The following is a 53,726-nucleotide window of genomic DNA, read 5'->3' as shown; positions in this document are numbered from 1 at the left end:
CGTGGTCCGTGGTCCGTGGTCCGTGGTCCGTGGTCCGTGGTCCGTGGTCCGTGGTCCGTGGTCCGTGGTCCGTGGTCCGTGGTCCGTGGTCCGTGGTCCGTGGTCCGTGGTCCGTGGTCCGTGGTCCAACGTCCGTGGTCCGGGCCCGAGCCCGAGCCCGAGCCCGAGCCCGAGCCCGAGCCCGAGCCCGAGCCCGAGCCCGAGCCCGAGCCCGAGGTGTAGGACAAAGGACAACGGACAACGGACCAAGCACCGACTTTCGCTTTCCGACTCCCGGCTCCTCGATTATCGAGGCGGCGACGTGGAAGAGATCGAGTTTTTCAACCGGCACACTGGCGCGACCGAGACCGAGAAGGTCTATGGCGAGGGGTTCCTGCGCTTCGTGTACGAGCACCCGCTCGGCACGCTGCCGCTGCATGGGATGATCAAACGCGCCGGGTTCTCGAAGTGGTACGGCCAGCGCATGGACCAGCCTGCCAGCCGCGAGAAGATCGAGCCCTTCATCCGCGACTACGAACTCGATCCGGCCGATTTCGCGGATCCGATCGGGTCGTTCCGCAGCTTCAACGAGTTCTTCTACCGCAAGCTCAAGCCCGAGGCGCGGCCGATCGATCCCGCCGCGCGCGCGGTTTTCCCAGCGGATGGACGCCATCTCGGCTTCCCGAGGATTTCGGACATCGACGCCTTCTTCGTGAAAGGCCAGCGCTTCGACCTGCGCGGGCTGCTCGGCGATGACGCGCTGGCCCGACGTTTCGCCGACGGCTCACTGGTGCTTTCGCGGCTTTGCCCGGTGGATTACCACCGCTTCCACTTTCCCTGCGCGGGCACGCCAGGACCCGCGAAAATGATCGACGGTCCCCTTTACTCGGTGTCGCCCATCGCCCTGCGCCGGCACCTGCACTACCTGTGGGAAAACAAGCGCACGCTGACCCGGCTGGAGACGCCCGACCTCGGCCTGGTCCTCATCGCGGAAATCGGAGCCACCTGCGTCGGCAGCATTCACCAGACCTACACGCCGGGAACGCCAGTGGAAAAGGGCGCGGAAAAGGGCTACTTCGCCTTCGGGGGCTCCTCCACCATCACGATTTTCGAGCCCGGCGCGGTGACCTTGGCCGACGACCTGCTGGAAAACAGCGCGCGCCAGCGCGAGCTCTACGCCCGGATCGGCACGCCGATGGCCCGGTAGGGGCGACCGCCCTGGGCCGTCCGCCGCCAGTTCGAGGAGACGGCACCAAGGGACCACCCCCGGTCGAGCGAGGGCGCTCGACCCGACCTCACGGAGCTACGGCCAGCCGCTCCGGAGCATCCTGGTGCTCGAGCAGGAAGCCGTTTTCCTTGTAGGTCTTCAGGCGGAAGTGGGTGGCGGTGGAAAGCACGCCGTCCATGCTGCTAAGCTTCTCCGATACGAACCGCGCGACTTCACGCAGATCGCTGCCCTCGACGACCACCATCAGGTCGTAGCCGCCGCTGGCAAGGTAGCAGCTCACCACCTGGTCGAAGCGGGCGATGCGGAAGGCCAGCCGGTCGAAGCCGCCGCCACGCTCGGGCGTCAGTTTCACCTCGATGAAGGCGGAAACGTCCTGATCGCCCGCCAGCTCGGGGTCGATGACCGCCTGGTAGCCGGCGATGGTGCCGTCGTTTTCCCACTCCACGATGCGGGCCTTCACCTCCGCCTCGGACAGCGAGAGCAGCTCGGCGAGTTCACGATGAGTGTGGCGCGCCTTGCGGCGCAGGAGGTCCAGCAATGGGTCGATCGACATGGCGCAGGCGGCTTAAAGCGAAAAGCCGCGGGAGGCAAGAGCCCCCCGCGGCTTGCAAAAAATGACGGGACCTCAATCGCCGAGGCAGATGCCCACGGCCTTGGCGGCCTTGACCATTTCACCATCGGGCGTGACCAGCCGCAGCTGGTTCACCGCTTCCTCGATCGGCACCGAGTCCACGTGGTAGGCCTGGTAGCTGACCATGCGGCCGAAGTTTCCTTCCGACGCGAGCTTCACGGCCATCACGCCGAAGCGCGTGCCGAGAATGCGGTCGAGCGAGGTCGGCGCGCCGCCGCGCTGGAGGTGGCCCAGGGTGCAGGAGCGGGTTTCCTTGCCGGTGAGCTGCTCGAGTCGCTTGGCGACCACATCGCCCACGCCGCCGAGGCGGACCTCGCCGCCCGAGTTCTCGGACACGGTCACGATGTCGCCGTCGGGGAGCTTGGCGCCCTCGGCCACGACGATCAGCGAGCTGTGGCGGCCCAGGGCGTCGCGTTGCTTGATGTGTTCGGCGACCTTTTCGAGGTTAAAGGGGATTTCCGGCAGGAGGATCGCATCCGCACCTCCCGCGATGCCGCCCCAGAGGGCGATCCAGCCGGCGTGGCGGCCCATCACCTCGAGCACCATCACGCGCTTGTGGCTGTCGGCCGTGGTGTGGAGCCGGTCAAGGCCGTCGACGACCGTGCTCACGGCGCTGTCAAAGCCGAAGGTCATGGCGGTGGCCTGGAGGTCGTTGTCGATCGTCTTCGGCACGCCGATGACCGGCCAGCCTTCGCGGTAGAGCTGCAGGCCGGTGGTCAGCGAGCCGTCGCCGCCGACCACGACCAGCGCGCCGATTTCGAGCTGGTCGAGGGTCTTCTTGGCCTTGGCCACGATGTCGGCCGGAACCTCGGCGATGTCGCCCTTGCCCACCTTGGCGGCGAAGTGGCCCTTGTTGGTGGTGCCCAGGATGGTCCCGCCGAGCTTGAGGATGCCGACGGTGTCCTCGGGCTTTAGAATCTTGAAGTCGCCGGGCGGCAGGAGCCCTTCGAACCCGTCTTTGAAACCAATGACCTCCCAGCCGAGCTGGGTCGCCGCCCCCACCACGCCGTGGATGACTGCATTGAGGCCGGGGCAGTCCCCACCACTGTTGAGAATTCCAATTCGCATCGGCACGGGCTCTCTCTGATTTTCCGTCGTTTGATAAGGAAAAAAACCGATGCTGTCAGCCTCGGGGATCCGGCACGGTGAGGATCTCGCGGTCGCGATCCTGCACCGTGGCCCCCGAATTCACCCACGAGTCGTAAATTCCCCAACCTTGGTCGATGAGCCCCTTGGCCCGGGCGAAGCGGTTCGGAGAATCGAGCAACACCACGATCAGCCGCCGCGGCGTGACGCCCTTCGAGCCGTCCGCCTTCGGCCGGATCAGCGGATCGCGCTCCACCGCCACCGCCAGGCACTCGCCGGCCGCCGCGGTGGTGCCGGTTTTCAGCCCGATCACGTGCTCGGAGACCAGCTGGTTGGTGTTCTTGATATTGAAAATCCGCTCTCCCGCGGCCCCGGAGACCTTCACCTGGCGGGATGGCTGCCGGGTCACGAAGCTCATGCCCGGGCGGCGCATCGCGTAGATCGAAAGCTTCGCGATGTCGGCCGCGGTCGACAGGCCGACCGAATTCGGTGCCTCCAGCCCGTGGGGATTGACGAACCTCGTCTTCCTCATGTTCAGGGCCTCGGCCAGGTGGTTCATTTCCTGGACGAAAGCCCCCACCGGATCGCCCGAGCGACCGTGGCGGCGCAGGAACTCGCGCCCCACATGATCGGCCAGCGTCAGGGCCGCCGCATTGTCACTTCCCAGCATGGCGGAAAACAAGGCATCGAGCGCGCTGAGCGACTCCCCCGGCGCGAGCTGCATGGGATTCGCCCCACCGAGGCCGGCCACCGCGGGCGGCACCGTCACCCGCGTGGTGGCGAGGTCCACCCCCGCCGCCTCGGCCCAATCGACCACCAGCACGCCGGTGGCGATCTTGGTCAAGCTGGCGACGGGCCGTTTCACGGTCGTGTGGCGGCCGATGAGGACTTTGCCCGAATGGGCCTCCACCACCATCACCGCCTCGTCCGCCAGGGCAGGCATCGCCAGCGCCAGCAGGGCGCAGATGCAGGAAATCACTCGATTCATAGGACGCGCGGATCCTAGCCGGGGAGCGATGTCCCTCAACCCCAAAGCGGATACCGTGCGAAAATCCCGCCTTGCCATGCCACGGTCATTCCCTAGCCTCCCGGCGCGGCGCAGCGGGACCTTCCGTCCCCGGCACCGCCTCACGAACGGACCCGGGATTCCACCGTCCGTCCGGGGACTTCGAAGGCCGTCCTTCCCGCTACGACACGGACGGATCCTTCCCGGCACCAAAAAGCCGGTGGCCCCGGCGGTTTGAAACCGGCCAGCAGGCCCGACGCTTCTTTTCCAAGGAGCCCAGGCTGTCCCGGTCGTCCGCCCAACCACTAGCAAACCATGTCAAATACCACATCCGATGCCCGCGGCAACGGCGAGAAGCGCCGTCGCTCCCGCGGAGGAAGAAACCGCAACCGCAATCGCAACCGCCAGAACCAGGGGGACTCGCCGAACCACAACCCGAACCGTGGCGAAGGAGGCGGCGGCCAACGCCGTCGCCGCAGCGGCGCAGGCGGCCAGGCCGGAGGCGGCGGCACCCGCAGCCGCACCCGCGCCCCGAAGCCCAAGCCACTGACCTGGTGGCAGAAGCTGCTCAAGGCCATCGGCCTCTACAAGGAGCCCGAGCCGAAGCGCCGCGGCGACCGCAAGGAGCCCCAACCCGTCAAGTCCAACACCCGCATCGCCAAGACCCGCGAACCCCGCGAGCCCCGCGAGAAGGACAGCCCGGAAAAACGCCGCGAGCGCGCCGAGGCCAAGGCCAAGGACGTCGACTCCCGCCGCCTCTATCTCGGCAACCTCTCCTATGAGGCCACCGAGAGCGACCTCGAGGAGCTGTTCCGTGGCGTCGGCTCGGTCCGCCGCGTCGAGATCGTCTACAACCGCCGCACCCATCGCTCGAAGGGCTATGGCTTCATCGAGATGCTCGATACCGACGAGGCCAAGAAGTCCGTGGAGGTCCTCCACGACCAGTTCTTCATGGGCCGCAAGCTCGTCGTGAGCGCCGCCAAGTCCGACGGCCCCGCCGACACCGACGACCGCGAGCAGGAAAGCGACGAGGAAACACCCGCCGCCGAGTCGAAGCAGGCCCCGGCCGCCGCCCCGATCGAGCACGCGCCCGCCGCGGAAGCTCCGGCCCAGCCGCAGACGGAGGCCCCGGCCGCCGCCGAGCTGCCCGAGGAGGAAAAGCCGCAATCCTGACCCGACCGCGAGGCTCCGGCCCCGCCCGATTTCCCACCCCACCCGGGTCCGTCCCGGGCGGGGTGTTTTCATTTTCAATCCCAGCCTCTCCTCCCACACTCCCGATCTGAACCCGCCCCGCCCCATCTACCTCTGCGGCCCCACCGCCTCGGGAAAATCCGCACTTGCCGCGGCCCTCGCCAGCCAGCTCGACGGCGAGGTGGTCAATGCCGATGCCTTCCAGCTCTACCGCGGGCTCGACACCCTCACTGCCGCGCCCACCGCGGAGGAGCGCGCCGCCGCGCCCCACCATCTCTATGGCGTGCTCGATCCCGCCGAGACCTGCGACGCCATGCGCTACCGCGAAATGGCGCTCCCGGTGATCGCCGACATCCACGCCCGCGGACGCCTGCCGATCGTGACCGGCGGCTCCGGACTCTACCTCAAATTCCTCACCCACGGCCCCGATCCCCTGCCACCGGGCGACCCCGCGCTGCGCGAAAAACTGGATCTCCGCCCGCTCGACGACCTGGTCGCCGAGCTCCGGCAGCTCGACCCCGTCGAAGCCGCCCGCACCCACCTCGCGAACCGCCGCTACGTTTCCCGGGCCTTGGAAATCTGCCTGCTCAGCGGCCGCCGCTGCTCCGAGCTGCGCGATCGTTGGACCGCCCGTTCCCGCGACATCGATGGCTCCCTCGTCGGGCTCGTCATCCGCCGGGAGCGCGCCGAACTGCATCGCCGGATCGAGATCCGGACCCGTCGCATGCTCGACCAGGGCGCGATCGACGAAGTTCGCCGAAACGAACTTTCCGCCACCTTGACGAAGGCCATCGGCGTGCCGCAGATCCGGGATTTCCTCGCGGAAAAAACCGACCGTGAGACCTGCGTGGAGCGGATCGCCGCCGCGACCCGCCAGTATGCCAAGCGGCAGGAAACCTGGTTCCGTCGGGAGACCTGGCTGCGACCCCTGGTCTGGTCGCCGGGAGCCGGCGTGCCGTCTGCCGCGGCGATCGAGATGTTGAAATCACGCTGAGTCTTCTGGTTTTGACCTCGCCGCCTCGAAACCGCACATTGCCTTCCATGCAGCCCGCCCAGTTCGAGAGCGCCGTCGAAAACATCGTCCGCCGTGACTCGCGCTTCGATCCCCAGGCCTATCTTTTCCTCAAGGACTCGCTGGATTTCACCCTCAAGCGCGCCGCGGAAACGAACTCCGGCCGTGCCCGCCACGTCAGCGGACGCGAGCTGCTGGCCGGCTTCCGCGATCTGGCCTTGCAGGAATTCGGCCCGATGTCCTCCACCCTGATGGAACTCTGGGGTCTCACCGAAACCCGCAACGTCGGCGAGATGGTGTTTCACCTGATCGAGGAGCAGATGTTCGGCCGGCAGGAATCGGACACGCTCGAGGATTTCGAAGGCGTCTTCGATTTCCAGGAAGCCTTCGAGCACCCCTACATCCCCCGCAGGCGGCAGGTGGCACAGGACGTGGTGTAAAGCTCCAGCTTTGCGAGCGAAGCGCGGGCCTTCAGCCTGCCGGTCACCGACCGGCGCTCCACTCGCAAAGCTGGAGCTTTGCGCCACTACCTCACCTGCCCTTCGCCGCGGACGCGGTATTGGTAGCTGGTGAGTTCGCGCAGGCCCATCGGGCCGCGGGCGTGGAGCTTTTCGGTGGAAATCCCGATCTCCGCGCCGAAGCCGAACTCGCCGCCGTCGGCGAAGCGGGTCGAGACGTTGTGGAAGACGCAGGCGGAATCCACCGCCGAGAGAAATCGTTCCGCGGTCGGCTCATCTCCGGTGACAATGCAATCCGTGTGATGCGAGCCATGCGTGTTGATGTGATCGACCGCCGCTTCCAACGAGTCGACGACTTTGATCGAGAGGATGAGGTCGAGATACTCGGTGCCCCAGTCGTCCTCGGTCGCAGCCTCACAGTCGATGACCGCCCGGGTGCGCTCGCAGCCACGCAGCTCGACGTCCTTTTCGCGCAGCGCCTCTGCTACCATCGGCAGGAAGGTTTCCTCGACCGACTCGTGGACCAGCAAGGTCTCCAGCGCATTGCAGACGCCGGGTTTGTGGGTCTTCGAGTTGACCGTGAGCTTCACCGCCATGTCGAGGTCGGCAGCAGCATCGACGTAGAGGTGGCAGATGCCATCGTAGTGCTTGATGACCGGCATGCGGGCCAGCGAAACCACGGTCTCGATCAGCCCGCGGCCGCCGCGAGGAATGATGACATCGAGCCATTTGTCCATCGCGCACAGCGCGGCGACGCTGGCCCGATCGGTGAACGGGATGAGCTCGATCGCGTGCTCGGGCAGGCCGGCCGCTTCGCCGGACTTCGTGAGCACTTCGGCGATGGCGCGGTTCGAGTGGATCGCCTCCGAGCCGCCGCGGAGGATGGTCGCGTTGCCGGTCTTGAGACAGAGCACGGCGGCGTCGCTGGTGACGTTCGGGCGGCTTTCGTAGATGATGCCGATGGTGCCGATCGGCACCCGCACCTGCTCGAGACGCATGCCGTTCGGGCGGGTCCAGCTTTCCATGACGTGGCCGACCGGATCGGGCAGCTCGGCGACTTCGGCGATGCCTTGGGCCATCGCTTCGATGCGTTTTCCATCAAGTCGCAGGCGGTCGATCATCGCGCTGCTGAGTCCCTTCGACTCGGCCGCTTCGAGGTCCTTGGCGTTTTCCTCGATCAGCTTGGCAGATGCCGCGCGGATCCCCTCGGCCATGGCCAGCAGGATGGCGTTCTTTTTTTCCGTGCTGAGCTGGGAGAGCCGATACGAGGCCGCCCGAGCCTGGCGGGCCAGCGTTTCGATGGAGTCGCGGATGTCTTCTTCGGTCATGCCTGGACGGGAAAGCGGGTGGAAATGCCGGCCTCGCCGGCGAGGATGGCGGCGAGGCGTTCGGGCTTGCGGCCATGGGCGATGTGGACCTCGATCCCGGCCGCCACCGCGCCGCGCACGGCGGACAGCTTGGTGGCCATGCCACCGATCGAGAAACGGCCCTTCTCGTTCTTCACCATCGACTCGATGCCGTCCAGCTCGCGGACTTCGGGGACGAGTTCGTTGGTCGCGGGGTCGAGCAAGCCATCGACGCTGGTGAGCAGGATCAAACGGTCGGCGCCGATCAGTTTCGCGACCGCGGAGGAAAGCATGTCGTTGTCGCCCACGCGCAGCTCCTCGACGGCGACCGAGTCGTTCTCATTGATGATCGGCACGATGCCCGGCTCGGAAAGCAGGCGCTCGAGCGTGTTCTTCACGTTGCCGGAGCGCTCCGGGCGGTTGAGGTCGTCGCCGGAGAGCAGGACCTGGGCGACCGAGAGGTTGAAGTTCCGGAACAGGTTTTCGTAGGTGTGCATCAGCCGCGCCTGACCGACCGCGGCGCAGGCTTGGCGGGTCGTCAGGTCGGAAGGATACGCGCCGAGGCCAAAGGCGGAGACGCCCGCTCCGACAGCTCCGGAGCTGACCAGCAAGCAGCGGTTTCCCTTTTCCACGATGCCGGCGATGGCCGTGACCAGCCTTACGAGCGAGCCGCCATCCAGCGTGCCGTCGCTGACGCGCGTGAGGACTCCGGTGCCGGCCTTGATGACGGTGAGCGAGTTCATGGGCGGAAAAAGGGGCGGCAGCAAACACCCGACCGGGCCGATCCGCCAACGCAATTCTTGCCAAGCCCGGCTTGCCCGCCGCGGCCCGCCGACTTAAACGCGCCGCATGGCCACATTTCCCACCCGCGGTGACAAGAAGGAGATCGAGGAAGGCAGCGACTTCGCGCCGAAGTTCGACGCCGACGGCCTGATCCCCGCCATGGCGATCGATGCCGAAACCCGCGAGCCGCTGATGCTCGCCTACATGAACGAGGAGTCGCTCAAACTCACCTTGGAAAAGGGCGAGGCCGTCTACTGGTCGCGCAGCCGCCAGGAAATCTGGCACAAGGGCGCGACCTCCGGCCATGTGCAGAAGATCCGCGAAATCCGGACCGACTGCGACCAGGACGCGCTGGTCCTCTACGTCGATCAAATTGGCGAGGGTGCCTGCCACACCGGCCGCAGCGGTTGTTTCTACCGTCGCGTCGACCTGCCGGAAACGCAGCTCTCCTTCACCGAAGAAGGCCGCCGCTTCGACCCGGACGCCGTCTATGGGAAGAAATGACGGGCTCCCGGGGGATTTTCGCAGGATGGGAAGGATGAACGGGATGGTGGCTAACGGTCCCTGAAATCCGCCCTGCCAGAGCAAAAACCCCCCATCCATCCCATCCATCCTCAAAATCCCATCCATCCTGGTCCCCCCCCTTGCAGCCGGCCAGTTCCATGAAAATTTCGTTGAATTTCGCGATTGCAAACGCGGGGGCGTTCCACTAGTTCTCCCGCCCCTCGCGCCGGGCAGGCGCCGGGATGACCCATTTTCAAGACAGGAGGACCGCCATGGACATCATCAGCAAGATCGAGCAGGAGCAGCTTAAGCAGGACGTCGTCGAATTCAACGTGGGCGACACGGTCAAGGTCCACACCCGCGTGGTGGAAGGGGGCAAGGAGCGTATCCAGATCTTTGCCGGCATCGTGATCGCCAAGCGTGGCTCGGGCGTGAACGCCTCCTTCACCGTCCGCAAGATCTCCTACGGCGAAGGCGTCGAGCGCGTGTTCCCGGTGCACACCCCGCGCATCGCCAAGATCGAGGTGACCAACCGTGGCAAGGTCCGCCGCGCCAAGCTGCACTACCTGCGCAGCCGCGTCGGCAAGAAGGCCACCGCCGTCAAGGCCGCCGAATAATCCGCGGCAGCCCCGATTTTCCCGAAGCGCGCCCGCGGTCCGTCCGCCGGCGCGTTTTTCATTTCCATCTATCTGCTTGGCGCGGGCGGGGAGCTCGGAAATGCTCCGCCCGTGCGCCGGGTTCCCGTTTGGCTTGTCATCCTGCTGTGCATCGCGGTCGTGGCCGGGGTGTGGATCGCGGGCACGCAGCCGTACGATTTCCTGACTCCGCCGGACGGGAAAACGATCGCCCTTGCGCGTTCCAGGGCCACCCAGGAGCTCGCCAGGCCGTCCGATTTGTTCGCGCTGCCCCCGGTGCTGCCCGAGGCGGAGCCGGAGGAAGCGCCCGAGCCCGAGGAACCACCCCCGCCTCCGCCGCCACCGGAAATCCCCCTCACCGACCTGCCCGAGCCCCTGCCGGCGAACTTCTGGGCGAACGGATCCGAGTTTCCCGCGGCATCGTTCCTCAACGCCGGCGCTCGACTGGAATCCGAATCGAGGCCCCTGGCGGCCCTGACCGCCTATGAACGGGTCCTGGACCACACGACCGCCAGCGAAGAGGAAATCCAGGCCGCCCTCAGAGGCCTGCGGCTTTCGCGTTCAAAGCTGGCCATCCCCGGCGAATCGGAAAGCTCCGCGCCCAAGGTCAAACTGAAGATCCGCACCCCGTCCCGCTGGGTCAACACCACCCGCAAGGCCGCCCGGCTTGCCGCGGAGACGCTCGCCCAGGCGTCCTTCCGGCAGCTCAAGTTCGAGGCCTGGATCACGCCCGACCGGCGCAAGGCCGACCACCTCACCCTGGCTTTGGAGCGCCCGGAGGAAGCCGAGCCAGCCTCGGCGGACATCCCCGTCAGCGCCGATGTCGAGGAGCTCCGCAACCAGATGCTTTCCGCCGCGTTCCGGATCGTGGCCTCGTCGCTGGCCTTGGATTCCAGCCTGGCACCGATCTCCCAGCCGCCCGAGGGCGAACCCGCCGAGGATTCCCTCTCCAGCCGCATCACCCGCCGGGCGTGGTCGCACTTCGTCCCGCAGGCGACCGATGCCGAGAACCCCTGAGATTTCCCCAAGAGACCGCTGGACGAGCCCGTTGTGCTGTCGTTCGGTCGAACGCACGATGAAACCCGGACTGACCTTTGTTTCCTGCCTCCTCCCTGTGCTCCTCCATGCCCAGGAGGCCCCCGACCGTGCCCCGGTGGAACCCAAGACGCTCCCCGCGCCGGACCAGACCGTGGCGCCCGCCGAGCCGGCGATCGAGAAGCTGCCCGACGGCCGCATGAAGCTCGGCCGGATCGAGTTCGACCCGGAAACCCGCTCCATCCGCTTTCCGGCGTGGGTCAACCAGAAGGAAGGCCTGCTGGAGTTCCTCATTGTTCACAAAAACGGCAAGGTCCACGAATCGTTGCTCGCCACCGAAATCTCGGCAGTGAACCTGAACATCGCGCTCAAGCTCCTCCACTACAAGGCATCGCGGGAACTCTATCAGAAGGTCAAGGACGACGGCAGCTTGTCGTCGGAGTTTGAAAGCGCCACCGATGAGGAAAAAACCGGCTCGCGGCTCAAGATCCTGCTCCAGGCGGGCACGGGCGAACCGGTGCCGGCCAACGAGTGGATTTCCCATCTGCCGACCGAGAAAACCATGCCCGCGGATCCATGGATCTACGGCGGCTCCTTCATCAACCAAGGCCGCTTCATGGCCGAAAGCTCGGGCGATCTGTTCGCCATCTTCCTCAGCAACTCATCGCTCGTGAATTTTTCCGGCAAGGACAACCTCGACGACGAGGTCTGGCTCCCCCACCCCACCCGCGTCCCGGAACTCGAGACGCCCGTCACCGTCATCATCCAACCCTACGATTCATGAAACACCTCATCGCCACCGCTATCACGGCGACCGCGTTCGTCGCCACCGCGCTGCCCGGCTCCGCCCAGGACACGCCGCCGAACCCCTATCTGTCTCTCCAGCAGGAAATGAAGCTGGCCATTTCCCGCGGCAACGCGTGGCTCGCCAAGCAGCAGAAGGAACAAGGCTGGTGGGACACCGAGGACCTGCCGGCCCTGACCGCGCTGCCGCTGACCGCCGCCGTGCGCGATCCCTCGCTCGATCTCACCGAGGAGCTCCCCGACAACCTCAGGAAGGGTTTCGAATGGCTCAAGGCCCAGCAGAAGGACGATGGCGGCATCTACAACAAGGGCCTCGGCGTCTACAACACCGCCACCGCCGTGACCGCCCTCACCGCCGCCCAGCGCGACATCTACGAGCCGGCCATCGTCAAGGGCCGCCGCTACCTGATCGGCGAGCAGTGGGACATCGACAAGGCCAAGGAAACCGACAACCCGAACGATGGCGGCATCGGCTACGGCTCCCACAACGACCACACCGACCTCTCCAACACCTACCTCGCCATCGAGGCGCTCGCGCTCTCCAAGCAGGTGGTGGAGGACGGAAAGTTCGGCGACCAGCCGGACCTCGACTGGGATGCCGCCATCACTTTCCTGTCACGCTGCCAGAACCTCGAGGAAACCAACGACCAGGACTGGGCCTCCAGCGATCCCCAGAACAAAGGCGGCTTCATCTACACGCCGGGCGACTCGAAGGCGGGGGAAATGAAACTCCCCGACGGCCGCACCGCGCTGCGCTCGTACGGTTCGATTTCCTACGCCGGCCTGCTCTCGCTCGTGTATGCGAAGCTCAGCCCGGAGGACTCCCGCGTGAAGGCGGTGAAGGAATGGGCCGCCAAGAACTGGACGGTCGACGAAAACCCCGGCATGGGGGCGCAAGGCCTCTACTACTACTATCAGGCCATGTCCAAGGCCCTGGCCGCCGCCAACGTCGCCAAGCTCGAGGTTGAGGGGGTCGATCCGATCGACTGGCGCAAGCAGCTCGCCGACAAACTGCTCACCGGCCAGCGCGAGGATGGCTCGTGGGTCAATGCCAACGGCCGCTGGATGGAATCCAATCCCGTCCTCGTCACCGCCTACTCGGTGATGGCCTTGGAGCAGATCTACCACTCGATTCCCGGCAAGCCCTGAGAGGCCGGGACGTCTCTATCAGATCCGGACTAGCGTTTCCCCCCGGGTGGGGCATCTTGCGGGCATGACCACCGCCAGCAAGATCACCCTCGCCCGCATCGCGTTGGTGCCGGTGTTTGCGGTCTTCGTGGCGAAATACGGGCTCAGCGTCGCGGCCGGAGCCCCGATGGAACCGTGGCGCTGGACCGCCGTCGGGCTGTTCACCCTCGCCGCGGCCTCGGATGGCATCGACGGTTGGGTCGCCCGCCGTTTCAACCAGCGCTCGAAGTTCGGTGCCTTCATCGACCCGCTGGCCGACAAGTTCCTGCTCATCACAGCCATCGTTTTCCTCAGCGCCTTCCCGTGGGGCCGGGATGACTGGCGCATCCCCGTGTGGTTCGCCTGGCTGGTGATCCTGCGCGACACGCTGATCGTCATCGGCATCGTGCTGGTGAAACGAACGGCCCGCAACGTCCACTACCAGCCGCGCTGGACCGGCAAGGTCTGCACCGTGACCCAGATGATCGCGATCGGCTGGGTGATGTTGAAGATCCGCCTGCTGCCGCCCGTTTACCCCTGTGTCCTAGCCGCCGTCTTCACCGTGTGGTCGGGCTACCATTACTTTCAGGAGGCCCGCCGGCAGATGCTCGCCAGCGGCTAATCCCCTTGCCGTCCCCGCCCCCCTCGCCTAAGCCCCGTCCATGCCTTCGGTCGCCATTGTCGGACGCCCCAATGTGGGAAAATCCGCGCTCTTCAACCGCCTCGCCAAACGGCGGATCGCCATCGTCCACGACCAGCCGGGGGTCACCCGCGACCGGCTCGCGGCGCCGTGCATGGCCACGCAGACGGCGTGCACCGTCGTCGATACCGGCGGTATCGGGGCCACGCTCGACGACGGCTTCGCCCAGCAGGTCACGTTGGAGGCGGACATCGCCATCCAGACGGCGGACCTGATTCTCTTCGTCGTCGACGCCCAGGAGGGTCTCACCCCGATCGACCGCGCGCTCGGCCAGAAGCTGCGCAAGGCGGACAAGCCCGTGCTGCTCGTCATCAACAAGGTCGATGACCGCAAGCACGAATCGGCCTTCGCCGAAATGGCCGCGCTGGGACTTGGCGAGGGGATCTTCGTTTCCGCCGAGCACGGCCGGAATTTCGCCGAACTGGTGCACGAGATCGACCGCCACCTCGCGCCGCTCGCGGGCGAGATCGAGGTCGCCGCCGAGGAGGCGGAAAAGGTCGGCATCAAGCTCACCATCATCGGCAAGCCCAACGCCGGCAAGTCGTCGCTGGTCAACGCCATCCTCAAGGACGAGAGGACCATCGTCTCCGACATCGCCGGCACCACCCGCGACGCCATCGACCTCCCCTACACCTTCGAGGGCGAGCAGTTCACGCTCATCGATACCGCCGGTCTCCGCCCCCGCGGTCGCCGCGATTCCTCGGTGGAGGTCTTTTCCGCCATGCGGACCGAGAAGGCGATCCGGCGGGCCGACCTGTGCATCCTGGTCGTCGATCTCGCCGCGGGCGTCAGTGCCCAGGACCGCAAGATCGCCCAACTGGTGCTCAAGGAGAAGAAGCCGTGCCTGATCGTGCTCAACAAGTTCGACCTCTTCCACCCCGGCGCGCCGATGAAGCACCGCAAGAAGGAGGCCGAGGAGCAGGTTCGCCGCGAGCTGTTCTTCCTGCACTACGCCCCTTTCGTTTGCGTTTCCGCAAAGGAGGGCACGGCCGTGATCCAGGTGCTCAAGCAGGCCCTGGCCGTGCGCGATGGTGCCCGCAACATCCCCACCACCGGGGTGCTCAACCGCATGCTCCAGCTCGCCTTCCAAGTGAATCCGCCGCCGACCGTCGGCAAAGGCACCAAGCGGCTGAAGCTTTACTACGCCACCACCGCCGTCAACGAGCGCTACGCGGTGGTGCCGGTGCCGACCTTCGTGCTGTTCGTGAACGACAAGACGCTGATGAATTCCAGCTACGAACAGTACCTTTCCAACCGGCTCCGCCAGGAACATCCCGCGCCCGGCATCCCCGTCGTCTTCTCGGTGCGCTCGCGCCGCCGCGAGGATCGGGAAGGCTGAAAAGGCGAAGGCCCCGAAGCTTGGTTGCTTCGAGGCCTTCATTGGCTCCGGCGGTAGGGTTCGAACCTACGACCTAGTGGTTAACAGCCACCCGCTCTACCGCTGAGCTACACCGGATTGTTTGGCTTGCCCCGCGTGGGGCGGGCGGAAGATGGGACGTGATGGAGGATCGAGGCAAGGGAAAAATCGTCTTTTCCTCCCCTCTCTTTCCCCCTCCCGCGGACCCCCGTCAGGAGGGGTCGGGCTGCGGGGATTCGTGCACCATTTCCGAAGCCCGGCGAAGGATCGCGCGGGCATTGCGGTCGCCGTCCTCGGCCGCCACATGGCGCGCCAGTTCCTCGACGTTCGGATAGCCGCGGGAGGTGAGAAGCGCGACCACCCCGTGGTGATCGACCGGCTCGAGGCGGATCACGATTTCCGTCAGGCGATCGAGCAGGCCGCCGCTCAAGGCAGGCATGAACGAGCTTTCCCACACGTCGTCGTTGATTGAAACCACGATATCCACCCGCGGGGCTTCCAGGCGGAGCGTGGCGAGGAAACCGGCGATGGCGCGGGCACCGGCGGGATCGCCGTGGACCCCTTCCAGATCGTCCACGATCAGCACGATCCGCCGCAGGCGCGAAAGCAGGGCCAGCAGGGTGCCGAAGCGCTCGGCGCTGGCGTTTTCGACCGCGGTCTGGAGCAGCAGCCCGCCGCGACCGGCCTGCTCGGGCGAGGCGGTGGCGAAGCGGAACAGGGCGGCCACCCAGAAGGCCACCTGGTTGAGGGAGCAGCCGGTTTCCTGGCTGATCTCGAGGGCGATTCGCGGCCCGAGGACCTCGAAGTTCTCCCGGGTCCAGTGCGCGGTGACCGCCTGGGGATGGTGGAAGTTGAAGGTCTCGACCGGCCGCTTGACCAAGGCCTGCGCGGCGGCATCCCGGTCCTGGCACGGGACCTCGCCGGAGATGACCAGCGGTCGCAGGCCGAGGGCGAACAGATGCCGGCTGTAAACGTCCAGCGAAGTCAGTCCGCCGGCAGCCGGAAGCGGCCGGGTGAGCCGGCGCAGGGCGTCCTCGATGGCGGCGGCGGGATTCAGCTTCGAGCCATCGAGCGGGCGCAGGGGGATGAACTCATGGCCATCCCCGATCTGCTGGCGGACGCGCTCCAGCACGTGCGTCTTGCCATAGCCGGCGCGCGGAGCCCTGAGGAGGATTCCGCGCCCGATCGCCTCGACCGGTTGAAGGAGACTACGGCCGAGTTTTCGTTCGGCGCGATCATTGACACCGGAGGCATGGCTGGCGCCGTTTTGGCCAAAATGCTCGAAGAACGGCTGCGGGTTGATTGAAACACTCATGTTCCCTTTCCTTGATGAGCCTGTGCGGAAAGATACGAGGCCTCAAGCCTAGAAGGCGGCAGCAGGCTCACCGGGTGAGATCCTGAAACTCGTCTTCCAGCCCACGGGCCCCGGTTTCCGCTGGCGAACTCCCCGCCAGGGCGGCTTCGACCTGCTGCATGAGGTCATCAGCCGGGGCCTGCGCGGTGCCGGACAGGTGGACGGTTCCCCAGCGGAAATCCTCGCCCTCCCGCGAGAACACGGTCGCGAACGCCCGGTTCTTTTCACTGAGCTCGGACCACTTGGTCTGGATGCCCACCTCGAGTCGTCCCGACAAGCTGCCATCGGCAGCCACGCTGATGGTGCCACGGAGGCGCAGGATGTCGCGGCCGGCAAAGTCGATGTCGCTCAGCTCGACGCCATTCTGCAGGTCCCGCTTGAAGTGGACCGGTTGCTTCACGGCGAGCCGGATGTCATTGAAGATCGGGTTTTCGAACATCCGCGACAGCGTGCCCAAGAAGGGCAGCTTGTGGAGTAAAACCAAGGAGTTGGAGAGGCTGGCCACGTCACCCTCGACATGAACCGAATCGACATCGGTGAGATCGGCGGTGACGGTGCAGGGCTGGGAATCGCTGGCGGTCTCGAGGATCGCCTCGAAGATCGATCCCATGTCGGCACCGAAGAGCACCTCCGAGGGCATCCGGGAAACCGCCAACGACATCGTGGCCCGCTCCCCGGGACCGATCGGCAGCGGGGCCTCGGAGGTCGATTGCAGGCGGAACTCGGCCTTCGGCATCTCCAGAGGCGAGAACACCACCGTTCCGATCTGGATGCCGTCTCCGGAAACCTTCAGGCTGCCCACGGAGAGATCGAAGCGCCCCCAGTTCCAGATGCGCAGCTGCCCCCCCTCCACCACCAGCGAGGCCTGCGCCTGGTCCGGATCGGAAATGCTGAAGGTGGCGAAGCCGTTCGTCAGGGAAAGCGCGGTGGCTTTTTCGTCGCCCACCCGGGCTGAAAACTTCCCGGCCTGGATGGTCGAACGGAACGGAACCGGTCCCCCGAGGGCCTCATGGACCGGCTCTCCGGAGGGCGCGCCGACCACGATGTCGACGCTGCCGGCGCGCAGCCGGTTGCCATCCCAGACTCCGGTCAGGTGGCTGGTGAGGTTGAGATCGCCGGTGACCTGCCTGGCCGTGACCTGCCGCAAGGCGCGGGTTTCCGGCCAGTTCAGCAGGACGGCTTCGGCGCCCACGCCGAGCGGGGTGGAGCGGAATGACTTGAGCTCCACCCCGGCGCCCGTGGTGTCGGCGATCCGGGCTTCGATTTTCTGCTGATAGGCATCTCCGTTGAGGTAGAGCACCCATGCCAGCACCCCGAGCCCGCAGAGGAATACGCAGATGGTGGCCACGCTGATCAGGACCATCATCCGCCGGCGGTGCTGGGCCTGCTTTTCCTTGTGCGGCTGGCGGGAGCGGCGCTTGCGTTTCCGCACGCGGTAAACCTGGCTGCCATCCGGCCGGGTCACGAGTTCGGGCTCGTTCTCCGCCTGAGGTTTGGAGCGGGACTTCAGGCGCTCCAGCATTTCATCAATGCTGTAATTGTCCTTTTCGGATGAAGACATGACGGGTCGTTCGGGGTTCCTCTCCGCGCGGGCTCAGCGCTGGTTGAAAGGACGGCCGGCGGCATCGACCACCCGCACGTGGACGAGGAACAGGATGGAGGTCTTGGTGGGAGCCTCGACGTTGCTCTGGAACAGGCGCCCGACCAGCGGCAGATCACCGAGGATCGGCGTGCGGTCCTCCACCTTCTGGCGGCTCTCGCGGAGCATGCCGCCGATGACTACGGTGGAGTCATCCGCCACGGTGAGCGCGGTTTCCGTGCCCATCTTGGAAAAGACCGGCATCAGGATTTCGTTGGGAGTGATCACGATGGGATCCGAGGAAATCCCCACCACTCCACCGACGAGACTGGCACTGCCGCTGGCTCCGGCAGTAATCGGCGAGCCGTAGTTCACGAAGCCGTCGAACTCGGTGAGGTCCGGCTTGAGACTGATGTTCACGTAATGCTTGTCGGAACTGACCGTCGGCAGCACCTCGAGCACCACGCCGGTTTCCCGCATCTCGAAGCTGGTGGGAGTCGATGGCGTCACGGGAATGCTGCCCGTCGATTGCCCCGTGAGCACCGTGCCGGTCGTCAGGTCGATGAAGGCGGAACTATCGGACCCGACCGAGTTGGGCAGTTCCGGGGGCTCGTATTCGGTCGGGTAAATGAATTCCTCCGTCACCCGCACGGAGGCGGCCTGTCCGCTGCGGGTGACCACCGAAGGCTGGACCATGAGATCGATCCCCTTCTTCTGGCTCAGCCCGCGCATCATCATGGTGGCGAAGGTGTCGTTGAGGTAGCCATTCACCCACAGGGCACCCGGAGCCCGGGGAACCACGCTCTGGGTGATCCGGTCCCGGTTGGCGATCAGGTCGTCGATGGAATCGAGCGGGATCGCCTCCTGACCACTGCGGTTGCCGGCGGTCACCGGGTTGGGATATTTCCCTCCGGCGGGCATGCCGGCGAGGCTGCCCCCATTGCCCTGCGTGCCGCCGCCGATGTAGAACTTGCTCGCGCCGGGGATGTCGCTCATGCCGGCAAAACCGAAATTTCCGAGCAACCAGTCAAAGCCGAGTTCCTCAAGATTCCTCTGGGTGGTGCGCAGGACCTTGACCTCGACGATCACCGAAGTGGGTTCGTTGCTGGCCATGGCATCGACCACCTGCTGGACCATCGAGAGGTTCTCGCTGGTGTTCATCACCCGCAGCTCGCTGTTGGCGGAGTTGAAATTGGCAGAGGCCCCTTCGGGAAACGAGACCCCGCGGGATTCGAGCACCTGTTGGGCGGTGAGCCGGCGGGCCGTGACGCCGCCGCCGCTGTCTTCATTGTCGCCGAATGGGTCGGCTTCGGCCGGCGAGTCCTCCTGGGTCCCGGCGGCTCCCGAACTCAGGAAATCCGGAGGCACGCGGAAGGTGCGGGCCATCATGTCGGTCGAATCCGAACCCGCGGGGCGGATGACCAGGGCGACCGGCTGCTCCACGGCGACGGTGCCGGTTTCCTGGCAGATGTAGTCGATGACCTTGCGAATCGGCACCGAGCGGAGGTTGATCGTGAAACGCTTGTCGAGGATCGCCTGATCGTCGCTGCCGAGATCGAGGACGATGTTCACCCCGCGGCGGGCCGGATCGATCTCCTGGGTGTCCAGGTCGGCGGCCTGGGCGCGGATGAAGTCGATCGCCTCACGGATCGACACGTCCTCAAGCATGACCACGGGGATCTCGATGCTGCGGAGCTTGCTGGAGTAGTCGATGGTCGCCTGCTGGTTGGTGACCATCACGTCTTCAAAGCCGAATTCGTCGAGTGCTGGCGGCTGGAGTTCCCATGCCCCGTCCACCATCGCCATCATTTCCGCCCGCGTGTGGTCCCTTGCGGCGTCGTAGTAGCTCGACTTCGCCGCCGCTACTTTTTCCATGCCGCGGCGGGCGGCGGTGTTGGTGGGATCGACGCGGAGGACGTCCTCGTAGACCAGGGCCGCCTCGTCGTACTTGCCGAGGTCGTAGGCCCCCTGGGCGCGGTAGAGAAGAAAGCGCACTTCCTCGATGTCCGAGGTGTGTTCCTTGCTGGAGGCCGGGTTGGTGCGGATCGGATCGAGCAGCTGCTCTTTTTCGGTGATCGCCGCGACATCATCAGGTGCCATTTCCGGCTTCAGCACCTCGTCCAGCACGGACTCCGCCTTGTCCAGATCTCCGAAACGGCGGGCCTGGCGGGCCACCTCCACGGAGGCCTGGGCGAAGCGCTCGGTGGCGTGGGCGCGCTGCTCGGCCAGCGCCGGGGCGCCCGCGGGCAACAGCTCGACCGCCCGGCGGTAGCTCTTGGCGGCTTCCTCGTAGTTGCCCTCCTCGTAGGACTTGTCGCCGGTCACCATCAACTCGTGGGCCTCGGCGGCGGCATTCGAACGTCGTTGAAGCTCAGCTTCCACCAACGGAGACTGGGCCGGGCAAACGAGCGGCACCGAGCCGCACATGAAAGCGGTCAGGAGGATCACGGGGCGCATCGGAACTCGGCGGGAGACGGTGGAAAATCGCGGCATGCCTAGGTTTTCGAAGGCTTATAGGGAGCCGCGACGGACAGCGTAAGCCGAAAATCGGGGAAATTTCATGCTTCTTTGACAGTATCCAGGCAGACCGCGGCGGCCGCGCGATCGACCTCGATCGCTGCCGCCAGTTCTTCGAGATTGTTGAAGCGTTTTTCGCCCCTCAGACGCCTCACCCAGTCGACCTCTATGACCTCCCCGTAAAGGTCTCCGGAAAAATCCAGCAGGTGGACCTCCAGCTGCCGCCCCTCGCCGCCGACCGTCGGGCGGGTGCCCAGATTCGCCACCCCCCGGTGCCATTCGCCGCGGACCTTCGCCCGCACCGCCCACACGCCGTCGGCCGGGTACTGCTCCTCGCCCGGCTCAAGGTTGGCGGTGGGAAATCCGAGCTTGCGACCGAGTTCGCGGCCCCGGATCACCCTCCCCTGCACCGTGTAGCGACGGCCGAGCATGCGCTCGGCGGCGTCCAGATTGGCATCGCGCACTGCCTGGCGGATGCGCGTGCTGCTGATCCGCTCGCCGTCCATCATGACGGGAGGGATCGCATGAAAGGTGAAGCCCATTTCCCCGGCCATCCGCTGCAGGAGCCCGCGGCCACCGCGCCGGTCGCGGCCGAAACGCCAGTCTTCGCCGGACACCAGCGTCGCGCAGCCGGAGGTGACCAGCTCGCGGATGAAATCGTGCGCCTCGTCGCGGGCCCGCTCGCGGTCGAAAGGCAGCGCGACGAGGAAATCGACGCCCAGAGGTCCGAGGATTTCCGCTTTGTGGTCCAGCGATGCCAGCAGGCGGGCGGGCGCCTTTTCGGGGGCCAGGACCCGCAAGGGATTCGGGTCAAAGGTCAACACCCCGGCCAGCCCCCCACCCTCGCGGGCGGACGCCACCGCGCGGCCGATCACGGCCTGGTGGCCGAGGTGGACGCCGTCGAACACCCCGAGCGCCAGATGGGCCGGGGCGCCCAGCTGGGAAATCTCCGGAATCGAAGCCAATCGCCGCACGCCGGGAGCCTGAGGGGCGATCTCCGGCATGGCGATGGCAAAGCAGTCCATTTCGACACCTCGAAACGCTTCCCCCGAAAAGAGAGCGCCCCACTTTCCGTGAAGGAAAGCAGGGCGACTGACTTGGGTTTTGAAGAGCTGGGTTTTTGGGTTGTCCCACGACCGGATGATCGCGGGATTCTTTAGTTCTCCTTGGTCGATCCCTTTTTGGCGATCTTTTTCTTCGGAAGCTTTTTGGGCAGTTTTTTGGCCGTCTTGGGCTCCTCCGAATCCTCGTCCTCATCGAAGATCTTCGCCGCCTTCTTGGCCGTCTTGCGCGCCGGTTGCGGGAAGTCCTCCTCGTCCTCGCCGCCGTGGCTGAGGATGAACTGCAGGTCCTCCAGACCCAGGTTCGAGGCGAAACCCTCGTCGCCGAGGACGTTGGTCACCAGTTGGGTCTTCTGGTGCTGGAGGATGCGGATCTTTTCCTCCACCGTGTCGCGGGTCAGCAAACGGTAGGCGATGACCTTGTTCTTCTGGCCGATCCGGTGCGTGCGGTCGATGGCCTGGTTTTCCACCGCCGGGTTCCACCACGGATCGTAGAGGATGACGTACGACGCCGAGGTCAGGTTGAGGCCCGCGCCGCCCGCCTTCAGCGAAAGCATGAACACGGACGCGTCCTTGGTGGTCTGGAAACTCTCGATCTCGCCCTTCCGGTCCTTCGTTTGCCCCGTGAGGTAGTGGAAAGGCCGGGCCTCCAGCTCGAGGCGCGCCTTGATCAGGTCGAGCATCGAAACGAACTGCGAGAACACTAGTACTTTGTGACCCTCCTCGTAGAGCTGGTCGAGGAGGTAGAAGAGCGACTCCATCTTGGCGCTCTCCTCCTTGAGGTACTTCGGATCGATCAGACCCGGGTGGCAGCAGATCTGGCGTAGGCGCATCAGGCCCTGGAGAATCGCGAACGAGTTCTTCTTCACCGCCTCGTCGGAGTCGAGCCCGAGCAACGCCTTCTGGATGCGCTTCAGCTCGGCCTTGTAGAGGTCCTGCTGGATGCCATCCATGTTGGCGTAGACCTCCTCCTCCGTCCGCGGCGGCAGGTCCTGGGCCACCTGGAGCTTGGTCCGGCGCAGCAGGAAGGGGCGCAGTCGCGCGGCCAGGCGGTTCTGCGACATCGGGTCCTTGCGCTTGTCGAAGCGCTTCTTGAAATACGCGCGGCTGCCGAGCACGCCGGGCATGGCGAAGGCCATCAGCGACCACATGTCCAGCAGGCGGTTCTCGATCGGCGTGCCGGTGAGCACCAGCCGGTTCTCGGAATCCAGCTCGCGGGCGCATTTGGCGGCCTTCGAGTCCGGGTTCTTGATCTGCTGGCCTTCGTCGAGGATGACGGTCAGCCACTTGATCTCGTTGAGCAGGTCCCCGCAGACGCGCAGCTGCGCGTAGTTGAGGATCAGCATGTCGATGTTCTCCTGCACGTGCGGAACGTCCAAATCGTCGCGGTTGCGCAGGATCTTGGTGCGGACGGCCGGGCAGAACTTGGTGGCCTCGCTCGCCCACACGTCGAGGACCGACTTCGGACAGACGATCAGCGCCGGGCGATGCGACTCGTTGTTTATCTGCCGCTCCTCCAGCAGCCACAGGATGTAGGTGAGCGACTGGATGGTTTTTCCGAGACCCATGTCGTCGGCCAGGATGCCGCCGAAACGGTTGGTCGCGAGGTAGGCGAGGAACTGGTATCCCTCCACCTGATAGGGCCGCAGGTCGGCGTTGAGATCCTTCGGCACCGGCGGTTTGACATCGATGGTGATGTCCCCCGCCCGATCCTTGATCCGCTTCCAGGCCTTCGGGTCGAAAACCTCCGCCGCCTTCGGGTCGGCCAGCTGCAAGGCGTGCATTCGGTGCGTTTCCCCGGAAAGATCGAAGGGATCCAGCCCGAGCCGGGTGACGGCGTCGCGCTGCTCGGGGTCGAGCTTGATTTCCAGCCGCATCCACGAGCCGTCCTCCATGCGCACATAGCCGCCGCGCGCGGCGACCAGCTGGCGGATCTGCGCCTTGGAAAGGTTGACGCCCTCGACGTCGATGACGATCCGCAGGTCGAACCAGTCGATGTCCTGGTTGACCACCTCGAAGCGCACCGCGGCGGTGACCGGGTCGGCGAGGATCGACTTCAGGCGCACGTCGATGTCGAGGTCGACCGCCTCCGGCATTTCCTCGATCCACTCGGCGAACTTCTCGGGGAACTGCTTGGTGATGCGCGACTTGAAGGCACCGAGCTTCTCATCGTAGGTGAGCCCCATTTCCTCCAGCAGCGAGGGCACGGGATAGAGGTCCTCGCGGGCGAAACGAAGGAGCTGACGGCCCTTGAGCGACTGCTGTTCGACGACTTCCCAGCCCTCGCGGGTGAGCTTTTCGGTGCGGCGTTCCTTGCCCTCGATGGCGGTCACCTCGACCACCAGGTGCTCGGTTTCCGCCGCGGTCAGGCCGGCCACCAGCTTCAGCTCGAAGCGCGGCTTCAGCTCCAGGTCCACCACCCGCTTCTTGAGCGATTCCGGCAGCGAGGCGCCGATCTTGCGCAGGAACTCGACGCCTTCCAGCGAGTCGATCACCTTCTTCGGGATCGAGTAGCGGGGCATGACCTCCGTTTCCTCCAGCCAGCGCGGCGGGCCGGGAAACACGGTCTCGTCGGATTGATAAAGCTCCTTGCGGCCGGGCAGCATGCGCACGGAGTGGGTCACGTTCTCGCCTTCCAGCGTGACCAGCTGCAGCGCGTAGCCGTTGGGGTCATACGGATCGTCCTCGCAGACCCAGGAGAGCGGCCGGTCGACCACCTTGAATTCCTTCTCGTCGAGGTTGACGAGGTAACCGCTGAGCGCCGGCTGGCGGAACAGCCGGTTCATGAAACGGCAGGCGTCCTCCTGGTCGAAGTCGAAGGTCGTCTCGCCGGTCTCGCGGTAGTGTGCCAGGAAATGCTCCCACAGCACCTGGCTCGGCGCATCCATGCGCAGCGCCGCCTCCGAGAAGAGGGGCAGCAGGCGCTCGATGTCGTTCTTTTCGCGCAGCTGCATCCATTCGCCGTTGCCTTCCTTGGCCTCGAGGCGGGCCTCGTTGATGGTCGCCACCAGGCGGAAGGCAATGCCGGTCGGCGCGGCCTGCGGCGGGCGCTCGTTGACCTGCTCGATGCGGTCGTACCAGGCCGCCACCTCGCGCTCCTGCTCCCAGTCCGCCATCTTCTTCTGAACGTAGTTCAGGTCGGTGATGACGTTCATGAAGTCCGGGAACGGCAGCTTCTTCTTGTAGAAGGCGTAAGCGAGGTAGTTCCAGAACTCGAGGATGTCCCCCGGCGGCATCGGCCACAGCTCAAGCGGCTCGTACGTCGTGATCTCCCAGCGCGGCGTCAGCCGGACCATGTCGTGGTCGTGGATCTCGCCCTCGATGACGTAGCGGCGGTAGCGCTTCTCGACCTTGGAAACGAAGTCCGCCTCCTTGTCGTCGAGCTCGCGGCCGAGCTTGTCCTCGATGATGTCGAGCACCGGCGTGTCGTCGAACTCGTTGGGCGATTCCGGCAGCGCCTCGCCGCGGTGCATGCGCTCCATCATGGTCGCATACTGGCAGGCGCCGGAGATGATCTCGTCCTCGGCGGTGCACGAGCCGAACCAGCGGTTGCCCTGCAGGCGCAGGCTGGTGCGGAAGGTGCCGGACTCGTGCTCGACGCGTCCCTGGATGAAAAGGTGGTTGCCGAAAATCTGGGTGACCATGCCGTCCTGCTGCAAGGTCTCGCCCAGCTTGCGGGATTCCTCGGGAAAACCGTTGAGGAAATTGAGGGTCGCGCGATCTGGATTCATGGTGGTGGTGCCCGGCGGCGCCAACCGCGGATGGGAGAGGACGCCTTTCCCCTCCGATCCACGGTCGAGCCACGGGGGCGGAAGATTAGGCCCTGCCTTCGAGGGGCCGCAACAAAAACCTGAGTCGTGGATTTCACCCCTGATACGTATTGTTGCGTTGTTAGGTCGGGAGACGCCGTGGTTTGACACCCGCCCCGGCGGCGGCTTCCCTCCCGGCGTGGACGGCATCCAGCGCTTCGAGGGAGGTTATCTCCTCACCAACGGCTATCTCATCGCCACCCCCGGCGGCGGTCATCTCATGGTCGATGCCCCCATGGACGCGGTCGAGTGGCTCCAGCACCGCGGCGTGAAGCCCGAGGCTCTCCTGCTCACCCACCAGCACTTCGATCACGTCATGTCCGCCGCCGCCATCGCCGCCATGGGCGTGCCGGTCTACGCTTGGAACACCTTTTCCCGCAGCCTCACCCTGGAGGAAGTCGTGCGCCAGTGGGGCATGCCCTTCGACGTCGAGGAGTTCTCCGTCGACCACATCCTCGAAGGCCACGACCAGCTCGCAGTCGGCGGCCTGACCTTCTCCCTGCTCCACGTGCCCGGTCACTCGTCGGACAGCGTGGTCTTCCACCTGCCGGAAAAGGAGCTTCTGTTCGCCGGCGACACGCTTTTTCACGGATCCACCGGCCGCGGCGATCTCCCCGGCGGCGATCTCGACCTGCTCTGCCGCGGGATTTCGGAAAAGCTCTACCCCTTGCCCCACGACACCCGCGTCCTCCCCGGCCACGGCGACGCCACCACCATCGGCCGCGAACGCACCTCCAACGCCGTCGTGCGCGCCTGACGATCGCATGGCGCAAGCGGCGGCTGCACGGGACCGCCTTCGACATAGGTTCATGGGTTTTCACCCGTCTCGCAGCCTGCCTCGACAAGTCGAGTCGGATCGCCAGCGAGCTCGGGGAAGCCGCCCGAATGGTTTTGTCACTCGCCACCCAAGAAAAATATCCGCCAGAAAGCTTTGTTGGCGGCCAAAACGCTTTGGTCACTCGCCACCCAAGAAAATTGGCGGCGAGAAATCTTGGTTGGCCGCCAGCAAAGAATTCTGGCGGCAAGCAAGCTTTGCTGGCAGCTGCCCAAGCTTTGCAGGACGCTTGCAAGCCCGGATTCCGGCGGCGCAGCCCGGTCCGGAGATGCTCACGATCCCGCTTGTTTCCTGAGTTCCCCCTCGATCCGCTCAAAATCCCCCAGATGAGCCCTCATCAGACTCTTCCAAAGCCGCCCGTGATTGGGCACGGAAAAGTGAAGCAGTTCGTGAACGATGACGTAATCCCCAAGCTCGCGTGGCATCGAAGGTAGCTCGTCATTGAAGCTCAGGGTGCCGGCGGTCGAGCACGAGGCCCACTTGCGGCGCATCGGACGGATGTAGATCGCGGTCGCCTCCACCTCCAGCTTCTCCGCCCACTCGCGCACCCGCGCTTTGAAACGCTGGCGTGACTCCTCGTCGTCCGTCATCCCGCCAAGCTTGAAACCGGTCGGATCCCGCGCGTGAGCTCCTTCACCTTCCCTTGCAGGGCCCGGAAATCGCACTCCACCTGCAGGCCGTGCCAGAAGTCCTGCGACTGACCGAAGAAGGCCCCGAAACGGATCGACATCTGGGGCGTGATCGCCCGCTTGCCGTGGACGATTTCATTGATCGCCCGGGGCGGCACGCCGATCGCCCTCGCCATCGCATTCTGAGAGATCCCCATCGGCTCGAGGTATTCCTCCAGCAAAATCTCTCCGGGAGTGATCGGTGGGCTCATGGGCGTAACGTATGACGTTATACGGAAAGATCAACGCAAAAGCCTCGGCGTGAACCACTCAGTGATAGTCCATGATTCGGACCTCAGTCGGACCTTGATCCGTCCATCGGAAGACGATCCGCCACTGCTGATTGATCCGGATCGAGTGGCAGCCCGCCAGATCGCCCTTGAGCGCCTCAAGACGGTTTCCCGGAGGCACTGCCAAGTCCGACAACTGGCCCGCACGGTTCATCTGGATGAGTTTCCGCAGCGCCACCCGCGCGATGGCTTTGAAGCGCCGGTTCTTCTCCTGACGAAACAGCTGCTCGGTGTCGGCATCGGAAAAGGACTGGATCACGCTGTCCCCCCCTTCTCCAAAATCCGGAACAAGTCCTCGACCAGAGCCGTGACCTGATCGAGTTCCTCGCACTCGGCGAAAATCGCGAAGGTCACCGCTTGCCTTAGCTCCCGCAGCGAGTTCTCGCTGCGCTTCCAGTTCGGGAATTCCACAAATGCCTCGCGGATCTTCCTGCTGACACCCTCCGCGTTCTGGATCCCCGCCTCGTCGATCTTGCTGAAGACGAAATAGGTCAGGCCATCGAAACCCTTTCCCGCCTGTTCGCGTTTGCGGGCTTCGTTTCGCTCGACCTCGTCCAGCAGCTGGTTGAGCGCATCGGCCGTCCCGGTCTGACGGCTCTCGAACTGCTCCTGCACCGCCCTCGCCCGTTCGGCCATGGCCACCAGGAAGGGATCGTCGCTGTTCTCCTCGGCGAATTTCTCGATGCTCTTCACCAGGTTGATGACCTTGGTGGCATCGCCACCCTTCCGGTTCACGATGTATTCCACCGTGTCCTCGTTGATCTTCATCACCTCACCCGGCTCGCCGATGCCCGAGGTACCGATGTGCTTTTGCACCAGCTCGTTCGTCTTCTTCTGGAAGGCTCGGTCCACATACACCCGCTTGGTGTAGGCCTTGCGCACCACCTCGTAGATCTTGCTGATCCCGGTGTAGTCGTCGATGAACGGCCGCAGGAAGGCATCCGGTGAGATGATCTCGTAGAGCATCTCGATCTCCTTGTACTCCTTGAAGAACTCCTTGCGCCGCTCCTTGTCGCGGAAGTGCTCGATCAGGCCATCGACGTCCTTGTCGTTGAAATGGTGGACGATCAGCTTCAGCCAGCCCGGCACCTTGTCGGCCATCTTCGCGGCGAAGAGCGACTTGAGCAGACCGATGTCCTTGACGATCGCGTTGATCTCCGCGCTGTCGAAGGCCAGCGCCTTCTCCAGCTTGTCGAAGATGCCGACGAAATCGAGCACGAAGCCGTGCGGTTTCACCATCTCCTCCGCCTCGTTCTCATACGGGCGGTTCACCCGCGCGATCGCCTGCAGCAGCGTGTGGTCGCGCATCGGCTTGTCCAGATACATCGCGTAGAGCACCGGCGCGTCGTAACCGGTGAGCAGCTTCTCGGTGACGATCAGGATCTTGGGAAACTGCTCGCGCTTGGCGAAGCTCTTGCGGATCTGCCGCTCGGCCTTGGAGTCGAGGTGAAATTCCTTCAGCAGCTTCGAGTCGTTGTTGCTGCCGGTGTAAACGACCTCCGAGTATTCCGGCGGCAGGAACTCATCGAGCGCCTTCTTGTAGTGCGCGCAGGCCTCGCGGTCCACGCCCACCAGGAAGGCCTTGTAGCCCAGCGGCTCCACGTTCTCGCGGTAGTGCTTCGCCACGGACTTCGCCACGTCGCGGACGCGCTGCTTCCCTTTCAGGAAATTCTTCAGGTTCACCGCCCGCTCCAGGATCTTGTTCAGCTCCTCGATGTCCGCCACGCCCTCGGCCTCGGCCAGCGAGAGGAACTCTTGGTCCAGCGTCTCGTGCGGCACCAGCATCTCGTTCGGTGCGAGCTGGTAGTAGAGCGGCAGCGTCGTCTTGTCCTCGATGCTCTCGGCGATGGAATACTTGTGCAGGTAGCCCGCGTCGTCCTCGCCGCCGAAGGTCTTGAAGGTCCCCTTGCCGTAGGCCGTCTTGTCCACCGGCGTGCCGGTGAAGCCGATGAAGCTCGCGTTCGGCAGGCCGGCCATCAGATAGTTCCCCAGGTCGCCGCCGGTCGTCCGGTGCGCCTCGTCGATCAGCACGTAGATGTTGCTCCGCGGGTTGATGTCCGCCGGCATGTCGCGGAACTTGTGGATCATCGTCACGATGATGCCCCGGTAGTCGTTCTTGAGCAGCCGGTTGAGTGTGGAAATGCGGTCCGCGTGTTCCAGGTTGCCGATCCCCAGCGCCGCCAGGTTTTTCAGCATCTGGTCCTCCAGCTCGTTGCGGTCGATCATCAGGAGGATCGTCGGCTTGTCCGCCTGCGGTGCGCGGAACAGCAGCTCCGCCGTCTTGATCATCGTGAAGGTCTTGCCGCTGCCCTGCGTGTGCCACACCAGCCCGCGCTTCCGCGCCGGATCCAGCGCCCGCGCCACCACCTTCTCCACCCCGCCCGTCTGGTGCTGGCGCAGGATGTATTTGTTCAGCTCCTCGTCCTTTTCCGCGAAGACGATGTAGTCCTTCAGGAAGGCCAGCACCCGCGGGATCGCGCAAAACGTTTTGACCATCCTCTCCAGATTCCCAAGCAGTGGGGATTCAACCGCAGATTTCGCAGATTTGCGCAGATTGGATTTCTGATCCTCTTCATCTGCGTCCATCTGCGAAATCTGCGGTTCAAAATCTTCCTTCTTCCACGCGAAAATGTTCCGCCGCACCGTGTTCCAGGTCACCCCATAGGAAAACCCGATCGCATCCGTGGCGGTGAAAAGCTGCTGCGGCACCATCAACTCCGGCGTCTCGTCGTGGTAGCGGCGGATCTGGTCGATCCCCAGCGCGATGCCCTCGTCCTTCGTCGCGTTCTTGCACTCGATCACCAGCACGGGGATGCCGTTGATCAGGAACACCACGTCCTCGCGCGTCCCGAACTGCCCGTTGTGAAAGATCCACTCCTCAGTCACCTCATACACGTTGCGGCCCGGGTCGTCGTAGTCGATGAGGATCAGGTCGCGCTCCCGCTTCTCGTCGGGGTCGTAGAACTTGCCTCGGTTCCGTATGTGCTCCACGAACTCCCGGTTGCCGTAGATGTCCGCGTGCAGGTGCCGGAACTTCCCCAACAACGCCCCCTCCGCCTCCGCGTAGCGCGGATTGAACTCGCGAACCTTGGCGTCGAGTAAGTCGTCAAAAAACAGACTTCCTTTCCCAATCTCCAATTTCGAATCCCCAATGTCCCTTCTCTTCTCCGCCTCTTCCCGCAACACCAGCGTCCATCCCACCTCCTGCGCGTAGGCGAGGATGCGGGCTTGGACGGTTTTGTGTTCGGTGGGGGCGGGCATCCTTGCTATGAACTTGCCGCCAGCGCTTCGAGTTTCTGCAACCAATTGTCGAAGTGAGGGCAGTGGTCTCGAATCGTGGTGAGGCCGATCTTCTCTGCGATCAGTGGACCGTGTGCCGTTTTCTGGAAAACGTTCTTCGAGCCGAATTTCTGTAGGCACAGAGCTTCGATACGCGCAGATGGACTCGTCGCAGCTGAATCGTTGATCTCCTCCGGCGTTGCTACGTAGTCGCTCTTGCTCGCTCGAATGGCTTTCAAAGGCTGCACGAGTTCCGGCCTGCGCAAGACTTCGGCGATAACTTCAGGCACGGAAAAAAGCAGTGCCTCAAACTCGTGCATGATCACAAAGGGAGTGTATCGCGCATCGGAAATATCAGCCTGCATCGCGGAGGCCACCGCCTCCCCTTTGGCCCGAGCTGAATTTTCCGTGCGTCCTTCCCTGCCGGGAAACTCCTTGTGCAGTCCTTGGTAGTCCAACATCGTCGTCACCATGGAGGCGGTTGGATTGCGGAGGAGCATCTGGATCTGCTTCTTGAAACTTGCGTAAGTCACGGAGCCTCCCTTTTTCGGCTGCGCCCCTCCCGCGCGTGTCGTCACCCGGATCGGGGTCAATGCCAATCCCGACAAGTGCGGAGTTAGCACCTTGTCGACAAATGTCACCTCAGTCGGCCCCTCGACCAATAGATAGACTTGTTTCATCGTGGCCGTCCTCCCAGCAGATTCTTTTCCCAGAGTTCGCCGATGCTGTAGTCCTCCAGCCATGGCTCCAGCTCATCTGCTGACAATCGCCTGAAAACAGATTGTCCGTCCTCTCGCTCCGCCACCATCACATCCCCAAGGTCCATTTGGTTTACCAAGGTTACCGATTGCGTTGAAACGAACACTTGGACCGAAGCGGATGCCGCCTTAATCAGTTCGCCCAAGACGCCAATCGCCGCTGGATGAAGCCCGAGTTCCGGTTCGTCAATGATCATCAATCCAGGCAACTCGTTCGGCGGCAAACAGAGCAAGGTGACAAGCGCCATGAAGCGCAAAGTGCCATCCGAAATCTGATGGGGGCCCAACTCATAGCTGGATTCTTTTTCTCTCCAGCGCAGGTCGATCACATCCGGGTTCAGTCGATCAGGTTCCAGCGCAAAGTCCTCAAATGTAGGCGCTGCGAGTCGGATCGTATTGACGATCACATCATACGTTTCCGGGCGCTTTTCGCGCAGGTAGTACAGCATCGGGGCAAGGTTTCCACCGTGATCGAACAGGTATCGATTGTCGTTGATGTTCCATTTGCTCCGCAACGGCGATGTTGGCGAGGTGTCGTGAAACTGATAGACACGGGCACTCACCAGCAACCTCCGGACTTCCTTGACGGTGGCATCCTGAAGTCGCTTGGGATCGTTCAGTAAGGTCCGGTCTACACCTACTCCCAATGACGTCCGCTTGGGCCTCTGCATGCCTTCCTTGTGCCATGTCACGGCCTCTTCCGTGAAAATGAGGCTGTTGTCCGAATGGGTGAGGCTCAGCTCGTAGATATTGTGCCCCTGCGGCCTCTGGAAACTTAGTGACGCGGTGATCTGCTTCGTCACCTGTGAGCCGCGGTACAAAATCGAATTGGCATAGCCGGCCCGAGCGACATACTCCTTGAGCGAATTCGTCATGCTGAAATTCAGCATTTTGAAGAACGCGATCAGGTTGGATTTGCCCGCGCCATTGGCCCCGATCAGAACGTTCAATTGGGCGAACTCCAAGTCCTCCAGATGACGGATGGACTTGTAGCCGCTGAGCGACATCCGATGCAGCATGTTCATAAAATCAAGTTTGGGGTGGCGGATTGAGTTGGAGACAACTTGGGTCGACCAGGAGCGAAAGGCAAGTCACTCCCTCGCATCGTGAATTCGTTCACACGGGTCTTCGCGACCATCAGTTCATGAAGGAGGGTGCGGAAGAGGTCTTGGAACTGGTCGCGCTCCCGCTTCTCCTCCGGGTCGTAGAACTTGCCCCGGTTCCGCAGGTGCTCCACGAACTCACGGTTGCCGTAGATGTCCGCGTGCAGGTGCCGGAACTTCCCCAACAACGCCCCCTCCGCCTCCGCGTAGCGCGGGTTGAACTCGCGGACCTTGGCGTCGAGCAGGTCGTCGAAAAATAAGGAGGGCGGACACACCCCTGGCCCTCCGTAGCCGTTAGGCGAAGGGGGCTGTCCGCCGTTCTTCCCCCGCCGGCCTTCGGCGTCCTCCCGCGACACCAACGTCCACCCCACCTCCTGCGCGTAGGCGAGGATGCGGGCTTGGACGGTTTTATGTTCTCCGGGTGAGGGCATGACTAGTCGCTCGTTCTGCAAGCCTTGAAGTTCTGAGAAATGATCGCGACGGTTTCCGGGACCGACAGACACCAACGGTCTGCAATCAGCGAATACGTATCTTTTGTGGCATTAATGGGCACCTTCGTAAGAAATGGCCCATCCGATTCAACCAATACTCGATCCCGTGGAATGGTTTCGAGGAGAGCGGACTGCCTTCCCATCAACATCCTTCGGTTAAAGGAAAAAAAGTGGCCCGCATCAATTGCGGCAGTCGCGACAGATTGACTTCCTGTGAAATAGTGGAAACAAATCGATCCGACCCCAGCATCGGCCAACATTTGAAGAAGAGTCGGCGCAGCATCCCGGCTGTGAACCGTGACGAACTTTCGTCCCTTCACCGACTGTAGGATTCGATCAAGAACCTCAACTTGCCTCGATTTTGTCGATCGGCCCTCGCGAGAGAAATCCAACCCAATTTCGCCAATGAATTCGCATGCGGTCGATAGCGAGGCGAAATCGCCCAACTCACGCTCACCTTCCGCAATTCGGAGCGGGTGCAGACCCAATGCAGCGTGCACGTTGTCAAAAGCGGCGAGATGAGGAAGTCCTAGGCGGTAGTGACTTGGTAGCATCGTCACAGCAATGCATTGCATTTGAGCACGCTCCATCTTCTTCGCCATCCCAAGGGGGTCGTCGAATAGATCTACGTGGCAGTGGGTATCGATCATGCTTATTGGAAACTCAGATTAGCTCGATGGCCTTTAGCCACGTGCTTAGCTCTGCTCTCAGGCGGACAATCAGATCGACATAGTCAGCCTTCTTGTGGCGGTCTAGGCGCCCATTCGATCTCAGCTTCTGCCAAATTGTGTCGCGATCCAAATCCGTCTGAATAAAGTCGATAACAGTTTGAAGATCGCCATTGGGCTTAAGGAGATCAGATTTGCCCCACCTACTCCGAACCGATACGGCGCATCCGTAGTGCTCATCGTCAAACCCAGCCTGCTTCACTGCTGCTTGCCGAAAAATGCACGGGACACAATGACCACATGCCCTTGCTCTGGTGTCATGCCAATTCCCTCGTCGCTTTCTCTTACCACACGATACCGATTGCTGGTAAACACTCCGCAACAAAGACTGATTTCTACAGCTCGCCAGCACTTCACCCTTCGTCATGAACTGATAAGGATTCTCGACCCGGTAGGAATACCCAAGCTCTCTAAGAACATGGTTAAATAAATGAATAAAGTGAGGATGCACGGTGCGAGTGCTGAGTGAGCCACTGCGAGCGGAGGAAAGGGGAAAGTTGAGTGCGATCGCGCCATTCTCAGGAATCAGGATACGGGTGCCTTCGCCGACAAACGACGCAGCAAGAACCCCGTTTCCTAGAAACGTTAGAGATCTGCTCCTGAAATTATTGTCCCCACCTTTAGCAAGCAGGCCCGCACGGGAAACAAAGCGTATTACCCTGCCAGGGTATGCCGCATGCAAACTTGGAATAACGCGCTTTTGATCTGCATTTGCAGGCTCTGCATGGTGGTCGTATGTCGATGCCAGAACCAGCGACTCCTTGGGGTTCTCTTCGAGCCAATCCACAACACCCGTGAGCGAATCCAACCCACCAGAAAAGAGCGATACCGCAGATCCTGTAACGGATCGTTTCGAGCGATAGCTTCTTCTCAACTTTTTAAACGCAGAACCGAAAATCGGAATTCTCTGCTCCACGAAGGCAAGCCGCCAAATATCACCGGTGAGGAACTCGAGCATTGTTTCGATGTCGTCCTTACAAGTTTCCCATCGAACCGGATCACTGACAGGAATTTCGATAGCAATTTCGCGGGTCCAACGATCACCGACTCCAGCATCTCGTTTGACCAACTTGTCGCAGCCATAGACAATGGTACAGAAATAGGCCAACTCTCCCGCAGCTAGGTCGAATGCTCCTCGTGTCCTTGCGTAGTCCTCAATATCAAATCCTATTTTGACTGGATCACTCCCGACCTGATTCAGGTAGACGCCTGCACCAGAGTGGAAGGGCTTTTCAACTTTGGTAGTGACAAGTATCTCATTCATCGCCGATCAGGATGTCTAAAACTTCTTGGTTGATTTCGTCAGCAATTGCGACCGCCTCTGAACTACCCCAGTCTATGGAAGCAAGGTCGCGCTCTTGGGAAAGTTCTTCGTTTACAAGTGTGCGAATCAGCTCGCGAGCCTCCTGAAAGAACCGGTCACATTCTTCTTGTGGTATCTTCCCGCGGACAAACCCACCCTCCTTCTTCTCAAAATTCATCGCCAAGACGTTGGAAAAATAGATCTGAAGATACTCTTCCAGGTTTTCCGCTCGTGCGGTTAATAGCTCATCGAATTCCTCTAAAGTCTCAGCGCCCTCACTTAGCTCGTCCAGAGTCCTCGCCATGGCTTCAGTTAGCGCTGAGTCATCAAGAAGTCCGCCGTTCTCACAGAGCCTGTCCAAGATCGCATCCAAGACCTCTTCGAGAGGTCTTCCCGCAAGATCGCCAAGCCCTAGCCGCTCAGTTGCGTGACTGAGGCCGGAACCCGCGGCGCTTGATAAGAAGTGGCCTAGTCGGGCGCCAGAAGCGGCCGCTCGGGTTCTCGCAGTCGCACCGCCGCCCCCGCCACGGCCACCAAGTGCTCTTCCATCGGAGGAAATCGCCCCGCTCACCGAGCCGGCCCGACCCGTCGTTCCAGTATTAATGAACCTCTTATAGGCTCCTGCGAAGGCACTTACTGCCGAGGTGACCTTCTCTTTGGTAGGAAAGCCATCAGAGATGGCATCGCCGACCTGATCATTAACGCCTGGCCACTTAGGGCTACCGTATGATTTCGATGTTCCCATGAAAATGATCTAGTTCGTCTTTTTCTTTGACTTCAGCGCTCGCCCAATTCTTGTCTCCGTCGCCGCCAGGTTCGTAATTACCTCGTTTAAAATCTTCTCCGATCCCGATGCCGAGGGCGGCTTCGCCCCCCGCAGTAAAATGCCAAGGCCGGGATTGAGTTGGTTTGCCCCAATCTTCAGCGCACTCGATTTAAAGGCATTCGCGGCCTGCTCAAAACCAGCGACAGCAAGACCTAGTAGCGACTCCAATGGAGTCTGATTGGAAGGATCTTGCATGGCCTTCTTTGAAACCATCGAGAGCACTCCTGTCTGCTCGTCTTCTGTGAGCGCTCCGAAGAAATCCGCCCTATTCTGCGGTTTTACGGAGGCGGAGAGCATCGAATCCACACATTGACGCATTGCATGGCTGAGCAGCCTAACCCCTGACAAGGTGTCGGAAACTGAGCTCCTAGAGACCCAAAAGTAGTCCCGCAGATCAACTCCTGCCAGAATTGGCTCCAACTTTAACCACTTCCAAAGGCGTGGTGTGCGCCAGTTCTTAAGTTTCTCATCCAATTGTTCTATTGACTCGGCATCCTCAAGCTCGCCGAGCAAGTCCACAGTCCCATCGTCACTAAGTCGATGGAGCGAGTAGAGTTCCTCGAATCGATCGGAACTCACGTATTCAAGAACCATCAATTTGATGAGAATGTGGTCTTTGATATGGGTAAGCTGAGCTACGCTTCCCAGCTTCTTCCTCAGCCAGTAGGAGTTCAGGAACCTTTTGATTTGTCTCGGGTTTCCCTTGAGCCCATCGGTGATTGCATCTGAGCTTGACTCGACCAATCGAACGCATTCGGTGAGCTCCTCCTTCGTTCCGCCGTCTGGAACCGATTCAAGAGTCGCGTCGAGGGGGAAGGCTTTGTATCTCTCTCGGGATAGAAACTCAGAATACTCGCTCAAGAGTTTGTCGAAGCGGCCAGCTTCAAGGTGCTTCTTGAGGAACAAAAGACTCATGTATGATCGAACCTCGTGTGGAGCCAGCTTCGGGAGAGTGTAGGGAACCTGAATGAGCTTTTCTAGGTAATCCGTAACCAATGCTTCCTGATCGGGCGAAACCTCACGTTCTCCTGAGAACAGATTTGAGTATCGAATTCGGATTGCGTTCTCAACAATTCGCCGGTCTGCCGCCACGACGAAAGCCGTGCTTTCAACGTTCAGGAAAAGTTTGACGGCCTCGAGGTTTTCGATCACCCGCTCTGGCGAACAGCGGTCTAAATCATCGATGAGAATTACAAATGCCTTCAGCTTGGTCTTCTCGATCAGAGACTGAAAATCCTTTCTGAAGGACCTCACATTGTGCACTGTCTCCTCAACATCTTTCAAGTAGTCCTCAGGATTGATTTCGCTTGGTTCGGTCTCTGCTTCCTTTTCCGGCTTCTCGACTTCTTTCGGTCCAAGTGGGTTTTCTAATCCTGCAAGAAAGAGTGGATTGGCTGTAAGGTAGGCCAGACCTGCAGACGTGGCTGACTTAAGAACTTTCATCCAGCGGACACGCCTAATGAGTGACCCGATTTCATCTTTGATTACCTCACCCCATTCTCGCTGGTCACGAAGTTCCGTTAGAAGAGATGTTAGTATTGCCGACTTCGCATCTTCGTAGCCTTCGAAGACCCAGCTGTTGAAGTAAATCACTGCGAAGTCTGGATGTTCCGCGAAATTGCGCTGGAGAATCTTGAGGATGCTGGATTTTCCGCCTCCCCAGTCTCCGAAGAGGCCGATGGTTACAGGCAGCATTTCGGGATCAGTGACAATCTCCCCAATCAGATTCGCATGGAGCGAAAACCCAAGGAGATCTTCGTCAGTTTCGTTATCTGCCCACATAGTAATTCATATTCTGAGTATTTGATTGAGATATTCTACACTCGGGCTTTCGCGGTCATCAGCTCGTGAAGTAGGGTGCGGAAGACGTCGTGGAGCTGCTGGCGTTTTTCCTCGTGCAGACTTTTCTTGCGATCGAGGTTTTGAATCGCAGAAGCGATCACTTCCTGGGTTCCCATGTCTGGAAGCGGGATTTTGAACGCAGCCACCTCGTGCCCCATCAAGGTGCATGTTCCGTGCCCCGAGCGTCCAACTTTCTTGAACAGGTTATCTCGGAAGGTCTCCAAGGCGTAGAGCAGGAAATCGGACCGGAGCTTTGATCCGGGAACGATGGCCTTCATGTCCTGGTTGATTGCCATTGGGACTTCAGCGAGCGCAACAGGAACGGTCTTTGCCAAGATCATCCCGCGAACGACGACGAAGACCGAACCAGCCGGAGCGAGTTTGCTGCCACTATCGAGCGCTTCCTGGGAGATGTGGTCTTCAACATCATTCAGTCGTGGGCGCTTCATGTCCTTCGGCGAGACCCAAGGAATGGTGCCCTGCCAATATTCCGGATTCTTCTTGGAGGGGGTCCCACCACTTTGGAAGCGGCAGACATCCGAAAGGCGCACCACCTCCCAGCTCACCGGGACCGGGCCGATTTCGGAATCCTTCTGCTTTTCGCCGCGGGTGCCTTCGGTGAAGAGCTTGTGCATGAGGGCCTTTTTCAGCTCGGTGGTGGTCTGGATGATCCGCTCCTGCGCTTCGATGGCCCGCTGCACGGTCGAGAGGATGTGGGCGATGCGCTTTTGCTCGGGGAGTGGGGGGAGAGGGAGAAGCAGGTCGCTCAGCACCGTCCCATTTACGCCCTTCTTCAAATTGGAATGCTTGTTCGCATCAACCTGCTGCCAGTAGCCACGCGACTTGAAGAAGTGGCTCAGGAAACATGGATCCAATTCGTCACCGGCCCGGACGCGGATGAGGTAGGATGCAAAGACAGCTTCTGGCGGATCTTTGATCAGGTAGCTCTTGCCGGTTGTCGCACCAATCCGAGCGAATACGATGTCACCGGATTTCAAGCGGCAGGATTCAAGCTTCTTGGCTGGGCCGCTGCAAAATGGCACGCTCGACCAGTTTACCCCGCTATCGGTGATGTCCGTAATCCGAAGAAACCTAGTCTTGCCTGATTTCGCCGCTTTAGCGGTGAGTCCATATTGTGGCTTCTCTGCGACATCCTTCAGGCGAACGAGCTTCCAATCAGCGCCGATGGTGCCGATTTCCGTTTTCCGAAGCTCATGTTTGGGGACAGGAATGTCCCCCCTCCTTAGGGTGGCCGTCATACGCCGAGCTGCTTGAGGATTTTCCGCAGGGCCTTGTCGGTTTCCCGGGCCTCGGCTTCGAGGGCATCCAGCTCGGCGACGATTTCCGCGAGGGGGCGGTATTCCTCGGCGTCGCTGGTGTGGATGTAGCGGCTGGGCGAGAGGTTGTAGTCGTTCTTCACCAGCTCGGCGCGATCGACGATGCGGCTGAGCTTTTCCTCCTCCTTCCAGCCGATAAGCACTTCGCTGAGGCGGTCGATGCCGGTCTGCGGGATGAAGTTCTTGGGATCGCCCTTCTCAAAGACCTGGCTGGCATTGACGAGGAAGACCTTGCCCTGGCGGGCCTTGGGCTTGGCCTTGTTCAGGAACAGGACGATGCCGGGGGCGGTGGTGTTGTAGAAGAGGTTTTCCGGCAGGTAGAGGACGCTCTCGACGAGGTCCTGATCGACGAACCACTGGCGGACGGTCTTTTCCTTGTTGGTCCCGGCATTGCCGGAGCCGCGGGAGGCGGCGCCGGTATCGAGCACCACGGCAGCGCGGCCATCGGCCTTCAGGCTGGCGTGCATGTGCTGGACCCAGCCCCAGTCGGCGGAGGATTTCCCGGGGAAACCGGCGCCGGAGGGGAAGCGGTCGAGTTCATCGGCATCGTAGTCCGTCTCGGTGAACCAGTCCTGGTTCCACATGGGATTGGCGACGACGCGGTCGAAGGTGCGGAGCTTGCCGCGCCGGTCGCGGAACTTGGGGTTCTTGAAGGTGTCGCCGATCTCGATCTGACCCTCCATGTCGTGGATGATCATGTTCATGTTCGCCATGGCCCAGGTCTCGGCGACGTATTCCTGACCGTAGAGCTTGAGCGGGGCGAAGGTGCGGGCCTTGCCCTTCATCTTCGCCTCCATGGCGATCTCGCACTTGATGAGCAGGCCGCCGGAGCCGCAGGTGGGATCGTAGATCTCCATGCCCGGCTCGGGATCGAGCACGCGGGCCATGATTTCTCCGACCTCGCCGGGGGTGTAGAACTCGCCGGCGCTCTGGCCGCCGCCCTCGGCGAACTTGCGAATGAGGTACTCGTAGCTCTTGCCGATGATGTCCGCCTCCACGTCCGCCAGCCCGAGGCGCTTGGTGCTGATGGCCTCGATGAGGTTCGAGAGCCGGTCGTCATCGAGGTCGCGCTGGCCGTGGGTGGTGGCATTGAAATCGACGCGGTCGATGATGCCCTCCAGCAGCGGGTTCTGCTTCGCGATGGCCCGCAGGTGGGTGGTGACGCCCTCGCCGATCTTGTCGGCGAGCTTGCGGATCACGGACCAGACCGGCTGCTCGGGATCCTCCGGGACCAGCGGCAGGTAGAAGCGGACGAGCTTGTGGTCCGCCTTGGCGAGCTGGAACGCTTTCTTCCGCGAGCCGACCTTTTCGGCGATGCGGTCGATCTCGTCGTCGAAGACGTCGCAGAGGCGCTTGGTGAAGATGAGGGGCAGGATGTAGTCCTTGTACTTCGGCGCGTCCTTCGCCCCGCGGATGGAGCAGGCGGCGTCCCAGATCCAGGATTCGAGGGACTTGTCTTTGGGGGCTTTGGAAGCCGCTTTCTTGGCGGCGCGTTTGCGAGCTGGCACGGGTGGAAATTAGAGATTTCACCCATGCCATGACAAGATGAAGCATCGCGGCTCTCCGTCGCCGCCCGAGAATTCCGAATCCGCGGCGCGAACCCCTCCCCTGCCAGGTGAATCATCGATCAGCGCGGCAGACGCCAAATTCATCCGCCAAATTACCGATTTGCGCGCCAGATCGCTGATTTTTCCGCCAGATTACTGATTTGCGCGGGAAATTTGAAATTCGATGAGTCGAATTTCAAATTCGGCGGCCAAATCGTTAATTCGTTAGGTCGAGTTTCAAATTCGCGGCGCAAATCACTGATTTGCGCGGCAAATTCGTAATCTGGCGAGTTTTGACAGTGCCTCAGCCAGCGCATCTCGTTGGCTTCCATTACGTTATACAGTTTGCCACCCACAAACCGGTGCGAGCATAAAATTTTATCTCCGCCCGGGTGATTCGCTGGCCGCTCTCCCTTACAGACCTGTCTGGACGATCAAGGCGCTCCAGGGAAGAGCCCGGCGGCCTTCGATGGCGGGATTGGTCGCGGGCGGAGGAAAACTGGAACCCTGCTGGGTGGACCAGTTCGGGCCTTCCATTCCTGGCCGGCCTTTCCTCTGCCGGCTGTCGAATCCGGCACCGCCAGGAATGGCACGGAAGTGAAGCGATTTTCGCTGGTTTTCCATGCCCCCGGAAGGCACTGGTCATAAGACGGTGGCGTGAGGAAAGCGGTCCATCGTCAACCAAGCCCCGGAAGGGCCGGCGGAAGCCAGCGGAAACCGTCGCCCCCCCCTTTCCGATGTCCCTGCCGGGGGTGAATTTCCTTGGGCCGCTGGTTCGTCTTGGGTGAGTCGGGCGGGGAGGGACTCGAAGTAAGACCTCAGAAGGGGTGGAGTTCTGGGGGCCTGCCCGGCGGTCGATGCCCGCCGCCCCCACCGGCGGTCGTCGCCACCGGCTCATTTCCCGAGTCCCTCCGGGATGGAAGAAGCCTGATCGGAGCTTCATCCCGTGCCATTGCACCGTCATCGATTTCCTGACCTAACCCACATGATGCGCTTGGGCTTCGAGGCGCTTCATCTTCCGGCTGGTGACAAGACGGCGCATGTCTTCAAGCAGCACATACACACAGGGCACGAGGAACAAGGTGATGACCGTGGCGAACAGGATTCCGAAGCCGAGCGATACCGCCATGGGGATGAGGAAACGGGCCTGGACGTCGGTCTCCATGAGCATGGGCATCAGGCCGACGAAGGTGGTCAGCGAGGTGAGCAGGATGGCCCGGAAACGCCGGCCGCCGGCCTGGCGGGCGGCCTCGACGACCGACCCGGCCTCGTCGCGGTGGCGGTTGACGAAGTCGACCAGTACCAGCGAGTCATTCACCACCACGCCGGCCAGGGCGACCAGGCCGCACATGGACATGATCGAAAGGTTCATGCCGAGCAACAGGTGGCCGCCGATCGCGCCGATCAGGCCGAAGGGAATCACCGTCATGATGATGATCGGCTGCCAATAGGACTTCAGCGGAATGGCGATCAACACATACATCATGATGAGGGCTCCGAGGAAACCGATGCCGATCTCACGCACGCTGTCGGCCTGGTCCTTTTGCTCGCCCTCGAACTCGTAGCGCACGCCGGGGAACTTTTGCGCCAGCTGGTCGAGCGTGTCCGGCACGAAGGTCCGCATCACCTCGTTGGCATTGGTGCCGCCTTCGACGTCCGCCGTGACCTTGATCGAGCGTTGACGGTCGGTGCGGCTGATCACCGCGGGGCCGCGGCCGAACTCGTATTCGACGACCTGCGTGAGCGGCACCTCGTCGCCATTCTGGGTGCGGATGCGCATGTTCTCCAGCGAAGCGAGTTGACGTCGATCCGACTGCGGATAGCGGATCATGACCTTCACCTCATCCCGGCCACGTTGCAGGCGCTGGGCTTCATTTCCATAAAAAGCATCCCGCACCTGGCTGGCCACCTCCGCCAGCCGGAGTCCGAGCGCCTTGCCCTGGGGCGTCAGCCGGACCAGCCGCAGCTCGTCTTTTCCGGCCCGGTTCGAGTCGGCGATGTCGATCACGCCCCCATATTCCCCGAGCTGGCTCTTCACCCAGGCGGTCGCCTCGCGCAGACGCTCGAGATCGGGACCCATGAGGTTGAAATCGAAGGCATTCCCGCCGCCGGCGGTCTCGGCCTTGAAGCTGATCTCCTCGAGACCCGGCAGGTCGCCGGCTTCCTTGCGCCAGGCATCGATGAACTCGCGGCCGGTCACCGAGCGGCCCGAGGCCGGGGTCAGCTCCAGGGTCACCTCGCCGAGGTGGGTGGCCTTCGGTGGACCGTTGGGATTGAAGCCGGTCTGGAAGGGCTGGGTGCCCGACGAGGCGAGCAGGTGCCGGATCACCGGTTCGCCGTCGTTGTTCTTGAGTTCGTGGCCGACCTTCATGGCGGCCTTTTCCAGCCGGCTGGCGATGTCCTGAGTGGAGGCGAAAGGAGCGCCCTGCGGCAGCTCGAACTTGGCCGAAAGGATGTCGCCCTCCACATCGGGGAAGAACTTGAACTTCACGTGACCGCCGGCGACGAAGCCGATCGAGCCGACCAGCAGCCCGATGAAGGCCGCCGCGGTGACGATCCGCCAGCGCAGGCAGAAATGGAGCGCCGGCGTGTAGACCCTTGCCACGAAGACCTCCAGCCCGTCGGCAATGAAGCGCTGGAGCCGGAAGATCGGGTTTTTCGGCCGCTCCTTCTGGTGCGGGGCCAGCAGCGCAAGGTGGGCGGGCAGCACGAACTTCGACTGCAACAGCGAAAACCCGAGCGTCGGGATGACCACGAGCGGAATGTTGGGCCAGATTTTCCCGGAAACGCCGCTCAAGCCGAGCATCGGCGTGAAGGCCGCCATGGTGGTGAGGACCCCGAACACGACCACCGTGCCGACCTCGTGCGTACCCAAGTACGACGCTTCCCGTGGATGCTCGCCCTTCTGGATGCGCGAGTAGACGTTTTCCCCGGTCACGATGGCGTCATCGACCACGATCCCCAGCACCAAGATGAAGGAGAACAGGGATATCATGTTGATGGAAATCCCGAGCATCGGCATCAGCCAGATGCCGCCGGCGAAGGAGATCGGGATCCCGAGCGCGACCAGTAAGGCCAGCGACGGGCGCAGGAACAGGGCCAGCACCAGCAGCACCAGGAAGAGGCCCCAGGTGGCGTTGCGCTTGAGCAGGTCCAGGCGGCCCTGCAGGTAGGAGCTCTGGTCGTTCCAGATCGAAACGTTGACCCCTTCCGGCACGCGGGCCTCGGAGTGCGTCACATAGTCTTTCACCAGCTGAGCGAGGGCCAGCGTGTCCTCGTTGCCGACGCGGAACACGTTCACCAGCACCGCCGGCTTGCCATCGAAGTTGGCGGACAAATCGACGTCCTCAAAGCCATCGTGGACCTCCGCGATTTCCTCCAGCAGCACCTCCGAGCCATCCGGCCGCGTGGCCACCGGGATGGTCCGGAATTCGTTCGCCGTGTAGCGTTTCCCCAAGGCGCGGACGATCAGCTCGCCGCCCTCGGTACGGATCGAGCCGCCGGGCAGGTCGATCGAGGTCCGCCGGACCGCCGCCGCCACCTGCTCGTGGGTCAGGCCCAGCTCGCGCAGCCGCTCCTCGGACACTTCGATGGAAAGCTCGTAGTCCCGGGTGCCGGCGATCGACACCTGCGAGATCGACGGTTTCCCGCGCAGGAAATTCGCCACCACGTCCATCACCGACTTCGGTCCCGGTCCCTCGTAGGTCAGCAGGTCGTCGCGGATGTTTTCGGCCAGCCGCGTGAGCGTCATCTCATCGACCGCGCGGTCGGTGGTGATGGCCAGGCTCATCACCGGGTTCTTGATCAGGATCTCCTCCAGCACCGGCTTCTCGGCCTGCTCGGGAAAGTTGTCGATGGCATCGACGCGGGTTTTCACGTCGTCCATCACGTTGCGGACGTCGTAGCCGGTCTCCACCTCCACGGTGACCACGCCGATGTTCTGGGTGGCGGTGGAGCGCAGCTTCTTGATCCCGGTCAGGTCGGCGACCGCCTCCTCGACCGGCACGCACACGCCGCGCTCGACCTCCTCGGGCGTCGCATTCGGATAGGGGATCTGGACCGCGATGGCATCGATGGAGGTCTCGGGAAAGATCTCCTTCTTGAGCTTGAACCAGGTCGAGAACCCGGCGAGCACCACCGCGAGCATCAGGAAATTGCCCGCGACGTGGTTCTCGCTGAACCATTTGATGGCGTTCTTCATTTCCCGTCCTCCTGCTCGGCCTCGCGGACCTCCATGCCCTCGACCGGTGTGCCCATGCGGGTCAGCAGCAGCCGGTCGTCCGGCTCGAAGGGCGCGCGCACGACCACCGTCTCGCGGGTCGTCCAGACCTCCTCGACCTCGACCTTCGCCAGCCGCCCGTCGCGCACCACCCATACCTCGTTGAGGCCGCGGATCGTGGAACGCGGGATCTCAACCACGTTCGAGATCGTCTTTCCGGGCAGCTCGGCTTCCACGAACAGCCCGACCGGCGGAAAGCCGTCGTCGCCCGCCTGCACCTTGGCGATGACGTGGCCGGTCAAGGTGGTGCGCTCGACCTCGCCGGACACCCGGGCCAGCTTCGCCGGCCACGATTTCGTCTCCCCGCCCAGCGTGGCGGTGATCTGGAATTCGGTCTCCGCGTCCTTGGCGATGAAGCCGAAATCCCGCAGGGGAAACGGCAGGTCCACCTCGAGGTCGGAGTCGGAATAAAGATCAGCCACCACCGTGCCCGGCGCGAGGATCGCCCCCACTTCCGCCGAGGCCATGCGGACGCGGCCCGCGAACGGAGCCCGGATTTCCGCCCGCTCGACGTCGCGGGTCGACCGCTCGACCTCCTCGCTGGCGGAGGCCACGCGCTCCTCGGCGCTGGCGATCTGGGGCTTGCGCAGGGTCAGCCCGGAAGGCTCGCCGCGACCCAGCTTGGCCCAATCGCGCCGCGCCTGCTCGCCCTTGGCTTTTTCCACCTCCAGCGCCAGCTTCGCCTCCGCCAGCGCCGATTCGGCGGTGGCCAGGCGGGCCTTCAGGTCGGAAACTTCGATCCGCACCAGCACCTCGTTCTCCCCCCCCCGGCCGCTGGCCACGAGCTGGTCGGAGATCCATTCGACCCGCCCGCCGACCTGCGCGGCCAGCTTCACCTGGCGCCGGCTTTCCACCACCCCTTCGCTGTCGAGCATCGGCGTCACCTCGCCGACCTCGATCGGCTCGGACCGGACCGCCGGGACCGGCTTTTCGGTTTCCACCGTGTCGGCCTTTTCGCGGTTCAGGAACATGATCACGCCGAACACAAAGGCCGCGAGGATGATGAGCAGCGCCAGCAGGAAGGAGAACACCGCGCGGATCGCCGAGCGGCGGTGCACTTCCTCTTCGGCATGCGTGGTTTCGTAAGGGTTGTCCATGGGATCAAAGTCGGTAATCGCCGCCGAGCGCGAGGTGCAGGGAAACCCGGTTGTCGAGGCGCAGCCGGCGCAGCGTCAGCCGCTGGGAGGCCAGCTCGATGCGGCGGGACTGGGCCTGCAGCAGCGTCAACACGTCACCCGCGCCGCCGGCGAAGTCCTCCAGGGCGGAGTCGGCACCGTCCACGGCCAGCTCCAGCGCGTCGGCCACGGATTTCTCGCGCTCGGCCAGGAAGCGGTCGGCGGCGAGCGCGGTTTCGACCTCGCCGAAGCCGTTCAGCACGGTCTGCTGGAGGTTCGCCAGCGCCTCCCTTTCCTCGGCGCTGCGGATTTCCTCCTGAGACTTGAGCTGGCCGCCACTCAGGATCGGCTGGACGATGCGGCCGCCGATCGACCACACGCCGAAGTCGCTGTCGAGGATGTCGCGCAGCTGGTTGGTGGTGCTGCCGGCGGAGGCGGTCAGCGGAAAGCTCGGGTAGTAGGCGAGCTTGGCCTCGGTCAGGCGCTTGCCGGCCGCGGCCAGCCGCCGCTCCGCCGCCACGATGTCCGGCCGGCGCAGCAGCAGCTCGGAAGGCAAACCGGCAGGAGGAAACGGAGGTACGTCTGGCAATCTCGCCGCGCCGGTGATCGCGGCGGACGGATAGCGGCCCAGAAGGATCTCCAACTGACGCTTGGCCTGGTCGGCCTCGCCGCGGCGCTGGGAAAGGTTGGCCTCGGCGGTCGCCACATCGGTCTGGGCCAGCCGCACCTGCGAACCACTCGCCCCGGCCTCCGCGGCCGCCGTTTCGAAGCGACCGAAGATCAGCTCGGAGTTGTCCTTGCGGACCTTCACCGCCTCCTCCGCCAAGGCGATCTGCTCGTTGGCCTCGGCCAAGGCCAGCCAGGCGCGGGTCACCTGCGCCGCCAGCGACGCCCGCGCCGCGCGATAGGTCTGGCCCTGCGCCTGCAGGTCGGCCAGCGCCGCCTGCTCGCCGGCGCGCACCTTGCCCCACAGGTCGATCTCCCAGCTCAGGTTGAGCGAGGCCCCGTAGCTTTCGGAAATCGATGACAACACGCCGGTGCCACCTCCGATTGGCAGACCGATGAAATTCTGCTTCTGCCGGTTGGCTTGAAACGCTCCATTCAATTGAGGCCTGGCCGCCGCACCGGCACCCTTGGCGGCCGCCGCCGCCCTCTGGACCCGGGCCGCCGCGGCCCGCAGATCTGGGTTGGCTTCATAGGCCTCTTTCACCAGACGTTTCAAACTTCCGTTTCCGACGCGATCGACCCAGTGATCGTCGATTCCTGCCTGAGCCTGCTTCGTGGCCGACCAGGAGCCGGGAACCGACCCCGCCTCCTCCATTCGGCTGCCTGGAGGAACCAGCGAACAACTGGCTATCCCCAGGATGACAAGGCCGCCGAACAAGGGTTTCAAATGGACGCCCATGAAATCAAAAGAGGAACTCACCCTGAGGAACTTCTTCGTTTTCCCCCGCTTTCTCCGAACCAGGATCGGTTGGATTTCCCGAGGCCTGCCGAAGCCCGGCGGCGGCGAAGCGCACGAAGCGGGAGAGCGTGAGCTCCATCGAGGGATCTCCGGCGCGCCCCTGAGTCATCCGCTGAAGGATCTCGGCGTTGGACATGGCATGGATCATCCCTCCGGCCATGAAGTGACAACGCCAGATCAGATCCTCTTCCGTCACCCCAGGCAGGGCTCTTTCGAAAGCCTGTTTGAATCGATTCATCACCATCTGGAATTGGATTTCCGAGGCGACGGGGAGCTTGGCCTGATCGCCGAGCAAACGACCGATGAGGCGCAGGCACAGCCGCTCCGACAACTCGCTGCGCCGCAATTGGGTGACGAAGGGCCGCACGAAGGCGTCCAACAGCTCCTCAAGGGCAACCACCTTCCCCGGAGCCGCCTTTTCGCACCGCTCAAGCCGCGCCAGGCGCTCTTCATTGATCGGCGTGAGATATCGCTCGATCACCTTCTCCACCAGTCCTTCGCGACTTCCGAAGTGGTAGTTCACCGCGGCCACATTGGCGCCGGCTTTCTCCGTGACTTCCCGGACCGCCACCTTGTCGAATCCGTGGAGAGCAAAAAGCTCCTGCGCCGCTTCCAACAAGCGTTGGCGGGTGGCGATGCCACTTTCCACCTTGGTCATCGATGCCTTCACGGCGCCCAAGCTGTCCACTCCCTTGGGATTGTCAAACATGTGATTGAATATTTGTTTCAACGCCCCGACTCGAACCCCACCCTGACGCCCAAGGTCTGATTCAAAGGGTGGTCTCCAACGCTCGATTTTCGTCCTGATAGGGCTGCAGGCGACCCGGGACAGGCTCCTTTCATCCCGGTTTTTGGTGGAGGAAACGCTGCGAAAGGGCGGTATCCTTGCTCGCGTTTGATACCTCGTCCATGAAGTCGCCCCTTCCTCTCCTTGCCTCGGTTGCCGTTGCCGGCACTGCCGCCTTTTTTGTCGGAAGAGCCACCGCTCCCTCCGCCGCGCCGGACGATGTCGATGCGCATCCCGGCCAAGCCGCCGAGGGCTCCGCGAATGCGGGCCGCTTCGCCGACGGCTCGGGCGGGCTCGCGGACTCCGCCCGCTTGTCGGAGCGGCAAGAGAGCGACGATGGAAGCGTGAGCTGGGACGTGCTGACGGAAGAGATGGAGCGCATCATCAAGACCGGCGATCCGCTGGCGAAGGTGCAGGCCTGGCTGGACTTCGTGAACACGCTCGACCGCGACCAGTTCGCGGCCGTGGTGGCCAGCTTCCGGGAAAAGGGTTTCCCGCGGGAGAATCTGGCGGAATACGAGATGTTGATGACGGCCTGGGCCAAGATCGATCCGCTGGGCGCGCTCGACTACGCCACGGAAAACATCGATCACCCCTTCGCCCGCGACACGATCCTCGCCACCTGGGCGGCCAGCGATCCGCAGGGCGCGATCGCCTGGGCCCGCACCAACCATGAAGGCGACGGCGCCAACCCGCTGATGGTGGGCGTGATCCGCGGTCTCGCCGCCAGCGATCCGACGCTCGCCAGCCAGCTGATGACGGAAATGCCCTACTCCCGCGAACGGGGCGAAGCCTTGGCGGCCGTGTTGCCGCAGATGCTGGAGCAGGGCGCGGATGTGGCCAAGAGCTGGATCAGCTCGCTGGAGGACGAACGCTTGCGCGACGGCGCCGTCCGCCGCCTGGCCGACCAGCTGATGCGCACCGACCCGGCCGATGCCGCCCACTGGCTGGCCGCGAATCCCGGTCAGGAATCCGGACGTGGCATCGACGACGCGGTGACCGCCTGGGCGGATCAGGACAAGGAGGGCGCGCTGGCTTTTTACGAAAGCCTCCCGTCCGGCGACATGCGCAGCAACGCCTTGCGCGGCCTGACCAACCAGATGGCGACCGAAAACCCGCGCGAGGCCGCCCAGTTCCTCGACCGGAATTCGGCTGACGCCGACGACCGCGTTTACCAGCAATTCGTCTGGCACGCCTTCCGCGGCGACCCGGAAGTGGCGGTCAACTACATCGGCCACATCCAGGACGGCCGCCAGCAGAGCCGGATGTATCGCCGCATGCTCGATGGCTGGATGCAGCGCGATTTCAACTCGGCGACCGCGTGGATGACCTCGAACGACCTGCCGCCGAACGTCGTGGATCACATGAACCAGCGGATCCGCGACTATCAGGAGAACCGCGAGTGAGGCTCACCGCGGGCGGGCGCCGGTCAGGCTCATGCGCACGTCGCCGATGAAGACCTTGGCGCGCAGCTCGAGCAGCAGGCGGTCGCGATCGTCGGCGAGCCAGAAGGTGGCCTGCCGGAGCTTCTTGTAGGGCTCCAATTTCATGCCCTCGCCGATCCGGCGCATGTCGAGCTCCATGCGGATCGCCGGCTTGCCGAACTTGTCCTCGCGACCGGTCACCACGGTCTCCACGAGGTAGGCGGAGGACTGCGGATAGATCACGAAACGGTGACGCTCCCCCTGCTCCAGCGGCTGGCTGCGGACATGGAGCATGGCGGAAAACACGTCGAGCACCGGCTCGAACTCGAACTGGTGCTCGCGGTGGAAAACGCGATCCATCCCATGGGGATGGATCACCTCCCGGGCCTCGATTTCCTCCCCGCTCCAGCGCGTGCAGAGCTCGGTGGTGTCTTTCTTGTCGGTCTCCCAGCCATCGAAGCGCTTCGGCTGGAGCGTCCGCGGATCGATCAAGGTGCGGTATTCGAATTGAAAGGGGAACAGCTTCGCTGCCATGCCTCGACTGCCCCCTTTCGCCCGCGCGCTGAAGGTCGTGCGTTGGTGCGTTTCACCGAACACGAACTGGATCGATCCGGCGTCGATCATTCCCTTCCAGGACAGGCGGTAATCCGCCTCGATCGGTCGCATCGCCGCATGCGTTCCCGGCGCGGCGGGGTCGATGCCTTCCTTCCACGCCGGCTCGGCAGCGAGGCCGAAAGCGCTCAAGGAAGCGAAAACCAAAGATACAAAAGTCAGCCTCACGCGAAATGGGACGGGCTCCTGCTACGTTCATTCAACCCAATTCCGCTTCCCGCGACGCTGGAAGCCTCACAGACTCGTTTCCGTTCACCCGATCCTCACCCCGTTCATGCGCGCCCTGCCTCTGGTTTCCGCCTTCTGTTCGCTCGCCTTCCTTCTCCACGCCGCCCCGGAAACTCCTCCCGATCAGGGTGGGGAAAAGAAGGCGCCGGAAGCCACCACGCCCGAGCCGGTGTCCAAGACCGGCTCGGTCACGATCCAAGGCACCAAGATCGATTACAAGGTCACCACCGCAAAGCTTCTTTTGAAGAAGGACGACGGCACGCCGCGGGCTTCCATTTTCCACACCAGCTACCTCCGGACGGGCGCAGGCGATTCCTCCAAGCGACCGGTGCTGTTCGCCTTCAACGGCGGCCCGGGCTCCTCGTCGGTGTGGCTGCACCTCGGCATCCTCGGCCCCTACCGAATCGAAATGCCCGGTGACGGCACCACGGCTCCCACGCCGCCGGCCACGCTGATCCCGAACGAATACTCGCTGCTCGACCTCGCCGACCTGGTGTTCATCGATCCGGTTTCCACCGGCTACAGCCGGGCGGAAAAGGACGTGAACCAGAACGAGTTCCACGGCGTGCGGCAGGACATCGAGTCCGTCGGGGACTTCATCCGCCGCTGGGTCACCGAGCACGATCGCTGGGCCTCGCCGAAGTTCCTGCTGGGCGAATCCTACGGGGGCATCCGCGCCGCCGGGCTTTCCGAGCACCTCCAGTCGCGCTACGGGATGTCGATCAACGGCACGATCCTGCTGTCGTCGCTGCTCGATTTCCGCACGCTGATGATGGGCGAGGACGACCCGCTCACCTATCAGGTCTACCTCCCTGCCTATGCGGCGACCGCCCATTTCCACGGCAAGCTCCAGGGCGATCGCGAGGAGCTGATCCAGAAGGCGACGGACTTCGCCTTCGGGGACTATGCGGTGGCTTTCGCGAAAGGAAACACCCTCAGCCAGGACGAGCTCAAGCAGCTCGCCGAGACCATGGCCGGGCTGACCGGGATCGATGCCGGCCTGCTCGAATCGCTCCGGCTGCGCCTCGATCCCACCCGCTTCCGCGCCGAGCTGCTGCGCGATGAAGGCAAAGTGCTCGGGCGCTTCGATGCCCGCGTGGCCTGGCCGGCCGACGGCCCGCCGATGCCCTATCCGCAGTATGACCCGTCGTATTCCCTGGCCTACGGTGCTTATTCGACCGCCATGCTCGCCTACCTCGGCGACAAGCTCGGCTGGAAGGAGGATTCCCCTTATGAAATCCTGACCGGCAAGGTGAACCCGTGGGACATGGGGAATGGCAACAGCTACGTCAACATGTCCGGCGAACTGGCCGCGGCCATGCGCGACAACCCGCACCTGCGCGTCCTGATCATGGAGGCCCGTTGCGACCTCGCCACGCCCGCCGCCGGCATCAACTACTCGCTGCGGCAGATGGCCTTCGCGCCGGAGAGCGTGACCCGGCGCATCCAGCGGGTCCGGTTCGACGCCGGCCACATGTTTTACGTCAATCCGCCCGACCTGAAGAAAGCGCGGGAGGATCTGGCCAAGTTTCTCAGCCAACCGTGACCCAGGAAACTCCACCCCCGATGCCGCTGAACCCGGCTGCGCCCGTGCAGCCGACGGAGGACGAGCGGAACCTCGCCATGCTGTGCCACCTGCTGGCCCTGATCCTCGGCGCGACCACGGGGCTCGGGGTGGTGGGTCCGCTGATCATCTGGCTGTGGAAAAAAGGCCAGTCGCCCTTCATCGACTTTCACGCCAAGGAATCCCTCAACTTCCAGATCAGCCTGTTGATCTATCTTTCCGCACTGGGGATTCTCACCTTCCTCACGATCTTCCTGTTGGTCGGCGTTCTATTCATTCCGGTGATCGTGGCAGTCGCCATCTTCGGCCTGATCGCGGAAATCCTCGCCTGCCTGGCGGCCAATCGTGGCGAATGGCATCGCTACCCGTTTTGCCTGCGGCTGGTCGCGTGACAGAAAAGCCATGAGCCGACCTCATGGCATACCTGCAATCGATTTCGTGACCGGATAGCGTCCCGGGCATGGCCGTGGCAGGTTTCCCGCTCTCCCGGCGGACGCAACTTGCCATGAAATACACCGTCCTCCTCACGCTTGCCGCCGTTTCCGCCGCCCGCGCCGGAAATCCCGAACTCGCTCCCGTGCCGACGCGCGAGCCAGCCCAGCCGTGGGTCAAACCGACGCTCGATATCCGCGCCCGTTTCGAATACGGTGATGTGGACATCCCCGGCACCGACACCGCCTCCGCCTTCACCCTCCGCGAGCGCGTCGGCCTCGTGACCAAGGATTTCCACGGCTTCAGCGCCCTGATCGAAGGTGAGTTCCTGCAAGCCGTCGGCGACGACTACGACTCCGCCCCCACCCCCTTCGCGGCCCAGACGACCGATCCGAACCCGGCCAAGCCGACGACCCAGATCTTCGACCCGGAAACCAACGAGCTCAACCAGGGTTACCTTCAATATCAGGGCTTCGACACCACGGTCCGCGCCGGCCGCCAGCGCATCATCCTCAACAACGCCGCCTTCGTCGGCAACGTCGGCTGGCGCCAGAACGAGCAGACCTACGATGCTCTTAGTATTTCCAACCAGTCGATCGACGACCTGACGCTCTACTACGCCTACGCCAACCGCGCCAACCGCATCTTCGGCTCCGACGCCACCGGCGCGCTGCGCAGCTTCGCGGGCGACATCCACCTCTTCAACGCCACCTACACCGGCTTCGGCGACCTGTCCCTCACCGGCTACGCCTACCTGATGGACTTCGACGAGACCGCCGCCAATGCCGGCTACATCTCAAACAACACCTACGGCGTCATCGCCACCTCCCCCGCCGGGCCCGTCACGCTCTACGGCGAGGTCGCTTTCCAAACCGACACCGACAGCTCGCCGGTGATGAAGCCCGACGAAGCCTGGTATGCCCACGTCAATGCCGCCTACAAGGCCGGCAGCCACACCTTCACGCTCGGCTACGAGTACCTTGATGCCGACTTCGTGACGCCGCTGGCCACCGTCCACGCCTTCAATGGTTTCGCCGACGCCTTCATCGGCCCGCGCATCGGGCTGGTCCGCAATCCCGGCCTGGCCGACATTTACCTGACCCACGCCACTCCGCTGCCGTTCTGGGGGCTGAATTTCAATCAAACGGTGCACCTTTTCGGCGACAACAACTCCGACTTCGACTACGGGTGGGAATACGACGTGGTGCTGGCCAAGAAGTTCAACGAGAACTTCCTCGCGATCGCCAAGTTCGCCTACTACGACGCCGACGGACCGACCGCCGGCCCCATCGCCAATCTCGCTCCGTTTGACACCACGCGGTTCAGCATGGAGCTTAACTACAAGTTCTGATTTCTTTCCACGGTTGCGCTGCGGGCCCGGGGGAATTTCCCCCGGGCCCGTCCGTGTTTTCCGCCACCCGCCCCACACGTGACCGCCACCGATACCCTCCACCGCCCGCTGCACGACCTCCGGATCTCGGTCACCGACCGCTGCAATTTCCGCTGCCGCTACTGCATGCCAGCGGAGGACTTCGGGCCCGGCCACAACTTCCTTCCGCGCTCGGAAATCC

At 63.2% G+C, this 53,726-nt stretch carries 46 protein-coding genes, 1 tRNA gene and 1 pseudogene (1 of these 48 only partly in view); 18 read left to right on the top strand and 30 right to left on the bottom strand.

The window, feature by feature from the left end; all coding sequences use genetic code 11:
- Positions 1-222: pseudogene (locus ABXH26_RS16625) on the top strand (hypothetical protein); the annotation flags it as partial.
- 79 nt (positions 223-301) lie between these two features.
- Positions 302-1,186: a phosphatidylserine decarboxylase gene (locus tag ABXH26_RS16620; RefSeq protein ID WP_353568219.1), complete on the top strand. Its 885-nt coding sequence runs from the start codon at positions 302-304 to the stop codon at positions 1,184-1,186.
- A gap of 88 nt (positions 1,187-1,274) precedes the next feature.
- Here the strand turns inward: ABXH26_RS16620 and ABXH26_RS16615 are convergent, their stop codons facing one another.
- From ABXH26_RS16615 to ABXH26_RS16605, 3 genes are all read right to left on the bottom strand, one after another.
- The gene (locus ABXH26_RS16615; RefSeq protein ID WP_353568218.1) at positions 1,275-1,760 is read right to left on the bottom strand and encodes an Lrp/AsnC family transcriptional regulator; all 486 of its coding nucleotides are present in this window, start codon (positions 1,758-1,760) and stop codon (positions 1,275-1,277) included.
- 72 nt (positions 1,761-1,832) lie between these two features.
- Positions 1,833-2,906 (bottom strand): 6-phosphofructokinase, encoded by a 1,074-nt coding sequence (locus ABXH26_RS16610; protein ID WP_353568224.1) that lies wholly within the window; start codon positions 2,904-2,906, stop codon positions 1,833-1,835.
- Between the two features lie 55 nt (positions 2,907-2,961).
- Positions 2,962-3,912 (bottom strand): D-alanyl-D-alanine carboxypeptidase family protein, encoded by a 951-nt coding sequence (locus ABXH26_RS16605; protein WP_353568217.1) that lies wholly within the window; start codon positions 3,910-3,912, stop codon positions 2,962-2,964.
- 333 nt (positions 3,913-4,245) lie between these two features.
- Here ABXH26_RS16605 and ABXH26_RS16600 point away from each other — a divergent pair, with 333 nt between their 5' ends.
- The 3 genes from ABXH26_RS16600 to ABXH26_RS16590 are packed head-to-tail and all read left to right on the top strand — an operon-like array spanning position 4,246 to position 6,573.
- Entirely contained in the window at positions 4,246-5,103 is an 858-nt protein-coding gene (locus tag ABXH26_RS16600) for an RNA recognition motif domain-containing protein (protein ID WP_353568216.1), read from the top strand.
- Positions 5,104-5,131: 28 nt separating this feature from the next.
- A complete protein-coding gene (gene miaA / locus ABXH26_RS16595) occupies positions 5,132-6,115 on the top strand; it encodes a tRNA (adenosine(37)-N6)-dimethylallyltransferase MiaA (RefSeq protein ID WP_353568223.1) in 984 nt (327 codons plus the stop codon).
- 47 nt (positions 6,116-6,162) lie between these two features.
- Complete coding sequence (locus ABXH26_RS16590) at positions 6,163-6,573, top strand: Minf_1886 family protein (protein ID WP_353568215.1); 411 nt, start codon at positions 6,163-6,165, stop codon at positions 6,571-6,573.
- Between the two features lie 86 nt (positions 6,574-6,659).
- Here ABXH26_RS16590 and ABXH26_RS16585 read toward each other — a convergent pair whose 3' ends face one another.
- The gene (locus ABXH26_RS16585) at positions 6,660-7,919 is read right to left on the bottom strand and encodes a glutamate-5-semialdehyde dehydrogenase (RefSeq protein ID WP_353568214.1); all 1,260 of its coding nucleotides are present in this window, start codon (positions 7,917-7,919) and stop codon (positions 6,660-6,662) included.
- On the bottom strand, positions 7,916-8,680 hold the full coding sequence (gene proB, locus ABXH26_RS16580) for a glutamate 5-kinase (protein WP_353568213.1): 765 nt from the start codon (positions 8,678-8,680) through the stop codon (positions 7,916-7,918). The genes ABXH26_RS16585 and proB overlap by 4 nt, the downstream gene beginning before the upstream one ends.
- 106 nt (positions 8,681-8,786) lie before the next feature.
- On the opposite strand from proB, the gene hisI reads away from it, so the two are divergent.
- The 7 genes from hisI to der all read left to right on the top strand — a co-directional run bounded on the left by hisI (position 8,787) and on the right by der (position 14,904).
- The gene (hisI, locus tag ABXH26_RS16575; RefSeq protein ID WP_353568212.1) at positions 8,787-9,224 is read left to right on the top strand and encodes a phosphoribosyl-AMP cyclohydrolase; all 438 of its coding nucleotides are present in this window, start codon (positions 8,787-8,789) and stop codon (positions 9,222-9,224) included.
- Positions 9,225-9,496: 272 nt separating this feature from the next.
- Positions 9,497-9,841, top strand: coding sequence for a 50S ribosomal protein L19 (gene rplS, locus ABXH26_RS16570; protein ID WP_353568211.1), 345 nt, complete (start codon positions 9,497-9,499; stop codon positions 9,839-9,841).
- Between the two features lie 111 nt (positions 9,842-9,952).
- Entirely contained in the window at positions 9,953-10,876 is a 924-nt protein-coding gene (locus ABXH26_RS16565) for a hypothetical protein (RefSeq protein ID WP_353568210.1), read from the top strand.
- 58 nt (positions 10,877-10,934) lie between these two features.
- Entirely contained in the window at positions 10,935-11,678 is a 744-nt protein-coding gene (locus tag ABXH26_RS16560; RefSeq protein ID WP_353568209.1) for a YdjY domain-containing protein, read from the top strand.
- Positions 11,675-12,847 carry a prenyltransferase/squalene oxidase repeat-containing protein gene (locus ABXH26_RS16555; protein ID WP_353568208.1) on the top strand — a complete coding sequence of 391 codons (1,173 nt, stop codon included), beginning with the start codon at positions 11,675-11,677 and terminating at the stop codon, positions 12,845-12,847. The genes ABXH26_RS16560 and ABXH26_RS16555 overlap by 4 nt, the downstream gene beginning before the upstream one ends.
- Before the next feature lie 64 nt (positions 12,848-12,911).
- Positions 12,912-13,487 carry a CDP-diacylglycerol--glycerol-3-phosphate 3-phosphatidyltransferase gene (gene pgsA, locus ABXH26_RS16550; protein WP_353568207.1) on the top strand — a complete coding sequence of 192 codons (576 nt, stop codon included), beginning with the start codon at positions 12,912-12,914 and terminating at the stop codon, positions 13,485-13,487.
- 40 nt (positions 13,488-13,527) lie between these two features.
- Positions 13,528-14,904 (top strand): ribosome biogenesis GTPase Der, encoded by a 1,377-nt coding sequence (gene der, locus ABXH26_RS16545; RefSeq protein WP_353568206.1) that lies wholly within the window; start codon positions 13,528-13,530, stop codon positions 14,902-14,904.
- A gap of 42 nt (positions 14,905-14,946) precedes the next feature.
- Here der and ABXH26_RS16540 read toward each other — a convergent pair.
- From ABXH26_RS16540 to ABXH26_RS16515, 6 genes are all read right to left on the bottom strand, one after another.
- Positions 14,947-15,021 (bottom strand) — tRNA-Asn (locus tag ABXH26_RS16540).
- Positions 15,022-15,133: 112 nt separating this feature from the next.
- Positions 15,134-16,237, bottom strand: a complete 1,104-nt coding sequence (locus ABXH26_RS16535; protein WP_353568205.1) for a hypothetical protein — start codon at positions 16,235-16,237, stop codon at positions 15,134-15,136.
- Positions 16,238-16,304: 67 nt separating this feature from the next.
- A complete protein-coding gene (locus ABXH26_RS16530) occupies positions 16,305-17,837 on the bottom strand; it encodes an AsmA family protein (RefSeq protein WP_353568204.1) in 1,533 nt (510 codons plus the stop codon).
- A 33-nt stretch (positions 17,838-17,870) separates the two neighbouring features.
- Positions 17,871-20,303 carry an Amuc_1098 family type IV pilus outer membrane protein gene (locus tag ABXH26_RS16525; RefSeq protein WP_353568203.1) on the bottom strand — a complete coding sequence of 811 codons (2,433 nt, stop codon included), beginning with the start codon at positions 20,301-20,303 and terminating at the stop codon, positions 17,871-17,873.
- 110 nt (positions 20,304-20,413) lie between these two features.
- Positions 20,414-21,397, bottom strand: coding sequence for a riboflavin biosynthesis protein RibF (gene ribF, locus ABXH26_RS16520; RefSeq protein WP_353568202.1), 984 nt, complete (start codon positions 21,395-21,397; stop codon positions 20,414-20,416).
- Positions 21,398-21,528: 131 nt separating this feature from the next.
- The gene (locus tag ABXH26_RS16515) at positions 21,529-25,164 is read right to left on the bottom strand and encodes a DEAD/DEAH box helicase (RefSeq protein ID WP_353568201.1); all 3,636 of its coding nucleotides are present in this window, start codon (positions 25,162-25,164) and stop codon (positions 21,529-21,531) included.
- 217 nt (positions 25,165-25,381) lie between these two features.
- Here ABXH26_RS16515 and ABXH26_RS16510 point away from each other — a divergent pair, with 217 nt between their 5' ends.
- Positions 25,382-25,999, top strand: a complete 618-nt coding sequence (locus tag ABXH26_RS16510; protein ID WP_353568200.1) for an MBL fold metallo-hydrolase — start codon at positions 25,382-25,384, stop codon at positions 25,997-25,999.
- Positions 26,000-26,349: 350 nt separating this feature from the next.
- Here the strand turns inward: ABXH26_RS16510 and ABXH26_RS16505 are convergent, their stop codons facing one another.
- The 18 genes from ABXH26_RS16505 to ABXH26_RS16420 all read right to left on the bottom strand — a co-directional run bounded on the left by ABXH26_RS16505 (position 26,350) and on the right by ABXH26_RS16420 (position 47,817).
- Positions 26,350-26,667: a M48 metallopeptidase family protein gene (locus ABXH26_RS16505; RefSeq protein ID WP_353568199.1), complete on the bottom strand. Its 318-nt coding sequence runs from the start codon at positions 26,665-26,667 to the stop codon at positions 26,350-26,352.
- On the bottom strand, positions 26,664-26,957 hold the full coding sequence (locus ABXH26_RS16500) for a HigA family addiction module antitoxin (RefSeq protein ID WP_353568198.1): 294 nt from the start codon (positions 26,955-26,957) through the stop codon (positions 26,664-26,666). Before ABXH26_RS16500 ends, ABXH26_RS16505 begins: the two co-directional genes overlap by 4 nt.
- A gap of 58 nt (positions 26,958-27,015) precedes the next feature.
- Entirely contained in the window at positions 27,016-27,294 is a 279-nt protein-coding gene (locus ABXH26_RS16495; RefSeq protein WP_353568197.1) for a type II toxin-antitoxin system RelE/ParE family toxin, read from the bottom strand.
- Positions 27,291-30,296, bottom strand: a complete 3,006-nt coding sequence (locus ABXH26_RS16490; protein ID WP_353568196.1) for a type I restriction endonuclease subunit R — start codon at positions 30,294-30,296, stop codon at positions 27,291-27,293. The genes ABXH26_RS16495 and ABXH26_RS16490 overlap by 4 nt, the downstream gene beginning before the upstream one ends.
- Positions 30,297-30,301: 5 nt before the next feature.
- Positions 30,302-30,994 (bottom strand): DUF4276 family protein, encoded by a 693-nt coding sequence (locus tag ABXH26_RS16485; RefSeq protein WP_353568195.1) that lies wholly within the window; start codon positions 30,992-30,994, stop codon positions 30,302-30,304.
- Positions 30,991-32,097: an AAA family ATPase gene (locus tag ABXH26_RS16480; RefSeq protein WP_353568194.1), complete on the bottom strand. Its 1,107-nt coding sequence runs from the start codon at positions 32,095-32,097 to the stop codon at positions 30,991-30,993. Before ABXH26_RS16480 ends, ABXH26_RS16485 begins: the two co-directional genes overlap by 4 nt.
- Complete coding sequence (locus ABXH26_RS16475) at positions 32,094-32,627, bottom strand: hypothetical protein (RefSeq protein ID WP_353568193.1); 534 nt, start codon at positions 32,625-32,627, stop codon at positions 32,094-32,096. Before ABXH26_RS16475 ends, ABXH26_RS16480 begins: the two co-directional genes overlap by 4 nt.
- Complete coding sequence (locus ABXH26_RS16470) at positions 32,609-33,316, bottom strand: TatD family hydrolase (protein WP_353568192.1); 708 nt, start codon at positions 33,314-33,316, stop codon at positions 32,609-32,611. Before ABXH26_RS16470 ends, ABXH26_RS16475 begins: the two co-directional genes overlap by 19 nt.
- A 13-nt stretch (positions 33,317-33,329) precedes the next feature.
- Positions 33,330-34,658: a Qat anti-phage system QueC-like protein QatC gene (gene qatC, locus ABXH26_RS16465; RefSeq protein WP_353568191.1), complete on the bottom strand. Its 1,329-nt coding sequence runs from the start codon at positions 34,656-34,658 to the stop codon at positions 33,330-33,332.
- Entirely contained in the window at positions 34,651-35,442 is a 792-nt protein-coding gene (locus ABXH26_RS16460) for a Qat anti-phage system associated protein QatB (RefSeq protein WP_353568190.1), read from the bottom strand. The genes qatC and ABXH26_RS16460 overlap by 8 nt, the downstream gene beginning before the upstream one ends.
- A gap of 9 nt (positions 35,443-35,451) precedes the next feature.
- Entirely contained in the window at positions 35,452-37,305 is a 1,854-nt protein-coding gene (locus ABXH26_RS16455; protein ID WP_353568189.1) for a KAP family P-loop NTPase fold protein, read from the bottom strand.
- 35 nt (positions 37,306-37,340) lie between these two features.
- A complete protein-coding gene (locus ABXH26_RS16450) occupies positions 37,341-38,624 on the bottom strand; it encodes a restriction endonuclease subunit S (RefSeq protein WP_353568188.1) in 1,284 nt (427 codons plus the stop codon).
- Complete coding sequence (locus tag ABXH26_RS16445) at positions 38,621-40,210, bottom strand: type I restriction-modification system subunit M (protein WP_353568187.1); 1,590 nt, start codon at positions 40,208-40,210, stop codon at positions 38,621-38,623. The genes ABXH26_RS16450 and ABXH26_RS16445 overlap by 4 nt, the downstream gene beginning before the upstream one ends.
- A gap of 152 nt (positions 40,211-40,362) precedes the next feature.
- Positions 40,363-40,581, bottom strand: a complete 219-nt coding sequence (locus tag ABXH26_RS16440; protein WP_353568186.1) for a hypothetical protein — start codon at positions 40,579-40,581, stop codon at positions 40,363-40,365.
- A gap of 644 nt (positions 40,582-41,225) precedes the next feature.
- Positions 41,226-44,450: an efflux RND transporter permease subunit gene (locus ABXH26_RS16435; protein ID WP_353568185.1), complete on the bottom strand. Its 3,225-nt coding sequence runs from the start codon at positions 44,448-44,450 to the stop codon at positions 41,226-41,228.
- Entirely contained in the window at positions 44,447-45,625 is a 1,179-nt protein-coding gene (locus tag ABXH26_RS16430) for an efflux RND transporter periplasmic adaptor subunit (RefSeq protein WP_353568184.1), read from the bottom strand. The genes ABXH26_RS16435 and ABXH26_RS16430 overlap by 4 nt, the downstream gene beginning before the upstream one ends.
- Before the next feature lie 4 nt (positions 45,626-45,629).
- The gene (locus ABXH26_RS16425; protein ID WP_353568183.1) at positions 45,630-47,069 is read right to left on the bottom strand and encodes an efflux transporter outer membrane subunit; all 1,440 of its coding nucleotides are present in this window, start codon (positions 47,067-47,069) and stop codon (positions 45,630-45,632) included.
- Positions 47,053-47,817, bottom strand: a complete 765-nt coding sequence (locus ABXH26_RS16420; protein ID WP_353568182.1) for a TetR/AcrR family transcriptional regulator — start codon at positions 47,815-47,817, stop codon at positions 47,053-47,055. Before ABXH26_RS16420 ends, ABXH26_RS16425 begins: the two co-directional genes overlap by 17 nt.
- A gap of 200 nt (positions 47,818-48,017) precedes the next feature.
- On the opposite strand from ABXH26_RS16420, the gene ABXH26_RS16415 reads away from it, so the two are divergent.
- On the top strand, positions 48,018-49,301 hold the full coding sequence (locus tag ABXH26_RS16415; RefSeq protein ID WP_353568181.1) for a hypothetical protein: 1,284 nt from the start codon (positions 48,018-48,020) through the stop codon (positions 49,299-49,301).
- 3 nt (positions 49,302-49,304) lie between these two features.
- Here the strand turns inward: ABXH26_RS16415 and ABXH26_RS16410 are convergent, their stop codons facing one another.
- Positions 49,305-50,063, bottom strand: a complete 759-nt coding sequence (locus tag ABXH26_RS16410; protein WP_353568180.1) for a DUF3108 domain-containing protein — start codon at positions 50,061-50,063, stop codon at positions 49,305-49,307.
- Between the two features lie 142 nt (positions 50,064-50,205).
- Here ABXH26_RS16410 and ABXH26_RS16405 point away from each other — a divergent pair, with 142 nt between their 5' ends.
- The 4 genes from ABXH26_RS16405 to moaA all read left to right on the top strand — a co-directional run.
- Positions 50,206-51,705 carry a S10 family peptidase gene (locus tag ABXH26_RS16405; RefSeq protein ID WP_353568179.1) on the top strand — a complete coding sequence of 500 codons (1,500 nt, stop codon included), beginning with the start codon at positions 50,206-50,208 and terminating at the stop codon, positions 51,703-51,705.
- A 20-nt stretch (positions 51,706-51,725) separates the two neighbouring features.
- The gene (locus ABXH26_RS16400) at positions 51,726-52,115 is read left to right on the top strand and encodes a DUF4870 domain-containing protein (RefSeq protein ID WP_353568178.1); all 390 of its coding nucleotides are present in this window, start codon (positions 51,726-51,728) and stop codon (positions 52,113-52,115) included.
- A gap of 113 nt (positions 52,116-52,228) precedes the next feature.
- Positions 52,229-53,506, top strand: a complete 1,278-nt coding sequence (locus tag ABXH26_RS16395) for a hypothetical protein (protein ID WP_353568177.1) — start codon at positions 52,229-52,231, stop codon at positions 53,504-53,506.
- A gap of 78 nt (positions 53,507-53,584) precedes the next feature.
- On the top strand, positions 53,585-53,726 hold the beginning of the coding sequence (gene moaA, locus ABXH26_RS16390) for a GTP 3',8-cyclase MoaA (protein WP_353568176.1). Its footprint extends 857 nt past the window's final position; the window shows 142 of its 999 coding nt (coding positions 1-142); it begins with the start codon at positions 53,585-53,587; the stop codon falls past the right edge of the window.

This window comes from Haloferula sargassicola (genome assembly GCF_040362925.1).
In the GTDB taxonomy this organism is placed as follows: Bacteria; Verrucomicrobiota; Verrucomicrobiia; order Verrucomicrobiales; family Akkermansiaceae; genus Haloferula; species Haloferula sargassicola.
The sequence above is the reverse complement of the archived record's forward strand: the minus strand, read 5'-3'. Positions and strand labels throughout refer to the sequence as shown.

Bases quoted from the DNA above. Each gene is read 5' to 3' on its own strand.
- ABXH26_RS16615 (WP_353568218.1), bottom strand. From the start codon at position 1,760: ATGTCGATCGACCCATTGCTGGACCTCCTGCGCCGCAAGGCGCGCCAC.
- ABXH26_RS16610 (WP_353568224.1), bottom strand. From the start codon at position 2,906: ATGCGAATTGGAATTCTCAACAGTGGTGGGGACTGCCCCGGCCTCAAT.
- ABXH26_RS16605 (WP_353568217.1), bottom strand. From the start codon at position 3,912: ATGAATCGAGTGATTTCCTGCATCTGCGCCCTGCTGGCGCTGGCGATG.
- ABXH26_RS16600 (WP_353568216.1), top strand. From the start codon at position 4,246: ATGTCAAATACCACATCCGATGCCCGCGGCAACGGCGAGAAGCGCCGT.
- ABXH26_RS16590 (WP_353568215.1), top strand. From the start codon at position 6,163: ATGCAGCCCGCCCAGTTCGAGAGCGCCGTCGAAAACATCGTCCGCCGT.
- ABXH26_RS16585 (WP_353568214.1), bottom strand. From the start codon at position 7,919: ATGACCGAAGAAGACATCCGCGACTCCATCGAAACGCTGGCCCGCCAG.
- proB (WP_353568213.1), bottom strand. From the start codon at position 8,680: ATGAACTCGCTCACCGTCATCAAGGCCGGCACCGGAGTCCTCACGCGC.
- hisI (WP_353568212.1), top strand. From the start codon at position 8,787: ATGGCCACATTTCCCACCCGCGGTGACAAGAAGGAGATCGAGGAAGGC.
- rplS (WP_353568211.1), top strand. From the start codon at position 9,497: ATGGACATCATCAGCAAGATCGAGCAGGAGCAGCTTAAGCAGGACGTC.
- ABXH26_RS16560 (WP_353568209.1), top strand. From the start codon at position 10,935: ATGAAACCCGGACTGACCTTTGTTTCCTGCCTCCTCCCTGTGCTCCTC.
- ABXH26_RS16555 (WP_353568208.1), top strand. From the start codon at position 11,675: ATGAAACACCTCATCGCCACCGCTATCACGGCGACCGCGTTCGTCGCC.
- pgsA (WP_353568207.1), top strand. From the start codon at position 12,912: ATGACCACCGCCAGCAAGATCACCCTCGCCCGCATCGCGTTGGTGCCG.
- der (WP_353568206.1), top strand. From the start codon at position 13,528: ATGCCTTCGGTCGCCATTGTCGGACGCCCCAATGTGGGAAAATCCGCG.
- ABXH26_RS16535 (WP_353568205.1), bottom strand. From the start codon at position 16,237: ATGAGTGTTTCAATCAACCCGCAGCCGTTCTTCGAGCATTTTGGCCAA.
- ABXH26_RS16530 (WP_353568204.1), bottom strand. From the start codon at position 17,837: ATGTCTTCATCCGAAAAGGACAATTACAGCATTGATGAAATGCTGGAG.
- ribF (WP_353568202.1), bottom strand. From the start codon at position 21,397: ATGGACTGCTTTGCCATCGCCATGCCGGAGATCGCCCCTCAGGCTCCC.
- ABXH26_RS16515 (WP_353568201.1), bottom strand. From the start codon at position 25,164: ATGAATCCAGATCGCGCGACCCTCAATTTCCTCAACGGTTTTCCCGAG.
- ABXH26_RS16505 (WP_353568199.1), bottom strand. From the start codon at position 26,667: ATGACGGACGACGAGGAGTCACGCCAGCGTTTCAAAGCGCGGGTGCGC.
- ABXH26_RS16500 (WP_353568198.1), bottom strand. From the start codon at position 26,957: ATGAGCCCACCGATCACTCCCGGAGAGATTTTGCTGGAGGAATACCTC.
- ABXH26_RS16490 (WP_353568196.1), bottom strand. From the start codon at position 30,296: ATGCCCGCCCCCACCGAACACAAAACCGTCCAAGCCCGCATCCTCGCC.
- ABXH26_RS16485 (WP_353568195.1), bottom strand. From the start codon at position 30,994: ATGAAACAAGTCTATCTATTGGTCGAGGGGCCGACTGAGGTGACATTT.
- ABXH26_RS16480 (WP_353568194.1), bottom strand. From the start codon at position 32,097: ATGAACATGCTGCATCGGATGTCGCTCAGCGGCTACAAGTCCATCCGT.
- ABXH26_RS16470 (WP_353568192.1), bottom strand. From the start codon at position 33,316: ATGATCGATACCCACTGCCACGTAGATCTATTCGACGACCCCCTTGGG.
- qatC (WP_353568191.1), bottom strand. From the start codon at position 34,658: ATGAATGAGATACTTGTCACTACCAAAGTTGAAAAGCCCTTCCACTCT.
- ABXH26_RS16460 (WP_353568190.1), bottom strand. From the start codon at position 35,442: ATGGGAACATCGAAATCATACGGTAGCCCTAAGTGGCCAGGCGTTAAT.
- ABXH26_RS16455 (WP_353568189.1), bottom strand. From the start codon at position 37,305: ATGTGGGCAGATAACGAAACTGACGAAGATCTCCTTGGGTTTTCGCTC.
- ABXH26_RS16450 (WP_353568188.1), bottom strand. From the start codon at position 38,624: ATGACGGCCACCCTAAGGAGGGGGGACATTCCTGTCCCCAAACATGAG.
- ABXH26_RS16440 (WP_353568186.1), bottom strand. From the start codon at position 40,581: ATGGAAGCCAACGAGATGCGCTGGCTGAGGCACTGTCAAAACTCGCCA.
- ABXH26_RS16435 (WP_353568185.1), bottom strand. From the start codon at position 44,450: ATGAAGAACGCCATCAAATGGTTCAGCGAGAACCACGTCGCGGGCAAT.
- ABXH26_RS16430 (WP_353568184.1), bottom strand. From the start codon at position 45,625: ATGGACAACCCTTACGAAACCACGCATGCCGAAGAGGAAGTGCACCGC.
- ABXH26_RS16420 (WP_353568182.1), bottom strand. From the start codon at position 47,817: ATGTTTGACAATCCCAAGGGAGTGGACAGCTTGGGCGCCGTGAAGGCA.
- ABXH26_RS16415 (WP_353568181.1), top strand. From the start codon at position 48,018: ATGAAGTCGCCCCTTCCTCTCCTTGCCTCGGTTGCCGTTGCCGGCACT.
- ABXH26_RS16405 (WP_353568179.1), top strand. From the start codon at position 50,206: ATGCGCGCCCTGCCTCTGGTTTCCGCCTTCTGTTCGCTCGCCTTCCTT.
- ABXH26_RS16400 (WP_353568178.1), top strand. From the start codon at position 51,726: ATGCCGCTGAACCCGGCTGCGCCCGTGCAGCCGACGGAGGACGAGCGG.
- ABXH26_RS16395 (WP_353568177.1), top strand. From the start codon at position 52,229: ATGAAATACACCGTCCTCCTCACGCTTGCCGCCGTTTCCGCCGCCCGC.